General features: G+C 35.5%; 60 protein-coding genes, 1 pseudogene and 1 riboswitch (1 of these 62 cut by a window edge). Of the genes and pseudogenes, 32 read left to right on the top strand and 29 right to left on the bottom strand.

Annotated features, from left to right (window positions below; translation table 11 throughout):
- From CD152_RS07080 to brnQ, 23 genes are all read left to right on the top strand, one after another.
- Window positions 1-204: the 3' end of a hypothetical protein gene (locus CD152_RS07080; protein ID WP_041636000.1), read on the top strand. The gene continues 591 nt to the left of window position 1, outside the view; the window shows 204 of its 795 coding nt (coding positions 592-795); the start codon falls outside the window, past its left edge; it ends in the stop codon at window positions 202-204.
- A gap of 247 nt (window positions 205-451) precedes the next feature.
- Window positions 452-1,402, top strand: coding sequence for a thymidylate synthase (locus tag CD152_RS07075; RefSeq protein WP_101140893.1), 951 nt, complete (start codon window positions 452-454; stop codon window positions 1,400-1,402).
- Window positions 1,403-1,411: 9 nt separating this feature from the next.
- Window positions 1,412-1,894 carry a dihydrofolate reductase gene (locus CD152_RS07070; RefSeq protein ID WP_012656982.1) on the top strand — a complete coding sequence of 161 codons (483 nt, stop codon included), beginning with the start codon at window positions 1,412-1,414 and terminating at the stop codon, window positions 1,892-1,894.
- Window positions 1,887-2,615, top strand: coding sequence for a lysophospholipid acyltransferase family protein (locus CD152_RS07065; RefSeq protein ID WP_101140894.1), 729 nt, complete (start codon window positions 1,887-1,889; stop codon window positions 2,613-2,615). The genes CD152_RS07070 and CD152_RS07065 overlap by 8 nt, the downstream gene beginning before the upstream one ends.
- A gap of 4 nt (window positions 2,616-2,619) precedes the next feature.
- Window positions 2,620-3,465 (top strand): DegV family protein, encoded by an 846-nt coding sequence (locus tag CD152_RS07060; protein ID WP_012656980.1) that lies wholly within the window; start codon window positions 2,620-2,622, stop codon window positions 3,463-3,465.
- Window positions 3,458-4,006: a DUF2140 family protein gene (locus CD152_RS07055; protein ID WP_133453211.1), complete on the top strand. Its 549-nt coding sequence runs from the start codon at window positions 3,458-3,460 to the stop codon at window positions 4,004-4,006. The genes CD152_RS07060 and CD152_RS07055 overlap by 8 nt, the downstream gene beginning before the upstream one ends.
- Window positions 4,007-4,010: 4 nt before the next feature.
- Window positions 4,011-4,541: a peptide-methionine (S)-S-oxide reductase MsrA gene (gene msrA, locus CD152_RS07050; RefSeq protein WP_101140896.1), complete on the top strand. Its 531-nt coding sequence runs from the start codon at window positions 4,011-4,013 to the stop codon at window positions 4,539-4,541.
- Entirely contained in the window at window positions 4,531-4,962 is a 432-nt protein-coding gene (gene msrB, locus CD152_RS07045; protein ID WP_101140897.1) for a peptide-methionine (R)-S-oxide reductase MsrB, read from the top strand. The genes msrA and msrB overlap by 11 nt, the downstream gene beginning before the upstream one ends.
- 14 nt (window positions 4,963-4,976) lie before the next feature.
- Window positions 4,977-5,477, top strand: a complete 501-nt coding sequence (locus tag CD152_RS07040; RefSeq protein ID WP_101143343.1) for a PTS sugar transporter subunit IIA — start codon at window positions 4,977-4,979, stop codon at window positions 5,475-5,477.
- Window positions 5,477-5,698, top strand: a complete 222-nt coding sequence (locus tag CD152_RS07035) for a YozE family protein (RefSeq protein ID WP_041635998.1) — start codon at window positions 5,477-5,479, stop codon at window positions 5,696-5,698. The genes CD152_RS07040 and CD152_RS07035 overlap by 1 nt, the downstream gene beginning before the upstream one ends.
- Window positions 5,699-5,780: 82 nt before the next feature.
- A complete protein-coding gene (locus CD152_RS07030; protein ID WP_103214560.1) occupies window positions 5,781-7,247 on the top strand; it encodes a S41 family peptidase in 1,467 nt (488 codons plus the stop codon).
- Between the two features lie 12 nt (window positions 7,248-7,259).
- A complete protein-coding gene (locus tag CD152_RS07025; protein ID WP_012656974.1) occupies window positions 7,260-8,321 on the top strand; it encodes an undecaprenyldiphospho-muramoylpentapeptide beta-N-acetylglucosaminyltransferase in 1,062 nt (353 codons plus the stop codon).
- Between the two features lie 11 nt (window positions 8,322-8,332).
- Entirely contained in the window at window positions 8,333-8,956 is a 624-nt protein-coding gene (locus CD152_RS07020; RefSeq protein ID WP_101140900.1) for a phosphatase PAP2 family protein, read from the top strand.
- A 197-nt stretch (window positions 8,957-9,153) separates the two neighbouring features.
- Window positions 9,154-9,750: a GNAT family N-acetyltransferase gene (locus tag CD152_RS07015; protein WP_012656972.1), complete on the top strand. Its 597-nt coding sequence runs from the start codon at window positions 9,154-9,156 to the stop codon at window positions 9,748-9,750.
- Window positions 9,751-9,761: 11 nt separating this feature from the next.
- On the top strand, window positions 9,762-10,433 hold the full coding sequence (locus tag CD152_RS07010; protein WP_103214559.1) for a response regulator transcription factor: 672 nt from the start codon (window positions 9,762-9,764) through the stop codon (window positions 10,431-10,433).
- On the top strand, window positions 10,430-11,800 hold the full coding sequence (locus CD152_RS07005) for a HAMP domain-containing histidine kinase (RefSeq protein WP_012656970.1): 1,371 nt from the start codon (window positions 10,430-10,432) through the stop codon (window positions 11,798-11,800). Before CD152_RS07010 ends, CD152_RS07005 begins: the two co-directional genes overlap by 4 nt.
- Window positions 11,801-11,894: 94 nt before the next feature.
- Complete coding sequence (locus CD152_RS07000) at window positions 11,895-14,672, top strand: 2-oxoglutarate dehydrogenase E1 component (RefSeq protein WP_103214558.1); 2,778 nt, start codon at window positions 11,895-11,897, stop codon at window positions 14,670-14,672.
- 13 nt (window positions 14,673-14,685) lie between these two features.
- Entirely contained in the window at window positions 14,686-15,933 is a 1,248-nt protein-coding gene (odhB, locus tag CD152_RS06995; RefSeq protein ID WP_103214557.1) for a 2-oxoglutarate dehydrogenase complex dihydrolipoyllysine-residue succinyltransferase, read from the top strand.
- 71 nt (window positions 15,934-16,004) lie between these two features.
- The gene (locus CD152_RS06990) at window positions 16,005-16,856 is read left to right on the top strand and encodes a VOC family protein (protein ID WP_101140904.1); all 852 of its coding nucleotides are present in this window, start codon (window positions 16,005-16,007) and stop codon (window positions 16,854-16,856) included.
- A gap of 41 nt (window positions 16,857-16,897) precedes the next feature.
- Window positions 16,898-17,101, top strand: coding sequence for a DUF6501 family protein (locus CD152_RS06985; protein ID WP_041635996.1), 204 nt, complete (start codon window positions 16,898-16,900; stop codon window positions 17,099-17,101).
- Window positions 17,102-17,256: 155 nt separating this feature from the next.
- Window positions 17,257-18,042 (top strand): AAA family ATPase, encoded by a 786-nt coding sequence (locus tag CD152_RS06980; RefSeq protein ID WP_103214556.1) that lies wholly within the window; start codon window positions 17,257-17,259, stop codon window positions 18,040-18,042.
- Window positions 18,042-19,883, top strand: a complete 1,842-nt coding sequence (locus CD152_RS06975; protein WP_101140905.1) for a vWA domain-containing protein — start codon at window positions 18,042-18,044, stop codon at window positions 19,881-19,883. Before CD152_RS06980 ends, CD152_RS06975 begins: the two co-directional genes overlap by 1 nt.
- Before the next feature lie 84 nt (window positions 19,884-19,967).
- Window positions 19,968-21,296 (top strand): branched-chain amino acid transport system II carrier protein, encoded by a 1,329-nt coding sequence (gene brnQ, locus CD152_RS06970; RefSeq protein ID WP_101140906.1) that lies wholly within the window; start codon window positions 19,968-19,970, stop codon window positions 21,294-21,296.
- A 12-nt stretch (window positions 21,297-21,308) separates the two neighbouring features.
- On the opposite strand, the gene CD152_RS06965 is transcribed toward brnQ, so the two are convergent.
- Genes CD152_RS06965 through CD152_RS06955 form a run of 3 tightly spaced genes read right to left on the bottom strand, consistent with a single transcriptional unit; the run spans window position 21,309 to window position 23,461 of the window.
- Window positions 21,309-22,472: a toxic anion resistance protein gene (locus tag CD152_RS06965; protein WP_101140907.1), complete on the bottom strand. Its 1,164-nt coding sequence runs from the start codon at window positions 22,470-22,472 to the stop codon at window positions 21,309-21,311.
- Complete coding sequence (locus CD152_RS06960) at window positions 22,469-23,176, bottom strand: 5-bromo-4-chloroindolyl phosphate hydrolysis family protein (protein WP_157827325.1); 708 nt, start codon at window positions 23,174-23,176, stop codon at window positions 22,469-22,471. Before CD152_RS06960 ends, CD152_RS06965 begins: the two co-directional genes overlap by 4 nt.
- An 18-nt stretch (window positions 23,177-23,194) precedes the next feature.
- On the bottom strand, window positions 23,195-23,461 hold the full coding sequence (locus tag CD152_RS06955; protein ID WP_041635994.1) for an acylphosphatase: 267 nt from the start codon (window positions 23,459-23,461) through the stop codon (window positions 23,195-23,197).
- Window positions 23,462-23,587: 126 nt separating this feature from the next.
- Here CD152_RS06955 and CD152_RS06950 point away from each other — a divergent pair, with 126 nt between their 5' ends.
- Both CD152_RS06950 and cspA read left to right on the top strand, forming a co-directional pair.
- Entirely contained in the window at window positions 23,588-23,887 is a 300-nt protein-coding gene (locus CD152_RS06950) for a DUF1033 family protein (RefSeq protein WP_012656961.1), read from the top strand.
- Window positions 23,888-24,101: 214 nt separating this feature from the next.
- Window positions 24,102-24,302 carry a cold shock protein CspA gene (gene cspA / locus CD152_RS06945; RefSeq protein WP_016912585.1) on the top strand — a complete coding sequence of 67 codons (201 nt, stop codon included), beginning with the start codon at window positions 24,102-24,104 and terminating at the stop codon, window positions 24,300-24,302.
- Between the two features lie 149 nt (window positions 24,303-24,451).
- Here cspA and lysA read toward each other — a convergent pair whose 3' ends face one another.
- From lysA to CD152_RS06900, 9 genes are all read right to left on the bottom strand, one after another.
- Window positions 24,452-25,723 (bottom strand): diaminopimelate decarboxylase, encoded by a 1,272-nt coding sequence (gene lysA / locus CD152_RS06940; RefSeq protein ID WP_101037475.1) that lies wholly within the window; start codon window positions 25,721-25,723, stop codon window positions 24,452-24,454.
- Window positions 25,704-26,786, bottom strand: coding sequence for an alanine racemase (gene alr / locus CD152_RS06935; RefSeq protein ID WP_101037473.1), 1,083 nt, complete (start codon window positions 26,784-26,786; stop codon window positions 25,704-25,706). Before alr ends, lysA begins: the two co-directional genes overlap by 20 nt.
- Complete coding sequence (locus CD152_RS06930) at window positions 26,783-27,928, bottom strand: M20 metallopeptidase family protein (protein WP_012656958.1); 1,146 nt, start codon at window positions 27,926-27,928, stop codon at window positions 26,783-26,785. Before CD152_RS06930 ends, alr begins: the two co-directional genes overlap by 4 nt.
- A 54-nt stretch (window positions 27,929-27,982) precedes the next feature.
- Window positions 27,983-28,702 (bottom strand): 2,3,4,5-tetrahydropyridine-2,6-dicarboxylate N-acetyltransferase, encoded by a 720-nt coding sequence (gene dapD, locus CD152_RS06925; protein WP_086038699.1) that lies wholly within the window; start codon window positions 28,700-28,702, stop codon window positions 27,983-27,985.
- A gap of 12 nt (window positions 28,703-28,714) precedes the next feature.
- Complete coding sequence (gene dapB, locus CD152_RS06920) at window positions 28,715-29,437, bottom strand: 4-hydroxy-tetrahydrodipicolinate reductase (RefSeq protein ID WP_012656956.1); 723 nt, start codon at window positions 29,435-29,437, stop codon at window positions 28,715-28,717.
- Window positions 29,434-30,324: a 4-hydroxy-tetrahydrodipicolinate synthase gene (dapA, locus tag CD152_RS06915; protein WP_103214555.1), complete on the bottom strand. Its 891-nt coding sequence runs from the start codon at window positions 30,322-30,324 to the stop codon at window positions 29,434-29,436. The genes dapB and dapA overlap by 4 nt, the downstream gene beginning before the upstream one ends.
- 17 nt (window positions 30,325-30,341) lie before the next feature.
- On the bottom strand, window positions 30,342-31,331 hold the full coding sequence (locus tag CD152_RS06910; RefSeq protein WP_101140910.1) for an aspartate-semialdehyde dehydrogenase: 990 nt from the start codon (window positions 31,329-31,331) through the stop codon (window positions 30,342-30,344).
- A gap of 18 nt (window positions 31,332-31,349) precedes the next feature.
- Complete coding sequence (locus CD152_RS06905; RefSeq protein WP_012656953.1) at window positions 31,350-32,573, bottom strand: aspartate kinase; 1,224 nt, start codon at window positions 32,571-32,573, stop codon at window positions 31,350-31,352.
- 71 nt (window positions 32,574-32,644) lie between these two features.
- Window positions 32,645-32,818: riboswitch (Lysine riboswitch) on the bottom strand.
- A 62-nt stretch (window positions 32,819-32,880) separates the two neighbouring features.
- Window positions 32,881-34,482 (bottom strand): ABC-F family ATP-binding cassette domain-containing protein, encoded by a 1,602-nt coding sequence (locus CD152_RS06900; protein WP_012656952.1) that lies wholly within the window; start codon window positions 34,480-34,482, stop codon window positions 32,881-32,883.
- Window positions 34,483-34,656: 174 nt separating this feature from the next.
- Between CD152_RS06900 and CD152_RS06895 the strand changes: the two genes are divergently transcribed.
- From CD152_RS06895 to CD152_RS06885, 3 genes are read left to right on the top strand one after another with little or no spacing between them, the layout of a single operon-like run.
- Complete coding sequence (locus CD152_RS06895) at window positions 34,657-35,523, top strand: CvfB family protein (RefSeq protein WP_099483613.1); 867 nt, start codon at window positions 34,657-34,659, stop codon at window positions 35,521-35,523.
- Between the two features lie 58 nt (window positions 35,524-35,581).
- Window positions 35,582-36,109 (top strand): helix-turn-helix domain-containing protein, encoded by a 528-nt coding sequence (locus tag CD152_RS06890; protein WP_101042853.1) that lies wholly within the window; start codon window positions 35,582-35,584, stop codon window positions 36,107-36,109.
- The gene (locus CD152_RS06885) at window positions 36,040-36,984 is read left to right on the top strand and encodes an IS3 family transposase (protein WP_111626087.1); all 945 of its coding nucleotides are present in this window, start codon (window positions 36,040-36,042) and stop codon (window positions 36,982-36,984) included. The genes CD152_RS06890 and CD152_RS06885 overlap by 70 nt, the downstream gene beginning before the upstream one ends.
- A gap of 44 nt (window positions 36,985-37,028) precedes the next feature.
- Here the strand turns inward: CD152_RS06885 and CD152_RS06880 are convergent, their stop codons facing one another.
- Entirely contained in the window at window positions 37,029-37,730 is a 702-nt protein-coding gene (locus CD152_RS06880) for an SDR family oxidoreductase (protein WP_103214553.1), read from the bottom strand.
- A 17-nt stretch (window positions 37,731-37,747) separates the two neighbouring features.
- Complete coding sequence (pepF, locus tag CD152_RS06875; protein WP_101140573.1) at window positions 37,748-39,547, bottom strand: oligoendopeptidase F; 1,800 nt, start codon at window positions 39,545-39,547, stop codon at window positions 37,748-37,750.
- A gap of 153 nt (window positions 39,548-39,700) precedes the next feature.
- Between pepF and CD152_RS06870 the strand changes: the two genes are divergently transcribed.
- Window positions 39,701-40,084: a hypothetical protein gene (locus CD152_RS06870; protein ID WP_103214552.1), complete on the top strand. Its 384-nt coding sequence runs from the start codon at window positions 39,701-39,703 to the stop codon at window positions 40,082-40,084.
- Between the two features lie 98 nt (window positions 40,085-40,182).
- Here CD152_RS06870 and CD152_RS06865 read toward each other — a convergent pair whose 3' ends face one another.
- Window positions 40,183-41,457, bottom strand: a complete 1,275-nt coding sequence (locus tag CD152_RS06865; RefSeq protein ID WP_101140575.1) for an aminoacyltransferase — start codon at window positions 41,455-41,457, stop codon at window positions 40,183-40,185.
- 21 nt (window positions 41,458-41,478) lie between these two features.
- Complete coding sequence (locus tag CD152_RS06860; protein ID WP_101140576.1) at window positions 41,479-42,720, bottom strand: aminoacyltransferase; 1,242 nt, start codon at window positions 42,718-42,720, stop codon at window positions 41,479-41,481.
- Window positions 42,721-42,959: 239 nt separating this feature from the next.
- Between CD152_RS06860 and CD152_RS06855 the strand changes: the two genes are divergently transcribed.
- Complete coding sequence (locus CD152_RS06855; RefSeq protein ID WP_101140577.1) at window positions 42,960-43,631, top strand: hypothetical protein; 672 nt, start codon at window positions 42,960-42,962, stop codon at window positions 43,629-43,631.
- The gene (locus CD152_RS06850) at window positions 43,622-43,987 is read left to right on the top strand and encodes a hypothetical protein (RefSeq protein ID WP_012656944.1); all 366 of its coding nucleotides are present in this window, start codon (window positions 43,622-43,624) and stop codon (window positions 43,985-43,987) included. The genes CD152_RS06855 and CD152_RS06850 overlap by 10 nt, the downstream gene beginning before the upstream one ends.
- A gap of 28 nt (window positions 43,988-44,015) precedes the next feature.
- Here CD152_RS06850 and CD152_RS06845 read toward each other — a convergent pair whose 3' ends face one another.
- The 3 genes from CD152_RS06845 to CD152_RS06835 form a co-directional block, all read right to left on the bottom strand.
- On the bottom strand, window positions 44,016-44,672 hold the full coding sequence (locus CD152_RS06845) for a type 1 glutamine amidotransferase domain-containing protein (RefSeq protein ID WP_101140578.1): 657 nt from the start codon (window positions 44,670-44,672) through the stop codon (window positions 44,016-44,018).
- A 69-nt stretch (window positions 44,673-44,741) separates the two neighbouring features.
- Window positions 44,742-45,782, bottom strand: a complete 1,041-nt coding sequence (locus CD152_RS06840; RefSeq protein WP_101140579.1) for a M42 family metallopeptidase — start codon at window positions 45,780-45,782, stop codon at window positions 44,742-44,744.
- A 91-nt stretch (window positions 45,783-45,873) separates the two neighbouring features.
- Complete coding sequence (locus tag CD152_RS06835; RefSeq protein ID WP_157820954.1) at window positions 45,874-47,091, bottom strand: MDR family MFS transporter; 1,218 nt, start codon at window positions 47,089-47,091, stop codon at window positions 45,874-45,876.
- A gap of 93 nt (window positions 47,092-47,184) precedes the next feature.
- Here CD152_RS06835 and CD152_RS06830 point away from each other — a divergent pair, with 93 nt between their 5' ends.
- Window positions 47,185-48,789: an ABC transporter substrate-binding protein gene (locus tag CD152_RS06830; protein ID WP_101140581.1), complete on the top strand. Its 1,605-nt coding sequence runs from the start codon at window positions 47,185-47,187 to the stop codon at window positions 48,787-48,789.
- Window positions 48,790-48,835: 46 nt separating this feature from the next.
- Here CD152_RS06830 and abc-f (CD152_RS06825) read toward each other — a convergent pair whose 3' ends face one another.
- The 10 genes and pseudogenes from abc-f (CD152_RS06825) to abc-f (CD152_RS06780) form a co-directional block, all read right to left on the bottom strand.
- A complete protein-coding gene (gene abc-f / locus CD152_RS06825; RefSeq protein ID WP_103214551.1) occupies window positions 48,836-50,356 on the bottom strand; it encodes a ribosomal protection-like ABC-F family protein in 1,521 nt (506 codons plus the stop codon).
- A 210-nt stretch (window positions 50,357-50,566) separates the two neighbouring features.
- On the bottom strand, window positions 50,567-50,866 hold the full coding sequence (locus CD152_RS06820) for a DUF4298 domain-containing protein (protein ID WP_103214550.1): 300 nt from the start codon (window positions 50,864-50,866) through the stop codon (window positions 50,567-50,569).
- A 158-nt stretch (window positions 50,867-51,024) separates the two neighbouring features.
- Complete coding sequence (locus CD152_RS06815; RefSeq protein ID WP_133422286.1) at window positions 51,025-51,219, bottom strand: hypothetical protein; 195 nt, start codon at window positions 51,217-51,219, stop codon at window positions 51,025-51,027.
- A gap of 146 nt (window positions 51,220-51,365) precedes the next feature.
- Window positions 51,366-52,635: pseudogene (locus tag CD152_RS06810) on the bottom strand (Y-family DNA polymerase).
- Window positions 52,636-52,809: 174 nt separating this feature from the next.
- On the bottom strand, window positions 52,810-53,283 hold the full coding sequence (gene aac(6') / locus CD152_RS06805) for an aminoglycoside 6'-N-acetyltransferase (protein WP_103214549.1): 474 nt from the start codon (window positions 53,281-53,283) through the stop codon (window positions 52,810-52,812).
- Window positions 53,243-53,773: a GNAT family N-acetyltransferase gene (locus tag CD152_RS06800; protein WP_158552795.1), complete on the bottom strand. Its 531-nt coding sequence runs from the start codon at window positions 53,771-53,773 to the stop codon at window positions 53,243-53,245. The genes aac(6') and CD152_RS06800 overlap by 41 nt, the downstream gene beginning before the upstream one ends.
- A gap of 128 nt (window positions 53,774-53,901) precedes the next feature.
- Window positions 53,902-55,002, bottom strand: coding sequence for a DUF1648 domain-containing protein (locus CD152_RS06795; protein ID WP_101143228.1), 1,101 nt, complete (start codon window positions 55,000-55,002; stop codon window positions 53,902-53,904).
- Window positions 55,002-55,370: a GntR family transcriptional regulator gene (locus CD152_RS06790; RefSeq protein WP_101140588.1), complete on the bottom strand. Its 369-nt coding sequence runs from the start codon at window positions 55,368-55,370 to the stop codon at window positions 55,002-55,004. The genes CD152_RS06795 and CD152_RS06790 overlap by 1 nt, the downstream gene beginning before the upstream one ends.
- Window positions 55,371-55,465: 95 nt before the next feature.
- Window positions 55,466-55,915, bottom strand: coding sequence for a ParB N-terminal domain-containing protein (locus tag CD152_RS06785; RefSeq protein ID WP_103214548.1), 450 nt, complete (start codon window positions 55,913-55,915; stop codon window positions 55,466-55,468).
- Window positions 55,890-57,503, bottom strand: a complete 1,614-nt coding sequence (gene abc-f / locus CD152_RS06780; RefSeq protein WP_101140590.1) for a ribosomal protection-like ABC-F family protein — start codon at window positions 57,501-57,503, stop codon at window positions 55,890-55,892. The genes CD152_RS06785 and abc-f (CD152_RS06780) overlap by 26 nt, the downstream gene beginning before the upstream one ends.
- Window positions 57,504-57,671: the final 168 nt, after the last annotated feature.

The following is a 57,671-nucleotide window of genomic DNA, read 5'->3' as shown; positions in this document are numbered from 1 at the left end:
GTCGACGCATCAAACATCAGTCCTTTAGTCACTTTTTTAGCTGGTGACAAGCAGGATGAAAGGTCGTTACTGGATAATGTTGTTCAAAGGAACGCCAAAGTAGTTTTACGTGCAGAATATAACTCACCTCTCATCTCGCAGTATCCGTTTAAGATGAATATCAGAAGAAATACGATTACACACTATGGCATATTAAAAAAATAAGGATTCAGGAATTTTCCTGGATCCTTATTTTTATGACCTGAATAATAACTATTCAGTAATACACATACTGATCATATAGCATAATAAAAGAAATAATCCTGAAACTACCATGATTGAAGCATCCATGCAATTCACTCCTCTGTTATACAAATATGCGCGTTTAATATTACAATATGTAATTCTTTAAATGTCGCCTATATATCTGTATTATAATGTATATAAGTAAAAATAGAAAGAGGGGGGCAATATGAATTCTTTTGACCTTGAATATCATAATTTATTAAAACTTATTTTAGAGACCGGTAAGGATAAGGATGATAGAACGAATACTGGGACATTGTCAGTTTTTGGACATCAGATGCGATTCGATCTTTCTAAAGGATTTCCATTGCTGACAACAAAGAAAGTATCTTTCAAACTTGTAGCAACTGAACTTATCTGGTTTATCCGTGGGGATACGAATATCAGATACTTGCTTGAATATAATAACAATATATGGAATGAGTGGGCTTTCTTAAAGTGGATTGAAAGTGATGAATACATGGGTCCAGATATGACTGATTTTGGTCATCGCGCATTGCGTGATCCTGAATTTAATGAACAGTATCGAGAGCAGCTGAATATTTTTAAAGAAAAGATTCTGACGGATGATGATTTTATGCAACGCTTTGGCGATCTCGGGAATGTTTACGGTAAACAGTGGCGTCAATTTGAAACGAAGGACCGCGTGACTGATCAGCTGAAGGAAGTGATTGAACAGATTAAGGCCAATCCGCATAGTAGACGTCATATTGTATCAGCCTGGAACCCGGGAGAAATAGAGTCCATGGCACTGCCACCTTGTCACACGATGTTTCAGTTTTATGTGAATGATAATAAGCTTTCATGTCAACTGTATCAACGCAGTGCAGATGTATTTCTTGGCGTGCCTTTTAATATTGCAAGCTATAGCCTGCTTACACATTTAGTTGCGAGAGAATGTGGGCTAGAAGTGGGTGAATTCATCCATTCTATGGGAGATGCACATATTTATTCGAATCACATCGAAGCGGTTGAAACACAGTTGATGAGGTCATCTTATGAAGCACCTAAGCTTCAAATTAACAGCGATAAGGATATATTTAATATTGAGTATGAAGATCTAGAAATAATCGATTACACAGCACATCCGGCGATTAAAGCGCCGATTGCAGTCTAAGGAGCAGATATGTTATCTATAATTGTTTGTCATGATAGAAATAGAGTGATTGGATTTGAGAATAAGATGCCTTGGCACCTTCCGAATGATCTCAAACGAGTGAAAACATTAACAACGCATAACACGATTGTAATGGGGCGCAAAACATATGAATCATTAGGTAAAGCATTACCTAATCGCCGAAATGTTGTACTAACACGTGATAAAGATTTTAAACCGAATGATGCAGATGTAATCTATAGTTTAGATGAAATTGATCAGCTTGAGGGCCATGTGTTTATATTCGGTGGACAAAACTTATATGAACAAATGATTGATAAGGTAGATGATATGTATGTCACGGTTATTGAAGAGAAATACCCTGGAGATGCATTTTTCCCTGAATATACATTTAAAGATTTCAAAGTTAAATCCATAGAAGAAGGTGTACTTGATGAGAAGAATATGATACCTCATCACTTTATGCATCTTGTGAGGTATACAAATGATTAGAATGATGAAGACAGTCAGCGTAATTATCGGTTATGCTGCATTTATAACACCGCAATTTAAACGAATTGAAAAAAAATTACTTGAACAGGATGATGTGTATAAAAGAGATAGGCTTGCTTTTATCGAACCTAAGAAGTGGGCACATGCTGTACTGAAGACTGCGGGTGTCACAGTTCGAGTTAACCAGGAAAATCCACTTCCTGCAAAAAGCGTCCTATTTGTCAGTAACCATGAAGGTAATTTTGATATTCCTGTACTGATCCATGCGATTGATAAGCCATTTGGATTTGTATCCAAAGTTGAAGTCAAGAAAATACCGTTTCTCGATAAGTGGATGACACTGATGAACTGTATATACCTTGATCGAACAGATCGCCGTTCTTCATTACAGATGATAAAAGATGGAATCGCATCATTAAAAGCAGGGCATAGTGTACTTATATTTCCTGAAGGAACGAGAAGTAAAGGACATGGTATAGGCGAGTTTAAAGCAGGGTCATTGAAGCTTGCAAAATCAGCACAAGTACCGATTATACCAGTGGCCATAAAAGGTACTTCGAATATTATGGAGAAATATAATAGTAAGAAGATGGTTCCCGGAACTGTGGAAGTGACTATTCTGCCTGAAATTTCGCCAGATATATTTAATGATCGGACGTTACAGGAAGCAGCTGATTATATCAAGAATATAATTACAACAGAAATAAATAAAGAGGGATGACGACATGAGTAAAATTAAATTAATCGTAGATTCTACACACGATTTGCCAGCTCAATATTTAAAAGATCACGGTATCGTACAAGTACCTTTAAATATTGTAATGGAGGGTAAAACATATCTAGACCAGGAAGAAATCACATCTGATGAATATTTAGAGAAACTAATAACACTTAAAGAAATTCCTAAAACGAGTCAGCCGGCAACAGGTAAATTTGTCGAAATATACGAAAAATATATCGAGGAAGGTTATGAAATATTAAGTCTGCATATGACACATCGTTTAAGTGGTACTATTGGCAGTGCGCAGACAGCCGCCGGTATGGTAGATGGAAATGTCACAGTTATCGATTCTGGATTTATCGCTCAATCCTATGGATTCATTGTACAAAATGTAGCAGAATTAATCATCAAGCATAAATCGATGGATGAAATAGTAGCGGCGATTGAGAATATGAAAACTCAATCAAAGCTCTTTCTAGTGATTTCTCAGCTTGATTATTTAAGAAAAGGCGGAAGAATTTCGCGAGGAAAGGGCTTTATTGGTGGACTGATGAATCTCAAACCTGTAGCAGAAGTGGTAGATGGAGAGATTCACGTCCTCCAGAATGCACGTACGATCAATTCAGTCGTTAAACTTCTTACTAAAGAAGTGCAAGAAATGAGCGAACAATATAAATATTTGAGGATCGGTATATCAGAAGCACAGGCTAATGATTTACTTACAAAAGTGAAATCAGCGCTGGAACCTTTTACTGATGAAAATATAACGATCCATACTACGACGCCGATTGTGTCAACACATACTGGACCTGGTGCAATAGGATTATCGGTATTTGGCTACAATGACTAGAATAATTAGATCACCCATCTGGTTTATTCTCTCAATCTTATTAGTTACTGTTTTCATTGTTGGGTTCACTCTCTTTAATCTTAGGCTGACCGATGAGGTATCAAAACAGAGTTTTAAGAAGAATCATTTATCAAGTAATGACACATTGATTCTTTCGCAATCCACGGTAGCAAAGTATTTACCACAAGATAAAGACAACAAGATTTATTTTAAATCAAACAAGATTTTGATCCATAGTACATCGAAATTTTTAAATCAAGATGTCCACGTATCTTTTATCACAACACCAGAAGTGTATATGGACGGAATTTTAAAGCTTAAAATTGATGATGTAATCATTGGAAAGCTGCCTTTTAGCAAACAGAAACTATTGGCTATCGTTTCTGAATTTGGCAATCTGCCGGATGGTGTAAGCTTAAATAAGAATGAAGCTGCTTTTTACTATGATTTAGGAGTGATAGAACATGGTAAAACAAATTTATTGCTCAAGGAGATTAACCCCTCGAAGGAATGGGTATTTGATATAAAAATAAAGGAGTGATTCCATGCAAAAAGCAACTTTTGCAGGTGGATGTTTCTGGTGTCTTGTGAAACCTTTTGATACTTTTCCTGGTGTTCAGTCAGTAGTCAGTGGATACAGTGGCGGACATGTCGATAATCCATCTTACGAAGAAGTATGTACTAATACAACCGGTCATAGAGAGGCAGTACAAGTCACTTATGATGAATCCCAAATTTCATACCAAGATATATTAAAGGTCTATTTTATGACTTTCGATCCTACAGATGATAAAGGTCAGTTTTATGATCGAGGTGAAAGCTATACGCCGGCAGTCTTCTATCATAACAATCAACAAAAAATTGAAGCATTAGAGTATATTAGAAAGCTCGATGATGCGGGCATATTCGCTCGAAAGATAACAACACCGGTATTACCTTATAAAAATTTCTATGCTGCAGAAAAAGAGCATCAAGATTATTATAAGAAGGCGCCGGGACATTATGAACGTTATCAGGTGGGTTCTGGAAGAAAAGCATTTATTGAAAAGCATTGGGGGAATAAAGATGAAAGATAAAGACTTAAATGAACTTACAGAGATGGAATATTATGTGATTAAAGAAAACGGTACGGAGCCACCATTTCAAAATGAATACTGGAACCATTTTGATAAAGGACTCTATGTCGATAAACTGAGTGGTAAACCGCTTTTTACTTCTGAAGACAAGTTTGATTCATCTTGCGGCTGGCCGAGTTTTTCTAAGGCAATTTCTGATGATGAGATCATTGAACTCGTTGATAAATCTCATGGTATGACACGTACAGAAGTAAGGAGTGATGCAAGTGACAGCCATCTTGGCCATGTTTTCAATGATGGTCCAGCTGACAAAGGTGGGTTAAGATACTGTATCAACTCTGCAAGCATCCAGTTTATACCTTACGATAAACTTGAAGCTTTAGGATATACACAATATCTATCTTTGTTCAATAACAAATAAATAGGAGTGGTATTATGTTTAAGAAATTGTTTGGTAAAGGGAGTCAGCCTGAGAAGAACATAGAGATCGTCGCCCCTATTGCAGGGAGTTTTATAGCAATCGAAGATATACCAGACCCGGTCTTTGCTCAGAAGATGATGGGTGAAGGTTTTGGTATCAGACCGTCTAATGGTCTGGTCGTTGCCCCTGTGGATGGTGAAATTATCAATGTATTCCCAACGAAACATGCCATTGGTATAAAGGCCAACAATGGTGTAGAACTGTTAATCCATGTTGGTCTTGAGACTGTTACAATGAAGGGTGACGGTTTTAATGCATTAGTTACCCAAGGAGATCAAGTGACTAAAGGTGATGCACTGCTTGAATTTGATATCAAAAAAATTGAAGAACAAGCGTCATCTATTATATCTCCAGTAATTATCACAAATTCAGATACTTTGAAATCTATTACTACAGATGCACCCGAATTGCTGATTCAAGGCGAAACTGTTGTTCTGTCTGTCGAGACAAATTAATGGTAAGGTCTTCATTTTATCATTTTGTTTTGACTGAGCGAGGTGCGGGCAATGAGTTTGGTCAGTTTGCCGAAGCGGTGTTCCTGGATTTAATGTTTCCAAAAGATGAAAGTGATTATAATCAGCTATCAACATATATCGAAGAGTATGGAACAGCAGGCATGTCCTTATCAACATATGATCGTTTATATGAGAAATATTTAGAATGGTTAAAATTTTAGCACGTATCTTATATGATACGTGCTTTATTCATATATTTTTTATATACTAAAATAATAATCAATAGTATATGGATGTGAAAATATGAAAGACAATAACAAGAATGACAAATCTTCAAACGAAAATGTTGAGAGAAACTATGTGATATCTCCATTTAAATTTATCATGATGCTTTTATCAACTATTATAATTACAGCAGCTGTAACAGCATTTGCGATACTTAGTGGCAACGAGAAGATTATAAGCGATGATACGCAAAAAAGATCGGAGTTTGTAAAGTTATATGCCGTATATGATACGTTAAATAAAAAGTATTATAAGAAGGTGGAAAAAGATAAACTGATCGATGGTGCGATCAAAGGAATGGTCAGTGGACTTGACGATCCATATAGTGAATATATGACGAGTGCTGAACAAAATGATTTTACGGAATCAATGCAAGGAGATTTTCAGGGGATAGGAACTGAGATTGAAGAGAAAGATAACAAAATTATAATCAGCAGTCCGATCAAGGGTGCCCCGGCTCAGAAGGCTGGAGTTAAATCTGGTGATATTATCATGGCGGTTGATGATAAATCTGTAGAAGGAAAGTCGACACAAGATGTAGTTAAACTTGTCAGAGGCAAGAAAGGGACGGTTGTCACACTAACGCTAAAAAGGGGAGATGCTGAACCTTTCAATGTTAAAATTACGCGTGATAAAATACATATGAACAGTATTGAATATACTTTCAAAAAGGATGGTACAGGGGTTATTACCGTAATGAAATTCCAGGAAGGCACCGCTGATGAATTTACCGATGCACTTAAATCCCTACGTGATAAAGGAATGAAGCAAGTTGTAATTGATTTGAGAGATAATCCAGGAGGCTATTTAGATGAAGCAGCAAAGATGGCCGAAACTTATTTAGAAAAAGGTAAGGTTATTGTTCAGATGGAAGATGTATCGGGTAATAAAGAATTATTGAAAGCTTCCAAAGATGAAGACGCACTTACAAAGAATCTTCCTACAGTTATTCTCTTAAATGAAGGATCGGCGAGTGCATCAGAAGTCTTCGCAGCGGCGTTGAAAGATAATGGTAAAGCGAAGATTGTTGGTCATCAATCATTTGGAAAAGGAATCGTACAGACGACATCGACATTTAAAGATAATTCAATGATTAAATATACTGAACAGAAGTGGTTGACACCAAATAGTACATGGATCCATAAAAAAGGAATTACTCCAGATATTAAAGTTGATCTTCCATCTTATGTGCATGGTCAGGTGCTCGATGCGGATGAAGTGCTCACACTAAATGTGAAAAGCACGAAAGTAAAATCCATGGAGATGGGCCTTAAAGCATTAGGGTTTGATCCTGGTAAAGTTGATAATACATTTGATGAATCTACTTTGTATGCCGTCCAGAGCTTTCAAATGGAAAATAATCTTACTGTAGATGGCATAATGACGGGTAAGACTACCGATAAATTTATGACGCAGCTTGCAAAAAAGATTGAAAATGATGATGTACAGCTTAAAAGAGCGATACAAGAAGCAAAGAAAAAATAGGAGGTTGTCTAATTGAAGATTGCATTTACTGGTGGAGGAACAATTGGGCATGTTGCCGTTAATATGGCACTCATTCCTGAAGCGGAAAAAGAAGGAGTGAGCTGTCTTTATATCGGATCAAAAAATGGAATAGAAGCGGAGGTCATAAAAGAGCAGTTTCCTCAAATTAAATATTATGCGATTTCGAGCGGAAAATTACGCAGATATTTTTCGGTTGAAAATGTCAAGGATGTATTTAAAGTTCAAAAAGGTGTATTAGATGCTTTAAGGATACTTAAGAAGGAAAAACCGGATATCATCTTTTCTAAAGGTGGATTTGTAGCTGTCCCTGTTACAATTGCAGCAAAGATTTTGAATATAAGAACAATAATCCATGAATCTGATGTTACACCTGGTCTTGCCAATAAGATTGCACTCAAATTTGCTGACAGAATGTACACGACATTTAAAAAGACGCTGGACTATATCCCCGCTGAACGCGGAGATCATGTCGGTAGTATCATCAGAACCGATCTCTTTGAGGGGGATATTAAAGAAGGATATGCCATCACGCAATTGAATGAACATAAGCCTGTTGTAATGATAATGGGAGGTTCATTAGGTTCTAAGAAAATCAACGATGTGATATTTGAAAACCTAGATATGCTGCTTGAGAATTATCAGCTCATACATCTTGTAGGTAAAGGAAACTCCAATGATATTTCAAGGCAAGGATATTATCAGACAGAATATGCAGGTGAAGAACTGAATCATCTGTTCAAGATTACAAACTATGTTATTTCAAGAGCGGGTTCAAATGCTATCTTTGAATTTCTTGCATTAAAGAAGCCTATGATCTTAGTGCCACTTGGTAAAGATCAAAGTAGAGGAGACCAAATTGAAAATGCTGCTCAGTTTGAAAATCAGGGTTATGCTACGGTCATACAGGAAGAAGAATTCACGCTGAATAATTTAATGGATAAGCTGGAATATTTAAATGAACATCAACATGAATTACAGCAAAATATGAGTTCACAAAAATCATTATATACAGCTCATGATCTATTGATGAAAATAATAGCAGATGCTAGTTAAGGAGTAGGATTATGTCTCAGGCGAAAAGGATTTTGTTGATATTAATATTTAGTTTTATCTTTGGAATGATAGCATTTTTCCATGAATCACGCATTGGAAAATGGATTGATAATGAGGCCTATGAATTCATATATTCTTCAGAAAGTTTCATTACGACTACAATTATGCTCGGATTCACAAAGATCGGTGAAGTTTGGTCTATGATTCTGCTGTCTTTACTCCTAGTATGTTATCTTTTGCTTAAAAGGTTAAAAATAGATGCACTTTTCTTCGCATTATCTATGATCTTGTCTGGCGTGCTCAATCCTCTGCTGAAAAATATCTTCGATAGAGAAAGGCCGACATTATTGCGTCTTATAGATATTACAGGATTTAGTTTTCCTAGTGGTCATGCTATGGGATCTTGTGCGTTTTTCGGTAGTCTGGCAATCTTGATCAAATACCATTCGAATAGCTCTTTTAAGCCTTACTTTATCGGTATGTGTGTATTTACTATCCTCATGATTTCAAGTAGCAGGGTGTATCTTGGCGTACATTATCCGACTGATATTATTGCAGGGGTAATTGGCGGAGCTGTCTGTATACTATTATCACAATTAATTTTAAATAAAGTAATTGACAATCGTTCTCAATAAGGTATAATAATAAATGAAAATGATTCTCATTTAAATAGAGTTCCCCCTCTGATGAGCATTTTCACCCCCTTTTATGCCCAAAAAGCACCTGACTTGCCCGGTCAGGTGCTTTTTTATTGTTCATTTCTAAACAATAGCTAACTTTAAACCTTTTGTGGTATTATTTTTTTATAAATTAATGATATGAGGTAATTGAATTGAGCATACATACATTTGAATCACTTGTACTGGAAAATGACAGAATAAAATTAATTCCGATGCAGATTGAGCATGCAAAAGACCTTCATGAAATCAATCACGAATCTATCTGGAGCTACATGCTGTTTCAGGCTACGAATATGGATCTCATGGAGCAATGGGTGATCGATGCAGTCCATCTTAGAGAAACGTTGAAGTCTATTCCTTTTATCGTAGTACTGAAAGCGACGAATGAAGTAGTGGGGTCCACACGCATTAAGGATATTGACTATGAGAATGATGCCTGTGAGATCGGAACGACCTGGTTTGGTGTAAAAGCTCAGAAAACCTTTGTTAATACTGATAGTAAATATTTATTGCTCGAATTCTGTTTCGAGACACTTAATATGGTACGCGTACAGATTAAAGCAGATGAACGTAATGAAAGATCGAATAGAGCGATTGAAAGGCTAGGCTTCCAAAAAGAAGGAGTAATCCGTAAGGAACGCAATTTACATGGTGTCAGAAGAAATTTAATCATTTATTCTGTCATTGATGATGAGTGGCCGGATGTAAAGAAAAAGATCCAGGAGATCCAGAAGAAATATTTAACATAGGAAGTGTCAGGATGAAACGTATTCTAGTAGTTGAAGATGAAGCGAACTTAGCAAGGTTTATTGAGCTAGAGCTTACACATGAGTCTTACGCTGTAACTGTAATGTATGACGGGGAAAGTGGCTTGCAAGAGGCGCTTAGTACTGAATATGACTGTATATTACTCGATATAATGCTGCCTAAACTCAATGGACTTGAAGTTTGCAGAAAACTTAGGAGAGAAAAGGAAACACCTGTAATTATGATTACGGCAAAAGGTGAGACTTATGACAAAGTGATAGGCCTTGATTATGGTGCAGACGATTATATCGTTAAACCATTTGATATTGAAGAATTGCTAGCAAGATTAAGAGCGTTACTGCGCCGCAATAAGAATGAAGATGACAGTGAACATCTGCTCGTTGTAGGAAATCTCCAGATTGATAAGGAGGCGTTTACTGTCTTTTGTGAGCATCAGCTTATCGAGCTGACTAAAACTGAATTTGAACTGCTGAAATTACTTGCGATGAATAAAAGACATGTTATGACAAGAGAAAAAGTGCTTACAGCTATATGGGGCTATGATAATGAGGTAGAAACAAATGTCGTAGATGTCTACATTCGTTATCTGAGGAACAAACTGAAACCATTTGGTCAGGATCAGCTGATAGAAACTGTTCGCGGTGTAGGATATGTCATTCGATGAAAGTATCCCAATCCTTAAGAATTAAATGGATGCTGCTTACAACGACGATTTCATTTATCGTTTTCATGCTCTTCAGCTTCTTGATTATTTATCTGATCGGTGTTTATCAGAAGGAGCAGGAAGCTGAAATAGCAAAAAGAAGCTTGTCTGATATATCAGTGATTATGGCTACTAAAAATATTGCGGAATTGAAGATTGATGATCTTAGTAGATCTTTATCTTCGAGAGATACGTTTGTTTATTTTAATAGGCAAGGAGAACAGCTTTTCAGTATATCAGGTCAATCTGCGGAGAAGGTGGATATCGCATTCAATCCGACAACTAAGATAATATCTAAAGACGAAGTACATCAAGGCAAGAATTATATCGTTATGTATTCACCACTTAACAATGCCAACTTTCATGGTTATGTTGTATTAGTACACTCATTAAAAAACCATGACGATGTCATTGAATTCTTAATCATTATCAGCAGCTTCTCGAGTTTAACCGCCCTATTTTTAACGGCTATGCTCAGCTATGTGTTCTCTGGTCAGATTACGAAACCTATTCGTATGATTGCTGAACAGATGAAAAGGATAAAAAGAGATGGCTTTCAAAACAAACTCGCTTTTTCCACTCAATATCATGAAACAAATGATCTTATTGAAACTTTCAATGAGATGATGACGCAGCTAGAACAGTCATTCAACCAGCAAAAACAGTTTGTAGAAGACGCATCACATGAACTTAGAACCCCCTTACAGATTATCAATGGTCATCTTAATCTGATAAAGAGATGGGGTAAGAATAAGCCGGAAGTTCTTGAAGAATCCTTATCGATATCTATTGAAGAAATGGCTAGAATCAATAAGCTTGTTGAAGAACTGTTGATTTTATCGAAAGATTTGTCTCTAATTGAGTCTTCGCCGCAAGAAGTAATTGATATTAACGACGAAATAAAGTCAAGAATTAATGCCTTCTCACAATTAAAATCTGAATATATCTTTGATTTCCATAGTTCAGAAAAATCAATCCGACTGACAATTAATCGATTTCATTTTGAACAGATATTAACGATATTTTTAGATAATGCGATTAAATATGATCAGAAAAACAAACATATCATTGTTAGAACAACAAAAAAAAATAAGTTTGCACAAATCGAAATCATAGATTATGGCATCGGTATTCCTGAAGAAGACCTACAGAATATTTTTGACAGGTTTTATCGTGTAGATAAATCGCGCGCACGCTCTAAAGGTGGAAATGGTCTTGGTCTGTCAATTGCAAAGAAATTGATTGAGACTTATTCAGGTACAGTTTCTATTGAAAGTGAATTACATGTCTATACAAAAGTTAAGATACAGCTACCCATACGCTCATAATATTTCACAAAGTTATGTTTTACCTCTTTAATTTCATACTTTGCTTTGTTAAAATGAAAATGTAAACGTTTTATAAAAAATGGAGGGTGGAACCATGACAAAAGGTAAGAACCTAGAAGAAGCACCTCCTAGATTTGGTACAAATTTAGGAATACTTCTCGAAATGTTCGATCAATATCAAAATGATCCTTCATCAGTCTCTGATGAACTACAAGAACTGTTTTCTAATATTCAGAGGGGTAGTACAGGGCATTCTGGAATGGGTAGTACAGACGCAGACATCGTTAAGAGATTGATGCGCCTTATCGATAATATCAGACAGTATGGGCATCTGAAAGCTGATATTTATCCATTATATAAACCGAAGCGTGATCAGCATATCAAGCTTTCTATAGAAGATTTCGGACTTTCTGAAGAAGTATTAAAGCAATTACCTGCGTCTCTTGTTTCTGAGCATTATGGAGAAAGATTGAACAATGCTTTTGAAGCAATTACTGAAATGCAGCAGACTTATCAAGGTCCGATTGCTTATGAAGTTTCTCATATCAACAATAGTGAAGAACGCGAGTGGCTGAAAACCACGATTGAAAGTAAGGTAAAAAGAGACTTCAGTAAAGAAGAGAAAGTTGAATTGCTTAAAAGCGTCGCGCGTGTAGAAGGCTTTGAAAAGTATATCCATAAGAATTTCGTCGGTGCAAAACGTTTCTCTATTGAAGGGGTAGATGCGCTTGTGCCAATGCTTGAGAATGTTATAAAGTTTGCCAGTGAAAATAACATTCAGGACATTGAAATAGGGATGGCACATCGTGGCCGATTAAACGTTCTGACACATATCCTTGAAAAGCCATACGAAATGATGCTGTCAGAATTTATGCATACTGATCCGATGAAGTTCCTTCCTAAAGATGGTTCACTAGTTGTCACAAAAGGATGGACTGGGGATGTTAAATACCATCTAGGTGGTATAAAAACAACAACACGCTTTGGTAAAACGCAGACGATTTCTTTAGCGAACAATCCATCTCATCTTGAAATAGTAGCGCCCGTTGTACTAGGGAAGACAAGAGCGGTACAGGAAGTTACGGATGGAGTCAATGAACCAAAACAAGATTTTAATAAAGCACTTGCGGTGTTAATACATGGTGATGCAGCATTTCCAGGTCAAGGTATCAATTTTGAAAGTATGAACTTAAGTAATCTTAAGGGGTATTCAGTTGGAGGATCACTACATATCATTACAAATAACCGTGTAGGTTTTACAACAGAATCCTATGATTCACGTTCTACTACATATGCCACAGATGTCGCTAAAGGTTATGATTTGCCGATCATTCATGTAAATGCCGATGATCTTGAGGCATGTATTGAAGCGATTGAAGTTGCGATGGCTTATCGACAGAAGTTCAATAAGGATTTCGTTATCGATCTTGTAGGTTACAGACGATATGGACACAATGAAATGGATGAACCTACAGTGACAAATCCGATGCTGTATAAAGAAGTTAAAGGTCATCCGAGTATAGAGATTTTATATGGTAAGTCACTGGTCGAAGCTTCTGTAATTACTGAGGATGAAATGAATGCAATCTTTGAAGATGTGGCTTCTAGACTTCGTTCAGCACATGATGCAATAGATAAATCTTCAGTCAATAACGACAGCGAAATGAAAATGCCGGACGCTGTTGAAGCTGGATACGAAAAATTAGATACAGGTGTCGCATTAGAAAAATTAAAACAATTAAATGATGACATGCTATCTACTCCAGAACAGTTTAGTGTATTCAATAAACTGCAAAAGATTTTAGAAAGACGTAATGATCCATTTACGAAAGATGGTCTTGTTGATTGGGGGCATGCTGAACTTTTAGCTTACGGAACAATTATTCAAGATGGTAATCCAGTTCGACATACTGGTCAGGATGCTGAACGTGGAACATTTGCACACCGTCATGCAGTACTCCATGATGTTAAGAACGGTGATAAGTATATTCCTTTACAACATATTGAAGGTGCCCAAAGTTCATTCGATATTCACAACTCACCGTTATCAGAAGCGGCCGTTGTTGGATTTGAATATGGATATAACCTGCAAAACAATAAAGCTTTAACGGTTTGGGAAGCGCAGTATGGCGACTTTGCTAATATGGCGCAAATGATCTTTGATAATTTCATTAGTAGTGCCGAAGCAAAATGGGGAGAGAAAAGTGGACTTACGTTATTGCTGCCACATGCATATGAAGGACAAGGTCCAGAGCACTCTTCTGCTAGATTGGAGCGATTCTTACAATTAGCTGCTGAACACAACTGGACAGTTGCGAATCTATCGAGCACGGCAAACTATTTCCATTTATTAAGACGTCAAGCTCAATATTTAGGAACAGACAGAATGCGTCCTCTTGTAATTATGAGTCCAAAAAGCTTGTTACGTAATAATTTTGTTTCTGATACGATTGAGAAGTTCACTGAAGGCGGCTTTAAAGCGATTATTTCTAGTGAATACAAGAAGACAAAAGTTAAGAAATTATTGATTGCAAGTGGTAAGGTTGCTGTGGACCTTATGACAGAGCTTACTAAAAATCCAAATGACGAAGTTCATGTCATTCGCCTTGAGCAGATTTATCCGTTCCCAGAACAAGATATTAAGGCGATTATAGATGATCTAAAAGGATTAACAGAAATCGGTTTCGTACAGGAAGAACCGAAGAATCAAGGTTCATGGCATTATATTTATCCATTATTAAATAACATTAAGCCTGCTAAGGTAAAATTATCATATTATGGGCGACCACATCGTGCAGCACCAGCTGAAGGTGATAATGAAATTCATAAAATCGTACAATCAAAACTTATTAGCGAAGCGTTAAACATTTAAGGGGGAAATTAAATTGGCTGAAATCAGAGTTCCAGAATTAGCAGAATCAATTACAGAAGGTACGATCTCGACTTGGTTCAAACAAGTTGGAGATAGTGTTGAAAAAGGCGAAAATATCGTAGAACTTGAAACAGATAAAGTGAATGTTGAAGTTATCTCAGAAGAAGCGGGGGTTGTTACAGAGCTTAAAGCTGCTGAAGGTGATACAGTTGAAGTAGGTTCAGTTATTGCAATTGTTGAAGCTGGGGGAACACAAAAAGCTACCAATGATGCATCTCAGCAAGAAACATCAGCACCTGAAGAGCCGTCAGACCATAAAGAAGTAAAGTCTGAGGAGGAAGCTGGAGCTGTTGATAGTTCATCCGAACGCATCGTAGCTACACCGTCTGCACGACGCTATGCACGTGAAAATGGTATCGATTTAAGTGATGTAAATAGTAAGGATCCACGAGGACTTATTCGTTCGCATGATGTTAAAAATTCACAATCAGCACCTTCTCAATCAGCAGCGGAACAAAAACCAGAGGCACCAAAACAAACGGCATCTAATCCGGAGAAACCCGTAATAAGAGAAAAGATGTCTCGTCGTCGTCAGACTATCGCAAAGAAATTGTTGGAAGTATCTAACAATACTGCGATGTTAACGACCTTCAACGAAGTAGATATGACGAATGTTATGGAACTTCGTAAGCGCAAAAAAGATAAGTTTCAGGAAGGTCATAATGGAACGCGTCTAGGATTTATGTCATTCTTTACGAAAGCTGTTGTAGCAGCACTTAAGAAATATCCTGCTGTAAATGCTGAAATTGATGGAGATGACTTAATCTTAAAGCAATTCTATGATATTGGTGTCGCTGTTTCTACTGAAGAAGGATTAGTAGTACCCGTCGTTCGTGATTGTGATAAGAAGAACTTCGCTGAAATAGAAGGAAGTATCTATGATCTTGCCGTCAAAGCGAGAGATAAGAAACTATCCTTAGATGATATGATGGGTGGTTCATTTACAATCACAAATGGTGGTGTATTCGGTTCATTGATGTCTACGCCAATCATTAACGGAACACAAGCAGCTATTTTAGGAATGCATTCGATTGTTACTCGACCTGTTGCAATTGATAAAGAACGTATGGAAAATCGTCCGATGATGTATATCGCATTAAGCTACGATCATAGAATCATCGACGGTAAAGAAGCTGTTGGATTCTTAAAGACAATAAAAGAGCTGATCGAAAGCCCTGAAGATTTATTGCTTGAAAGCTAATATTGATTTACGTTCGTCCACTATACATTGTATAATATGTATAGTGGACTTATTTTTTTTTGGAGGTTTATATGCAGACGAATGGATTACATCATGTTACGGTCATTACGCATGATATACAGCGATTTTATACATTCTACAATAAGGTGCTTGGACTTAAACTACTTAAGGAAACTGAGAATATAGAAAATACGGCGATGAAAAACTTATATTTCGGTGACAATAAGGGAAATGCAGGAACATTACTGTCTGTAATAGAAGTTGCGAACCCTTTATCTATTAAATATACAACTGATGAAATTTATGCCTATTCACTCAGAGTACCAACGGACTATAGCCTCTATGTATTTAAACTCCGTTTTGATGAAATGAATATCAAGTATGATACCGTTATTAAGTTAAATGGCAGGCATGCATTACCATTTTACGACTGTGATGGCAGATGCGTATACCTCATTTCTGATGAACATAATAAAGGAATTCCGTTAGGTGAGCCTGATGATGACAGTAATGTAGATGCAATTCATCAAATTCTTGGTTTAGGACCAGTTCTGATTAATGTTTCAGAACAATTGTTAACATCCAGTATACTGACACAAGTATTAGACTTAAAGCACACATCTAGTTATCAGCTAGCAGCACATGGTAATGGTGTTCAAGTGTTTACTTCAGGTGATGGAGGTAGTGGTGGAGAAATCCATGTCGTCCAAGGTGCTGTATCAAAAAAGAAACACTCAGCGAATATTGAGCAGGTTGGATTGTCAGTAACCGAAGAAGTATTGTCTGAATATAAGAAACGACTGGAATCCATTAATATCGCACATTCAGAGATTAGTGATCGTAAATTTTATAAGACACTCTTCTTTAAAGATCCATGCGGAATTGTATTTGAATTAAGTACAAAGCCTGACTTTAATTTGTAAGCTGTAAATAGAATGAATTTTATCATAAAAGGAGAATGAATATGTTACATGAAGAATGGCATAATAAAGAAGCGATTAAGCACGTTGAAGTAATAAATGTAGATGCAAAAAAATATAAAGTGAGTGATATGCTGACTATCGGAAAAGTTTATGATGTTGTCAATGAAACAGAAGAGTATTATCATATTAGAGATAATAGTGGTAAGATAGGCGGCTACTATAAAGATTACTTTAAGGAAGTATAGTAATACAGACAGATAATAGAGGTGATACAGCTGATTAATTTATTTGTACTGCAATATTCAGGTATAGTACAGTCCCGTTTAATAAAAGGATACAATATAGTATAATAGAGGATGCAAATCCTCTATTTTTTATTGGATAATTTGAAAGGATGAATATGATGATTAAATATCAAAATAGTGATACGAGTATAAAAGAAGATACATTAACGATGTTGAAGCTGAAGAAAAATGTACTGTTAAAAGGTCCGACAGGATCAGGTAAAACAAAGTTAGCTGAAACTTTAGGGAATGAATTAAATTTAAAGATGAATAGCATTAACTGTTCTGTCGATCTGGATGCAGAAAGCTTATTAGGATATAAGACCATTGAAAATATAGATGGAGAAAGCCAAATCATCTTTGTTGATGGGCCAGTGCTTGAAGCGATGCGAGAAGGTAATATTCTTTATATCGACGAAATCAACATGGCAAAACCTGAAACATTACCGATTTTAAATGGTGTTCTTGATTACCGTAAGACGATTACGAATCCTTTTACAGGGGAAGTGATTACAGCTCATGAAAACTTTAAGGTTATCGCTGCGATTAATGTCGGTTATGTAGGGACATTACCGATGAACGAAGCATTGAAAAATCGATTTGTTGTGATAGATATGGATTATATTTCTGGTGACATATTAAAAGCTGTGATCAAAGAGCAGACATTACTTCAAAATGAGCAGTTAATCGATCAGATTATAAAGTTTAACCATGATTTAATTACAATGGCGAGCCAAGGTCAAATTAGTGAAGAAGCGAGCTCAATACGTGCGTTACTAGATTTTTGTGATCTAACGACGGTGATGCCAGTCGAGCGTGCAGCAAAACGAGCTATCATTGACAAATTAGATGATGAGCGAGAACAGAATGCGATTCAAAATGCACTGGAACTGAATTTCTAATGAGTGAAAAGTTTATACTTTTTAATGATGAAGTTGTTGATCCTTCATTAATTATGACATTAACAGACCTTGCGCAATTGTTGCTCGAAGATAATGAAGTGAAAGTTGGTTTTCAGAAATTTGCCTATTATGATCTGGTTGAAAATACGATTAATGTATCATTTAAATGGAAACATCGTAAAGAAGATGAAGTTATAAAATTATTAAAGAGTGACTGTATACTATATGCCTATGGATTTCAATATATAGCACTTGATGCTGTAAAAGAGATTATCGAAGAAGATGTACAGTATCCATCATTATTTCAGCAGTTATTCATGATGATTGAAGAATACCGATTGATGCACCTTATCAGACAAAGTCGCCCATTTACAAATAAATTCTTTGATGTACGTGTAAAAGAAAAAGTGAAAGATAATGAGGGGCAGATTGATTTTTATAGAACAAAGGCAATGCCTACGGATGAATTATTTTTACAAGTTGAGCATGCATTACTTATGGAAAATGCATTGTCATTTACATCATACTATAAGCCTGAAACTGAACTTGCTATGCAGCTCGCATTGCAAGATGCATTTACACTTAAGGATACATATGACAGTATGAATCTTGCAAATAGAGTTTATTATATATTAGAGCAGGTCATCCATCAGGATATGCTCAATGAATATTATCATATCCCTAAAAATGCCTTTATGAATGCACGTGCCTATAAGAAGGCCAATATGGATAAAGCGCATCAGGATGTTGATGATATGGAAGCTTCTGAGCATGTTCAGACGAAACAAAAAGATATAAAGACAGAGAACGGTGCTTATCTGGAAACAGAAGTGACAGAAGGATCAAACAGTAACAATATTAAAGAGAATGACAGGCAAGGGGATGCAAGTGATGACATCACAGAGATGTTGATGGCTAAAGGAAAAGCATCGCCTCCTCAAGTAGATGCTCACGGTAATGATATTAGTGAGTATGTCGGAGAAGAGAATAAATATACTGAAATTATATGGAAAAACAGCGAACAGAATGAGTCTAGCAGATTGACATACAATTTGTACAAAGATGAAGTAAACAAAGAAATAAAATCTTTAGTAAATGTGATTAATAAAAGTATTGAGCATGAACAGACATCTGCCCGTATGAATTTAAGCAAAGGGAAGCTAAGTCGCAAACTTACTAACTGGTTCCTGGATGATAAAAGACGTGTATTCTATAAAGAAGATCAGGCGTCCTACAAACTCGATGCTACATTTATGCTGCTTGTTGATGCTTCTTACAGCATGGAAGATAAAATGGTAGAAACGATGAAAGGGATTGTGTTATTTCATGAGACACTCATGCAGCTTATGATAAATCATGAAATTATTGCATTCAGTGAAGATGGATTTGAAGCGGATCAATATAGTCAACCGAATTATTTTGAACATATCATTCCTTATGAACATGCATTAAATGATAGTTACTCAGCAAATATTGTCAGTTTTAAAAATGGAGAAGATAATCGAGATGGACTTGCAATTAGGGTTGCTGGCCAGATGCTGAAGCAAAGAAATGAAAAACAGAAGTTTTTAATTGTATTTTCAGATGGTGAGCCATCTGCATTTGATTATGAATCGAATGGAATTATTGATACACACGATGCCGTTGTTGCTCTCAGAAAAGAAAATATATATGTCATCAATATATTTTTGAGTCAGTCAGTTATAGATGATAATACACGTGCAACTGTACGTAATATCTATAATGATTACTGTATTTTTGTTGAAGGAGTGGAAAAATTACCGAGCATCATTCAGCCATTACTAAAAACGTTATTACTGCAAAGCATGAAACAATTTTGAAATATTCAGAAAATATAAAAATTTGCTTGTTTTCAACGGTTTAAAGTGTTATTATAATTTTTATTAATCGATAGGAGGTATTATATGAATAAGAACACTTGGATTGTGGGTTTTATGCTATTTGCAATATTTTTTGGCGCAGGAAACTTAATCTTCCCTCCAAATTTAGGTTTTTCTAGCGGACAGTTCTTCTGGCCAGCTATATTAGGTTTCGTGATAACTGGAGTAGGATTACCTTTATTGGGTATTATTGTAGGATCTTTAGATGAGGGTGGGTATAAAGGTGCATTAAATAAGATTAATCCCACATTCGGTGTCATCTTTTTAGTTGCAATTTATTTAACGATTGGTCCGCTATTTGCAATTCCTCGTACGGGTGCTACTTCTTACGAGATGGCAATTGTACCATTTTTAGATAAACCATCAGCTTTGTCTTTATTTATTTTCACTTTAATCTATTTTGGAATCACTTTATGGTTATCGATTAACCCTTCTAAGATGGTGGATAGAATCGGTTCTATATTAACACCATTATTGCTGGTTTCAATTATTGCATTAGTTATTAAAGGGTTTATGTTACTGTCTGGTGAATCTCCAGTAACCGCTGATAGCAGTATTTATACTGATAATTCGCATAGTTTCTTCAGCGGGTTTACAAATGGGTATAATACAATGGATGCCATTGCGGCAATTGCGTTCAGTGTAATCGTTATTTCAGCGATCAAAGGGAAGGGTATCACAAAGGAAACAGGATTATTTAAACAGACTGTTTTTTCAGGAATTATAGCTGCGATTGCATTAGGATTTATCTATGTTTCATTAGGATGGATAGGCAGTCATTATCATTTAACACAGGATGAGCTATCAACTATTTCTAATAACAAGCTTGATTTAGGAACTTATCTATTAACACATGTAGCAAATGCAACATATGGTACTTTCGGGAAACTATTGATCGGTGTTATCGTCTCACTTGCATGTTTAACGACATCTACAGGTTTAGTTGTAGCTGTATCAGAATATTTCCATGAAATATTCCCAAGAATATCCTATAAAATGTATGCAGTTGTATTTACCCTGTTTAGCTTAGTTTTAGCAAATCAAGGTTTAAGTTCAGTAATCGCGATGAGTATTCCTGTCTTATTGGTACTATATCCAATTGCGATGACACTTTTACTGACAATGCTCTTAGCTAAGTTTATTCCGACTCCACAGCTTGCAATGCAGATTCCAATCTTTATCGTGACGATTATTGCAATCCTATCTGTACTACAAAGTCAGTTCCAGATTGCACCATTTATGGATCATTTACCGCTTAAAGGGGAATCGATGGAATGGTTATTATTTGCAATTGTAGGTTATGTGATCGGCCTTTTAATTGGTAAGGATAAAGAAAAAATTGTATATTCATAACAAAACCAGAGATTAATATCTCTGGTTTTGTTCTTGTTGTAGTTGTAGAAGCTGTGTTTTTAAATCCTGTTCCATCTTGCTGAGCTCTATTTCGGCATTACGTCGTTTTTCTTTTCCTTCTGCCTGTATATGCATTGTTTCACGAATAGTATCGACTATATTTTGCTGTGTTATCTTTAATGTTTCTAATTCAACGATACCACGCTCATTTTCTTCAGCAGTACGAATGGTATTCATCTTTAACATCTCTGAATTTTTAAGCAGGAGTTCATTTGTTGTATTTGTAACTTGCTGCTGTGCTTTAGAAGCCTTTTGCTGATGAAGCAGACTCATTGCAATAGCCATCTGATTCTTCCATAACGGAATACTTGTGAGAATTGAACTTTGAATCTTCTCGGCCAAAGTTTGGTTAACATCTTGTATCATACGGATTTGAGGCGCAGATTGCAGTGTAATTTGTCTGGATAGTTTAAGGTCATAGATTCTTTTATCGAGTCTGTTGACATAATGTCGCATATCACTAACTTCCTGGACAATCATCTGATCATTTGCGTGCATCGCTTTTTGTTCAAGTTCAGGTAGCAGTTTATTATTGATTTCATCTCTCTTTTCTTCTGCTGCGATAATGAACATGTCAATCGCTTCAAAATATGCCTTATTCTGATCGTATAGCTGATCCAGCATATGTATATCGCGCATCAATACATTCTTTGAGTTATCGAGTTCTACAGAAATTCTGTCAATCTGGCTCGCTACAGATTGATATCTTGAAATAAGTTCATTTACAGATTTTGATACACGTTTAAATAATCGTTTCACCTTACTCTTATCGATATTCTGTATTTCATCTGGATCAACTTCTTTAAGCTTCTTCATAAGCTGTTCCAGGTTACTGCCGATAGAACCAATATCTTTTCTTTGAACCTCATCTAATATTTGATGTGAGAACTGTGATAATTTCTGTTGCGCGTTTGCACCATAAAGAAGGAGCTTTTCATTATCTAATGGTACAAGCTGATTTTTAATTTGATTGATTTGTTCGCGTTTTTCAATAGACATCTCACTATTATCAAAAGTCGATGTAATACTGTCTTGTTGTTCAGGAATTATTTCTTTCTGCATTTCGAATGGGTTGCTTACAAGTTCATCTGTTAATTTTTTATCGCTCATGGTTATTTCCTCTCTTCTTCATGGTGAACTCTATTTTTGAATTGAATTGGAGCCTTCTCTTTATGCTCAATCTGTGGTTGCTTTTGGCTAAATAATTGTTTAGTTGTATAGTTATCTGCTAGATTAATTTCAACTCTCATCGTTTCATAATTTTCTTTATTAAGTGCACGTAGATCAGCCTGTAATGTACGCTTTAGTTCATCTAACGTCAGTTTTGCATGATCTAACAGTTGCTGATCTTCTTTTGTTTTATGAGGCATTCTTGATAAATAAAGATATTCATTCAATAGATTAACCGTATTATCGAGATGTGAGAAAAAAAAGCTATCAACATTAAAAAACTTTGATGGAGCCTTCTGAACATTCTTAAAAATAACGCGTGCCAGCTTATTTATCTCATTAACATTTTTTAGTTCACTTAATGAACGGACTTTCTTGTATTGAGCTAACAGGTGTTTAATTTTTGGTGCTGCAATTTTTAACTGTTTTTTAACGTACTTATAGTCATTTTTTGATAGGCCGATGTCTTTAAGGTAAGTATGCGCTGCTTTTTGCTGTACAGGTAAAAATGTCATGATATAAGATCCTAACATTATTAAAGTATCAATCCACATTTCAAATTGAAATATGTTCATTGAGATTATACCGGTAATAATCGCAACGGGTATAGCTAAAATAGCACCTAATATATAGGAGGTATTATATTTCATCTGATCAATCCTTGTCATTTATTTAAGCGTTGTAAACCTATTGAATGGCTGAGGCGATATTTCTTCTGATGTATATGACTCCACCTTAGACATAGGAGACGCACCGCGTATTACGGCCTGTTCAAATTGTGATAATGTTTCATTGCCAGTAGCATAGATTTCTACATGCTCATCCACGTTTTGTACAGTGCCAGTAATGTGATATTGTAGCGCTAGTCTTTCGGTAAAATATCGAAATCCAACACCCTGAACTTTGCCGAAAACTTTAATATGCAATGTTTTCATTAATGTCACCCCTTATTCATTATTATAATTAAGAATACACAAAAATCCTAATAAATCGCATTAGTAATAGCATTTGCTTGAACTTTTCTATGATGACATTCATAATATATTGAAGAGGTGAATGCCATGTATGAAGTCATTACTATTCGAACAGAATATGAAGGATGGTGGCTGTTTGATGATTTATGGGACTATGTGACAGAACTTAATAGATTTAGTACGTTAGAAGAGACAGAGATATATTATAATGAGCAACTCAATAAGCTAAGAAAAAAATTTAAAAATGAGCTTGTTGGAAAGTATAATATTCATGCATTTTATAATAACTGTGAATTGATTTACTGTGAAGATTGTGATGATGATATTCAAATCTTTCATAGTCTGATCGTCTTTAAAGATAAGCAGGTCATCACGATGGAGCTTTAATATTACAATAGAGTAAAAATTGTAAAAAGTTAAAATATACAGTTTATTGTATTGCATATATAGATTGTGTATCTTATAATATTATATAAGCAATAGGGTTATTCCATATTACAAAGTAAATGTAAGAAGATGTACAAGAAATACAATGCACATGTTTATTTTGTAATATGTGAATAATCACATATTGAATTATATAGTGTGGAGGTTTCTTATTATGAAACAAGGTACAGTTAAATGGTTTAACGCAGAAAAAGGATTTGGATTCATCGAGATCGAAGGGGAAAATGATGTATTCGTACATTTCTCAGCAATCAATCAAGAAGGATACAAATCATTAGAAGAAGGACAAGCAGTGGAATTCGAAGTTGTTGAAGGCGACCGCGGACCACAAGCTGCAAACGTTGTTAAATTATAATTTTAATGCAATAAATTATATATGAACGTTAATATCAACCCCCGACTAATTGTTGGGGGTTGATATTTTTTATTATAAAAAATAATTATAATAATGTTATGTAAACCTTAAATGTATTTAAAAAAACCCCCAAGAATTACAAAGGGGGGTTAATAAATTTCGTTTGCAATCAGATGTTCTAAAGATTGCCTTTTTATTACTTCTCGTACGTTATCTTTAGTGACAAAGACTACTGCTGGCTTTAACATCTGATTATAATTAGAGCTCATACTATAATGGTACGCACCTGTAGCTTTAACCACTAGCAAATCACCACGTTTAATTGACGAGGGGAGCATTATATTGCGCATAATAATGTCTCCAGATTCGCATAATTTACCGGCGACGGTTACTTCTTTATTGTGTATTTCATATCGATCTGCAAGTAGTAATTCATATTTCGCGTTATACAATGCTGTGCGAATATGATCACTCATACCACCGTCTATGGATACATAACAGTTTGTATCAGGAATCTCTTTGACAGTACCAACCTCATAGACTGTAATACCAGCTTCACCAACGATTGAACGCCCAGGTTCTAATGATATTTCTGGTACAGGATAGGAATGTTTCTTACATTCATTTTTTAGTGTTTCGGCTATCCTTTTAATGCCTTCTTCGATAGGGTAGCTGATATCTTCTGAAGTATATTTGATGCTGAAACCACCACCAATATTTAAAATATCAATGTCAATTTTGTGTTGTGTCAGCCAGTTTATGACCAGTTCAATTGTCTTGATTGTGCCTGTAGACTCAAATATTTGTGATCCGATGTGGAAATGAACACCTTTGAATTCGATGTGAGGCGCAGCTTCAATTTGTCTTACACCTTCTATTGCGAGTCCATGTCTGATACTTAAGCCAAATTTGCTATCTTCCTGGCCGGTCTGAATAAATTCGTGCGTGTGAGCTTCAACACCAGGATTGATGCGCAGTACTGCTTTTACAGTTTGACCTAATGAATGCGCAATATCATTGATGCGTTCAATTTCATCAAGACTATCGATAACAAAATACTCAACACCTGACTCGATCGCGTATTTAATTTCTCGATCCGTTTTATTGTTTCCATGAAAATGCATTTTTGAAGCAGAAACTTTAGACTTAAGTGCTGTATACAATTCTCCTTCGCTAACCACATCAAGTCCCATATCCTCTTCGTGCATCAAATTAAATAATTGCACAGATGTAAAAGCTTTAGAGGCATATGAAATCGTATAATTTAATCCAGAAGCTTTTAATGCATGATGAAATCTTCTGCACTGATTGCGTATCTCATCCTCATCGTAAATAAATAATGGTGTACCATATTGTTCAGCGATTTGTCGAATATTATGGTCGTTAATAGTAAGTTGATTATTAATATATGTCAATGTCATTGATATACTCCTTTATTAGTGATTGATGGTTCAAGGCGCTGAGTTGTTCTGAATTTGCTCCGATGCCCTTAAAGGTAAATTCATCGATACGAATCTCATTACTATACAATATTACTTCATCTTCAGCTTCTACTGTATTATCTACTTCTACAAACATATGACTCATCATCAAAGCGCGAATAGGGTAACGTCTCCCCTTGATAATGCAGTCATGCTTACTTCTCGTCCTCAATATGCCATCTCCATAACCGATGTCTACTACAGCGAGCTTTGTTTCTTTTTCTGCTGTAAAAGCGAAGCTGTATCCTGCAGATTCTCCCTTTGATATATTTCTTACTTGAATTACATTTGCACTAACAGTTAATGATTGGTGCGTAACGGATTCATCTAATGATGCATAGGGTCTGCTCCCATACAGGATGATGCCAATTCTGACATGTGTGTGTTCATCAAATATCTTATCTCGTATAAAACTTGCGCTATTTTGACTATGGATCATTTCAAAAGTATGATACCTAGAAATCCATTTCAGCCCTTTTAACCAGGCTTCTTTTTCAATTTCGTATTCTATAACATCAAATTCATCGGCATAGCCGAAATGGGTCCATATCCCGTTAATATTCATCTGTAAATGAACAGGTAACTGATTATTGTCATCAATTACAGCTTTCATTTCCTCAAATGTTTTAAACCCTGAGCGATGGAGAAGATTTTCATATTCGAGATGTACTGATATCCCGTCTAATTCAGACTGATACCTATGATAGAAAGCTAAAGAAGGTAGCGTCATTTGAATATTATATTGTCTTAAGTCATTGAATCGAGTAACTGGATTCATCAAAAATATAGTAGCTTCTGGTGCTATTTTTCTTATGAGAATTGCTTCATTTAAATTGGTTGTACTAAAAGTTGTAATACCAGCTTGTAGAAATGCATCTATTGCAAATTCCAGTCCATAATGATAGGCATTGTTCTTTACGACGGCCATTACAGGAGTATTATCTATCACGGATTTCACATTTTCTATAAACTTAGTACGATCTACAGTCCATCGCGCAGTCATTGTAACCCCTCAAATCTGTTAAAAATTGCTTCCAGAACGTCAATCCCATATATCAATGCGGATTCATCAAAGTTGAACGTCGACGTATGAAGACCTGTAACAAAATGTTTATCTTCGTTTCTGCACCCTAAAAATGCGAAGGTGCTTGGTATGACTTTTCCGTAGAAAGAGAAATCTTCTCCAAATAAATAAGGTTCTTCTTTTTCTATTCTATTGATTTTACTATCAATCAAAGCTTCGCTCATGAATGCATATGCTGACTCGTTATTTATCGTTGGAGGATACCCTTCCGCAAATTTAACTTCTATTGTACAACCGGTAATTACCTGAGCAGAGTTTGCAATATGCTCCATCTGTTGTTTGATAACTGCTAGGTTGTCCATATCGTATGTTCTGATTGTACCTTCTAAATAACCATTACTAGGCACTGTATTGATTGCTTCACCCGCATGTAATTTCCCAATATGAATGATATTCGACTTTAAACCTGGAAGATGATAATGCTGTATTTGAGAGAGTTGATTGAGTATCATCGTCAAGGCTTCAGCAGTCGAATGTCCTTGTTCCTTGTTCGCAACATGACTCGATGTGCCATTAATAAAGAAACGATATTCAGTAGCGCTGGCAGTTAATGCACCAGGTCTGCTTAGTAATGTACCTTCATCGTTATCAGGCTGCATATGTAATCCGAATATATATGAAGGTTGAATTTCAAATTGATATGCATCCAGTAGATGATGAGCGCCAGCACCTGACTCTTCAGATGGCTGAAATATAAAGTAAACAGTTGAACTTAAAGGTATAATGTCATGGCTTTGTTTAATGCGTCGTATTAATGCGAGTAGCATTGTCGTATGACCATCGTGTCCACAAGCATGCATTACTCCATCACGTTGAGAACGGTAGGGCACATCATTTTCTTCCTGAATTGGCAGGGCATCAATATCAGCTCTAAAAGCAATTGAAGATGTTCCTGTACCTTTAATATAAGCAACACAACCAGTACCTAGGGGAGAATCATAAGCGATTCCCATTTTATCAAGTTCTGATTTGATTAATTCTGTTGTTTTGTATTCTTCAAATCCTAATTCTGGATACATATGCAATGTGCGTCTAATATGTGTAATATAATCTAATTCCATTGTTTCACCTCATAAAATTTAAAGCTAATTGTGACAAGCACAATTAGCTTCCTGCTATTTCTTTAACTGTCTTAATGCCTGTACAATCTCAATCTTACTGCCTTCTACTTCATGAGCTTGCTTAATTACTCTAGCAGGTGTCCCAGCTACAACACTACCAGCAGGGACATCTTCAGTGACGATCGCTCCAGCTGCTACAACTGCACCTTTGCCGACACATACACCTTCTAGTACAACAGCATTTGCCCCGATAAGTACATCGTCTTCTATGATCACTGGTTGTGCACTTGGAGGTTCAATTACGCCAGCAAGTACTGCACCTGCACCTACATGAACATTCTTACCAGTTGTTGCACGACCACCAAGTGTGGCATTCATATCGATCATTGTTCCTTCGCCTACGACAGCACCGATATTAATTGTTGCACCCATCATAATAACTGCATTATCATGAATAACTGCATGTTCACGGATGAAAGCTCCAGGTTCAATTCTAGCATTAACTTTTGTCTGATCAATCAATGGAATTGCTGAGTTTCTTCTGTCATATTCAATTTCAAAATCAGTCACAAGTGTTTCATTGTTTTCATAGAACTTTTCCCACTCTGACAGTTCTGTGAAGAGTGTTTTTGATGTCTCACATCCGAATACTTTCATATTCTCCGGAAAAGTTACATCTGAAAAGTTTCCATTTAGATAAACTTTAATTGGTGTCTTTTTTTCTGAGTCACTAATGTATTGTATAATTTCCTGTGCTGTAAATTCCTGCATTATTATGCTCCTTTATTATAAATTTTCAAATGTGTAATAGCCTTTTTCTTTCTGAATTAATTTCTCTGCAACATCGATACTTCCATTGGCGAATATATCTTTACTTAATGCCTGATGGGTAATCTGAATTGTTTCGTCATGTCCTGCAAATAATATTTCATGTTCGCCGACAATCGTACCCCCACGTACAACACTGATGCCAATATCATCTTTATTACGTGGGGTATGAATGTCTGTGCGATCATAGATGGGGTTTAATGAACGTTCTGAAGTAATTGCATCTAACAGTTTAACGAGTGTCCCGCTTGGCGCATCAACCTTTTTATTATGATGACGTTCAATCAGTTCGATATCCATATTTGTTAACAACGGTACTGCATATTTAACGAGTTCCGTGAGTACATGGACACCGTAACTCATATTTGCACTGAAAAATACAGGAGAGTGCACACTTTTTAATTCTAGCAGCTCGATAATTGATTCTTTTTCTCCCGTTGTAGCCATAACAATAGGGATATCGACATCACTTTTTAATAATGGAATAGATAAGGCTGGATTAGAAAAGTCTATGATAACATCAGCTTCTGGAAGCATTTCTAATTTGTCTAATGTATAGACAGGGTAGGGTGCTGACTTTTTTTTACTTAATATTATACCTGCTATTTCATGTCCTCTCTTCTCAGCTAGATGTGCCACACGTTCATTCATAGCTCCGTAACCATTTAAAATAATCTTCATGAAAGATCACTTCCTTTAGCAATACGATTATATACTTCAATCAGCTGTTTTGTATCTTGTTCTAGCATTGGAACTAAAGGTAATCGTAATTCACCATTCGCATAACCGATATAAGCGACCAATGCTTTGATTGGTATAGGATTTACGTCTACAGATAATGGATTTATGAGAGGGAGTAGGTTGTTGAACTGACGCTCAGCTTCATGGCGATTAACCTGATATGTTCGGTAAATATCACTGAACTCTGCTGGTATCGCATTTGCAATAACTGAAATCACGCCATCACCACCCGCTTCATAAAATGGCAGGACAGCATCATCATTGCCACTATATAATGCAAAGTCATCGGGGACTACAGATTTTAGTGCTTTCATATAGTTTATATCACCTGTCGCATCTTTTATACCGTATATATAAGGATGCTCTGCCAGGGCTGCAACAGTTTCCTGCTCTATCGTCATATTGGTTCTGGCAGGTACATTATAGAGTAATACCGGTAGTTCTACAGCATCTGCAATTGTAGTGAAATGTGCGAGAAGACCACGCTGATTTGTTTTATTATAGTAAGGGGTAATTAGCATGATGCTATCAACGCCTAAAGCTTTGGCCTTTAATGAATGTTCAATTGTTGCCTGAGTATTGTTTGTTCCTGTGCCAGCAATTACAGGAACTCTGCCATGTGCAACGCGCACCGCTATTTCAATCGTTTTGAGTTTTTCATCTTCTGTTAATGTAGAACCTTCACCAGTTGTTCCATTAATTATCAATGCTTCAACATTGTTGTTGATAAGAAAATTTAAATGATCTTCAAATAAGTTGTAATCTATCGTCTGTCCGTTGAATGGTGTGGTTACTGCAACACCTGTTCCTTTAAAGTGTATGTTCATTATATCGCTCCTTAGAATCATCGATTTAATTGGTGCGTATGGATCTGTTCTAAAATTTGAACCGCATTTAGTGCTGCACCTTTTAGAAGGTTATCGGCAGTGCACCAGATATGGAAGGAATTTTCTAATGAGTTATCTCTTCTGATTCGTCCTACATAAACATGATCAGTTCCTGTCGCTGTAATCGCCATTGGGTATTCATTGTCCGGTGGATTATCTATAAGCACGACTGAATCGTCATTTTCGAAGAGCTGTTTTATTTCTTCAACTGTAGCTTCTTTATCAAGTGTGACATTGATTGCGACAGAATGACTATCCTGAACTGGGATTCTGACACAAGTTGCTGTTACCTTTACATCTTGTAATCCAAGAATCTTCTTCGTCTCATCAATCATCTTCTGTTCTTCCTTTGTGTATCCATTGTCTAAAAATACATCGATATGAGGTAAAGCATTGTTATAGATAGGGTGGGGATAGTTTGTCGGTGCAATGCCTTGTGCGCCATTTTTAAGGTCGTTGATACCTGCAGCACCGCTTCCTGACACAGCTTGATAAGTTGTGTAGGTAACGCGTCTAATACCATATTTATCTTGCAGTGGTTTAAGTGGTACGACAGACTGAATCGTAGAACAGTTCGGATTAGCGATAATTTTACGCTTGAGTTTGGGTGAATTGACTTCAGGAACAATGAGGTCGATATCCTCATGCATTCTAAAAGCACTTGAATTATCGATTACGATGCTGCCGGCAGATTCAAAGATTGGTGAAAAGCGTTCACTTGTAGCACCTCCTGCACTCATAAGGACAAAATCAAATTTCTGAACTGCTTCTTCTTCGTTTAAAGCTCTTACTGTATACGTTTTACCTTGATATTCTATAGATTTACCGGCTGAACGCGGAGATGAATATAATACGAGTTCATTAAACGGAATCTGTTTTCTTTCTAAAACTTCAAGCATTTTTTGTCCGACTAAACCTGTAGCACCTACAACTGCAATTTTATACATAATTGACTCTCCTTAATTTTATATATTAAATACTTTACATAATGACTGTACTGCATGTTCACCGTTTTCTTTATCTATAACATATGAAATCGATATTTCACTTGTTGTTACCTGATAGAAGGGGATTTCATTATGAATCAATGATTTAAATACCTTTGATGCCACTCCGCTCATATCTCTCATACCTGAACCGATGACAGAAAGCTTCGCATACGTTGAACGCGACTGATGGCTGATAGCCGGGTAGTTTGTACTTAATCTATTAAAAATACGTTCAATCTGTAACTTATCTGTGTCTTTCATTGTGAATGAAATTTGAAGGCCATCTAAGTTTACGATTTGAGATATCATATCGATATTGACTTCTTCTTGTTCTAACTCATCAAATAATTGATTTAATAATTTTGTGTCATTCATAGGGTAACTTAGCGTCACATACTCCATATCATTATCTAGAGCGACACCAGTCACTGCTTTTTTCTCGAGTATTTGGTCTTTTGGCATAATCCAGGTTCCTCTCTCATCTGATAAAGTTTTTCCGAGATAGATCGGAATATTATGATTTTTAGCAATTTCAACACTTCTTGTCTCAAGCACCCCAGCTCCGAGAGAGGAGAGTTCCATCATCTCTTCAAAGCTTAACTCATCTATATGTCTTGTCTCAGGATAGATACGTGGGTCTGTTCCAAAGACACCTGTAACGTCTGTATAAATTTCACAAGGAGCGCTTAACGCTGCTGCCAGTGCTACCGCTGTAGTATCACTACCGCCACGGCCGAGCGTGGTGATTTCATCCTGTTCATTTATACCTTGAAACCCTGCGATAATGATGACGTCATATGATTTGAAATTTTCAATGAGTTTCTGATCATTAATTTCAGTAATCTTACTTTTAAGATAATGTCCTTTCGTGCGAATACCCGCCTGACTACCGGTCATTGCAATAGATGCAACGTGGAGATCATGCAATATGATCGATAAGTATGAGATGGTCTGCTGTTCTCCAGTAGTAAGCAGCATCGCTAATGCACTTTCTTTCGGTGTACGAGAGATTGAACTAACATTTCTCATGAGGTCATCTGTAGTTTTTCCCATTGCAGAAACGACGACAACTAGTTTTTCATTATTTTCTGTGCGTTCCTTTAAGTAATTAGCGACTGTGCTAATCTTATCGAAATCACTAACTGACGTCCCTCCAAACTTTAGTATCCGAATATTTGATTGAGTTAATTGATTATGCAATTAAAATCCTCCTATGGCATCTGCAACAAAAAAACAAGCCCGGATATGCTCCGGACTTGTTAACGTTTATATACAAGCGATGCACTCCATTATAGTAATATAATGACAGATTCTTAGCTCTTAACCTGTGAATCCAACACTATGTATGCTGCAACATAATATAGTGTTTCGGCATCGCACCCTTTCCATAACTTATTGCAGTAGGGTAGTTATGTACTCATGATTGATGCGCCTCATCTGTTTCTTTATTAAGTTATGAATATAATCATACAAAAAGTATTCTGAATTGTAAAGTATTTTTAGAAAATTATTTTAATACGCCTTGTTCCTTTAAGTATTCTTCATAAGTAACCTCTTTTGAGAGACCACCAGTGACATTTAAGTCGATGACACGGTTGGCGATTGTATTGATGAATTCAAAGTCATGTGAAGTAAAGATGATTGAGCCTTTAAATGCTTTAAGGCCATCGTTTACTGCAGTAATACTTTCTAAGTCCAGATGGTTTGTCGGTTCATCTAATAATAATACGTTCGCACTCGATAACATCATCTTGCTTAACATACAACGTACTTTCTCTCCACCTGATAATACCGTTGCTTTCTTACGGACTTCTTCACCTGAGAAAAGCATACGTCCCAGGAAACCACGTAAGAATGTTTCAGTTTGTTCTTCTGGTGGAGCATACTGACGTAACCATTCTACAAGGTCAATATTTTTACCGTCAAAGTATTCAGAGTTATCTTTCGGTAAATACGTCTGACTTGTAGTTACACCCCATTTATAAGTGCCTTCATCAGGCTCCATTTCTCCAGCTAAGATTTTAAGTAATGTTGTCTTAGCGATCTCTGAATCACCAACAAGCACAGCTTTATCATTCGGATTCATTGTGAATGAGATATTATCTAAGACCTTAACGCCATCAATGGATTTTGATAATCCTTGCACTTGAAGCAGCTCATTACCAATTTCACGTTCGGGTTTAAAGTTAACAAACGGGTACTTACGACTTGATGGCTGAATGTCGTCAAGTTCAATTTTTTCAAGCATCTTTTTACGGCTCGTTGCTTGCTTAGATTTTGATGCATTTGCTGAGAAACGTGCAACGAAGTCCTGAAGTTCTTTAATTTTTTCTTCTTTCTTCTTGTTTGAATCCTGTAACATTTGTTGTGCAAGCTGACTCGACTGATACCAGAAGTCATAGTTACCAACATAGATTTTAATCTTACCGTAGTCAAGATCAGCAATATGCGTACATACGTTGTTCAAGAAGTGACGGTCATGGGATACTACGATTACAGTGTTTTCAAAGTTGATTAAAAATTCTTCTAACCAGCTGATGGCAGGGATATCAAGACCGTTCGTCGGCTCATCCAGTAATAATACATCAGGTTCGCCAAATAGGGCCTGAGCTAATAGCACTTTGATCTTCTGATTGTTTTCAAGCTCTGACATTTTCTTTTCGTGTAACTCATCTTTAATACCGAGTCCAGAGAGTAATACTTGTGCATCACTTTCTGCAGTCCAGCCACCCATTTCACCAAATTCACCTTCAAGTTCAGCTGCGCGCATACCATCTTCATCGGAAAAGTCAGGTTTCATGTAGATTTCATCTTTTTCCTTCATTACATTCCATAATCTTTCATTTCCACGAAGTACGACGTCTAATACGCGTTCATCTTCATAGGCAAAGTGATCCTGTTTTAAAACAGATAAACGCTCATCTTTTCCTAATGAAACGTGGCCCGTCTGCGAATCGATCTCACCAGATAGGATTTTTAAAAAAGTTGATTTTCCGGCACCATTCGCACCGATTAATCCATAGCAGTTGCCTGGAGTGAATTTAATGTTTACATCTTCGAATAACTTTCTATCTCCGAAACGTAAACTAACATTAGATACTTGTAACATGTATGATCTCCTTTATAATTATTTCGCGTAAATTATACCATATATGGATAACAAATTTGCATTCCACATTCAATAATAGCATGCTTTACAGTACATTTATACATTAACAGACTATATTTTAATTATGTGTTATAATAAGTAATTGATAAAGGCAGAGCCTTAAAGGAGAGACATATGGAACAAAAACAATTATCAGGAAGTATCGACTTCCTTCGTGTAGACCGTCTAGAAGGATCTACTTATTATTTATTAGGACCAAACAGCGAAGAAGTAAAGCTCAATGCATCTGAAGTATTAGAGGATGATGAGCTGGAAATCGGCGAAGATTATTCATTTTTCGTTTATCCAGGTCGTACTGGCGATTTATTTGCAACACAAAACATACCTGATATCTCAACCGATCGTTATGACTGGGTAAAGGTTATCAAAAAAGACCGTGATGGTGTAACCGTAGATATCGGTATACCGCGTGAAATTGTTATTCCGTGGGAAGATCTTCCAAAATTAAAAGAAGTGTGGCCAGAGGCAGGGGATGAAGTTTTTGCATGTCTCAGAGTGGATAGAAATGATCAATTATACGGTCGTCTTGCAAGTGAAACAATTGTAGATACGATGTACACCGCGGCACCTGAAACACTACTTCATACAACGATTACAGCACATCCTTATCGCCTCTTACGTGTCGGCACATTTTTACTGTCAAAAGAAGGGTACAAAATCTTCGTGCATGAATCAGAGCGACGTAGCGAACCACGTCTTGGTGAAGCTGTTGAAGTACGTATCATTGGTCATAAAGAAGACGGGACATTAAATGGCTCATTTTTACCACTTGCGCATGAACGTATGGATGATGATTCCGAAATGATTTTAACGATGCTGAACGAGTATGGTGGGGAGCTTCCATTTTCTGATAAATCAGATCCCGAAGCAATCAAAGACGTATTTAATATGAGTAAAGGGAGCTTTAAACGCGCAATCGGCAGATTATACAAGAGTAAGCGCATCACTATTGAACCCGATAAAATTAAATTAAATCAATAAAAAAACGGCTGAATTGAAGTGCACCCCTAAAGTTGAACCTTAAAATTCAACTTTAGGGGTGTTTATTTTGAATAAAAAGCATGATCTTGATTTTAAATTAAAACTAATCAAAGAATATAAAGAAGGAAATATTGGTTATGATTCATTAAGTAACAAATATGATATCGATCCTTCACAGCTAAAAACATGGACTTACCAATTTGATACCTTCGGTATTGACGGCCTTATATCCAGTATGACCAGAAAGAAATATTCAACAGATGAAAAATTAAGAATCATTCAGTATAGAATTACTAATCAACTTTCATATAAAGAAACTGCTAGAATCTTTGAGATTACTAATCCTACTTTAATAGCTCAGTGGCAGATGAAATACAATCAATATGGTATCCTAGGTTTAGAATCAAAACCGAAGGGTCGTGCGTCTAAAACTATGAAAAATAAAAAGGTTGATAACACTAGTTTAAACGAAAGTGAACGACAAGAATTAATACGCTTACGTGAGGAAAACAGGAGATTAGAAATCGCAATTGCTCTCGAAAAAAAGTTACAATCCTTAGCTCGAAAAAATCAAACGAAGAAATAGTAGCTGCTATTATTGAGTTAAGGAATGAATCTAACTATAAGTTAAAAGAAATATTATCAGTAGCTATGATAGCGAAAAGTGTATACCATTATTGGAAATTACGACTTAGTGTCACTAAACATAAAGACAATTATTTAATTACTTTGATTAAAGAAATCATTAACAAACATAAAAATAGGATAGGTTATCGTACAGTAACCGACGAACTAAGAGAGTTAGGTTTTGTAGTTAACCATAAAAAAGTTCTTAGAATAATGAGAGAAAATAATTTACTTTGTACAAAGTTTAAATATAGAAATAGAACATATAAGTCGTACAAAGGGAGAGTTGGCAAAACAGCTAAGAATAAATTGAATCGTAGATTCATAACTAATCGCCCATATCAAAAATTACTTACTGATGTAACACAATTCAACATTAAAAATGGAACTAAGCTATATCTGTCAACAATTTTTGATGTATGTTCGAAGGAGATTATTTCTTATTCAATTAGTAAGCGTCCAACATTGGAATTCGTTATGGAATTATTGTTAAAAGCAATTAATGTAATTCCAGACCTTCCCTATAGAACTACAATCCATTCCGATCAAGGGTGGCAATATCAGCATAAATCTTGGGTACAAACTTTGAAAAAGAATAGAATTATTCAAAGCATGTCTAGAAAAGGTAATTGTCTTGATAATTCTCCGATGGAGAATTTCTTTGGTATTTTAAAACAAGAAATGTTTTATGGAGAAACATTTGATTCTTATGATGAACTAGAAGAGGAGATTATTGACTATATGGAGTATTATAATTTAGTCAGAAAGAAGAGAAAATTAAAAAGCAAGACTCCTGTAGAATACAGAAATCTTGCTTTAATGAAAGTAGCTTAATAAAAAGTTCAACTTTTTGGGTTCACTACAAATCAGCCGTTTTTTTATTGCAACGACCATCCTTGGTCATTGTGATAAATCATTAATTTGCTCATACCACCGTCAATCGTAATGTTTTCACCTGTTATAAATGCCGCTTCTTCTGAACATAGAAATTTGACCATTTCCGCAATATCTTCAGGTTTGCCAACACGACCTGCAGGGTGCTGGTACGCATTTGCACCTTTATAGATTGTATTTGTAGTGTCAATCCACCCCGGACTGATAGCATTTACACTCGCAATGCCGCTTAAACTCACTGCTAATGCATGGGTAAGCGCATGAATACCGCCTTTTGCTGCGCTGTAACTTTCAGTCTGAGCTTGACTCATCATTGCACGAGTAGAGCTGATATTTACAATTGATGCACCTTCACTTAAATGAGGTTTCAGTAACTTCACAAGGTAGAATGGGGCAGTTACACCGACTGAAAGCGCATGTTGAAATTCTTCATATGTACAATCATCAATACCTTTCATGACTGGTAATGCGTTATTAATAATAATATCTACTTTTTGGTAGTGTGTTATTACTTTCGATACAAATGCTTCCAGCACCTTCTCATCAGCGATATCACCGTGATAAAAACTTCCTTCCTGTATATCGATGCCACATACAATTGCGCCATTTTTTTCAAAACTTTCTTTAACACATTTACCGATACCACTCTGATCACCAGTAATCACAACTACTTTTTGTTTAGACATTACATATCAGTCCTTTATTAATTTTCAATTTCTTCTGTTAGTTTTTCAAGTTCATCAACGAGACTTCCGATATAAGCAATCGTTTCTTTAAGTGGGGCATCGGTAGTTAAATCGATGTTGACCATTTTGGCAAGCTCTACAGGAGTTTTAGAGCCACCAGCCTTTAATACCTCAGTCCAAGCTTCTACAGCAGGTTGTCCTTCTTCTAATATTCGTTTAGACATAAGTGTCGCAATCGTTAGTCCTGCAGAATACGTATAGGGATATAATCCCATATAATAGTGGGGTTGACGCATCCATGTCAGTTCCGCACCTTCAGTAATTTCTACAGCATCTCCCCAGAAATCTGAAATGACGTTACGCTTTATTTCATTAAGAAGTGGGGCAGTAAGCGATTCACCTGCATCTACGCGATTATAGACTTCACGTTGATATGCCGCTTCTAACAAGTGTGTCACAAAATTGTGATAGTACGTTCTAGAAATAATCGATGCAATTACCCAGCGTTTAAATCTAGGATCATCCGATTCTTTTAATAAGTGATTTGCCATAAGCATCTCATTCATCGTACTCGGGGCTTCAACAAAATACAGTGAGCAGTTAGCATCAAATATATTCTGGTTATTATTCGCATAGTTAAAATGACCAGCATGTCCTAATTCATGTGCTAACACAAATACTTCAGTCATTTTAGACGTCCAAGAAATTAAGATAAATGGATTGGTAGCATATGGACTTGCACAAAAAGCGCCAGTAGATTTCCCTTTATTCTGTACAAAATCAATATAGCGTTTGTCATAAGAATCGTTCACGAGCTGCATATATTCTTCGCCCATTACAGAGAGTGCTTTCTTAATGTAATCACGTGATTCTTCTACTGTAATATCTGGTTCAGATGACTCATCCAATGAAATCTTCAAATCTTCAAATTTCATTGTTTCAAGTTTATTTGCTTTTTGTATCAGTTTTGCATAACGACGCATATGTGGAGCAAGTTCTTTCGTTATTAAATCAATTTGGCGATTGTATAGATCACGTGACACTTCCTGATCGTGTAACAGGAAGTCAATGACTGAATCATATCCTCTTAATTCAGATTCAATCTTTTCCTGCTTCACTTGTGTATCATAAGTCTTTGCTGTAGTGTGCTCGTACCTTCTCAAAGTATCTGAGAAAGCTTTAAAGGCGTTGCGTCTAACTTCTGTATCATTATCAACTTCTAGTTCACCTTCGAACGAAACATAACTCATCGGTATCGTCTTACCGTGTGCTTCAAATGTACCGAAATCGATATCCTGCATCTTAGTCGTATCATATAAATTATAAGGAGCATTAAACACTGGAGAGAACGATGCTAGAGCCTTTTCAACCTCTGGATGTAATTCATATGGTTTCGCTTTAATTAATTTTTCAAAGAAACGACTATATGGCAGGGTATCTTTCAAAGTTATAAGCTCTGATTCTTCTTTTGCTATAAGTTCCGAATTTAAAAATGTAAGCTCGCTTGCAATCTTACCGTAACTTGAAGAAAATTTGCTGTATAGTTTTCCAGCATCAGGGTTAGTCTGATCTGTACTGAACTGTAAGTTTGCATAATTTCCTAAAGTGTCTAATGCGATATTAAGCTCTGCATATGTATCTAACGCTTCATGGATTATGTCTGTGTTGTTTAAATTACCTTTATATTTCTTGTTGAATTCACGTGCATTTTCTACTGCTTGTTCTAACGCTTGATAAAACGAAGCATCATCTTTAAACAGGGGAGATAAGTCCCATGTTTCTGACGCATTAACTTCACTTCTTGATGGTAATCCCATAAATCATCTTCCTTTCATTTTTAAATCAACACCTCCATTGTACTACTATTCTAATAATTTAGAAAGTTCGTTTATTTATAATTTTATGTTATATCTAGCATCAAATTGGATATAATACTAAAAGTATTAAATAAATGATAAAGGAGTGACTGGATGTTCACAGTAGGAGATATTAGTTTTTATGAAATCCCAAACTTTTTATTGATTTCGATTGTAGGAATGGTTGTTATTTCAATATTATTTGGATTGTTGATGGGAAGATTTATTTTCGCACCGGTTCTAACGTTTTTAGCTTTAGCGATTTCTGCGTTTATTTTACCTAATTTTTATGCCATCAAATATCAGCCATTGTTAGGATATGCTGCATTTCTGTCTGTGATCGCATTAATTTTAAGTATTATTTTCTGGTATGTGACACGCGATCATAGAAAAGCAAAACGCATGAAACAACAAGCATTAGATGAACAGCAACGTTATGATGATATACAGAATCAATCAGAGATGGAATCTATAAAACGTCATGAAAAAGAGCGTTAAACCAGAACGAGTAGGTTCTGGTTTGTCTCTAATCTATAACTTCTGATAATATATATTATGTAAACTAAAATATATAAAAAAGTAATCACTTTAAGTGATTACTTTTTTATACGTTGTTTTATTTGTGCAGCTTTAGTACGCGCACTTGTTAATAGCTGATATGCATTGTATCTAGTTTTATTGATTGGTTTTATAAAGTCACCGACGAGTTCTTCAATCTGTGCGTTAAATCCACGTTTAAAACGATATACACCATAATCTTCGCTGTCTTCATTGAAATCTCCGGACACACCATAGAAATTATAACGGTCATAGCCATGGTCCAGACAATAATTGATCATATACCAATGCATTGCATATGGACCCATGAACTTGTTATATTTTGTGCTGGAACCACCTGAGTAATAATTCACCTCATAATGATTCTGGAAGAACATGCCCGCTGCTAGATTTAGTATTTGTCCATCTGTTTTTCGCAATTCGCTTATTTCAAGCAGCTCTTGTTTTATGTGATCAATATCACGATCTTTCTGCGCAATTTTCGTCAGTTGTTTTTCGCTTTTATTTTCATTTGCCATCATCTGGTCTCGTGACATTTCTGCTTGTGTAAGTTCTTCGGAAAGTTGCTGCATATATTCATCTAAGTCTATATACGCTAATGGTAGTAGTATATTTTCTCCATATGTATCATTGAATCCTTGCATATAGTCATCCGGTCTTGATATAAATCCGGTTCTCTCTTCAGTTTCTCGATAGAGATCAAGAAATAGATTCAGTTCATCCTTATGCAGCATTCGTACTTTTACACCATATTTTTGTGCTTTCTTGATATTGCGCTTTCTTTGGGAATCAAACTGTTTCATCAGAGATTGCGGTGTTTCTCCATGTAAATACATGACACTCATCCAGCGTACTTGCTCATCTGGTGAGTATCCTCTTTTGAATCCTTTGTGCTGATAGCCAAGCTGTTTGAGCTGATGAATAATCTCATCGTTTGCAGCATCGTCCTTTGCATTAACATCCTTGTCATAGCATTTGTAGATCCAATAAGGATCAATCTTTACAAATACTGCCTGATGACGTCTCAAATAATGGTCAAGACCTTTGAAGAAGAAGTCAACCAGTTTCGAATCATGGAAGTCCATCACAGGCCCTCGATTCGAATAGTACTGATAACCTCCAAAGATCGGAATTTTCGAGAAGAGGCTTGCAGCGATGACGCGTTCTCCTTCTTTTACACCAAGCAATACAACGGGATAGCCTTTTCGTTCACGATTCTCTATATTCTCCTTCATTTGAAAATAATGACTCATCGCCTCAGTTTTCCACATATACTGGTCATATTCCTCAACGGTTAATTCTGTAAACTTCATAGATACTGCCTCCAGTAATACTTATTTCTTGATTCGTTTGTATATATTATAGACACTTTTATTGACAGGGAGTTCAAAATCACCGATATACTCAATGACATCGGCATTATAACCTTTTTTAAATTTAATAACACCCGCATCAGGTGCATCCTCATTGAAGATACCGCTAATGCCATAGAAATTATATTTGTCGATACCATGATCTATAGCATAGTTGATCATGTGCCACTGTATTGCATAACTTCCAGAGAAATGTCTGAATTCATTCGAAGACCCTCCGGCATAATAGACTACTTCATGCGGATTTATAAAGTAAAACGCAGCAGCAATCGGTAGTGTGTCACCATGTTTTTCTTTCAGTTGCTGTGCTTCTTTCAGTTTCTCTAAAAGTGCTTGTTTTTGTCTTTCACTATCCGCTAACTTATTTTGTGCCTTTTTATTTTCTGGTTTGCTTTCGATATCAGCTTTGGCTTTGTCTATCGCACGTTCTATTTCTGTAAGCTCTGCTTCCAGCTCGGGAATATAAGTATTAAAGTCAATATAGGCAAGCGGCATCTTCACACGATCTCCAAATTTTTCTAATCTTGAGATATAATATTCATCTCCACGATCTTCGAAATCTTTCTTATCGCTTGTATCCTGCATAAATGAACGGAAAATATGGAGCTCGTCTTTTTCCAGATATCTTACTTTAATACCATTTTTTATGACCTTCTTAGTATTACGCTTCCTAAGACTATCCATATCCTTTATGAGCTGTTCCTTCGTTTTACCTTTTAGGTCCAGGACTGAATGCCATCTGATTTGGTGTATCGGGTGAAACCCAGTTGTAAAGCCGTCATGCTTGAAACCAAGGGATTTCAATGTTTCAAAAATATCATCTGTCTTATATGTTTCGATGATGTCCCCATCGTGATTACGTAACTGGTATGGTATGTAAGGATCTATTCTTAAATTTAACGCTTTATGCTGTTTCATATACTTCTTAAGTTCATTAAAGAAGAACGTTACAAGCTCCCTATTGTGATAATCCATGACAGGACCGCGGTTTGAATAGAAATATTTGAAGATTTTCATTATAGGAACCGATGTAAATAGACCTGCAGCTATGATTTCATTATTCTCATCTTTCACACCGAGCAGATGTGTCTCTATACCTTCTGAAATCTTCAGATCATAGTTTACAGCCATCTGTGTAAAATGACTTGGATGCTGGTCTGTGAAAGCACTGAATGCTTCACGTGTAAGTGTTGTAAATTTCATTTGTTTTCTCCTTCTTTTATCATCTCAAGCATCATATTAACATATTCATACCGTAAAAATCATTTATAATTATAGTTCGGCTCCTTTTAAGACTATTAATTCAATCTTTAATGCACTATCTTTGTGATTTTACGCTGCTCATGATAAAATTCGGTTATATAGCCGGAATTTTAAAAATTCGGTTATATAGCCGGAATTTTAAAAATTCGGTTATATAGCCGGAATTTTGGAGGGGTATTATGCTTTCTATATTTATTATGGACGTTTCAAATAGTACACAGCTGAATAATACGGATGACATCAGTAAAGCTCTTGAAGGGATAACAGAAAGTATCGAACAATGGACGCAATCTCTTAACTTCAGCTATATTAATTACAGAATGGGCGATGAACTTTTTTTTGTTAGTGATTGTACGCATGCGACACTACTGATAGCGTACTATATTAAACTGTTATGGCCCTATAAATCTCAGCCAGTAAAATTTGGTATTGCAGCAGGCAATGAGGAGGTTCCTAAGCGGCATATTGAACATTGGAACAGTAAGCTGACAAAAGCGGCACGTAATAATCTGGATCGCATTAAGAAATCAGATATCAGTGATTTTTATGTTACGATTGAAGCGGCAGATATGTCACTTTATAATGATGTCTTATTCCCTTATCTTACTGAAATTGTCCAAAATCAATCGCTTTTACAGCAAGCGATCTTCCAGCAGTCGCTCTATATCGATACTCAAAAAGAAATTGCTCAGCTGAATAACAAGAGCGTTTCCACCATTTCAGAACATCTGAATAAAGCGCATTATAAGCAGCTCGGACTAATCAAGAAACATTTGACATTTTCTGATGCACAATGCACTATTGAACCTTCGATCATCCAGTCGTTAAAAGGAGGTTTAACATGGCTCTGAAAATAATCATCATGCTGATAGGTACACTCTTCTACCTGCTATCAGGCCCAGTCGTTAAACGTATTTTAACTTTTATGAGTGCGAGTGAAATGAAGACATCCGATAACATCGGATTACTTATAGGCTATATAGAAAGAATGCTGGTTATTTTATTTTTTATACTCGGCGAATATACAGCAATAGGGCTTGTAATAGCAAGCAAATCAATATTACGATTTAATGATCTTAAAGATGACGGTACGCATCATAATCCTGATAAAATCGATAAAAAAAGTGAATATATTTTACTTGGGACGATGCTAAGTCTCCTTATAGGTATCATTAACGGCATCATTTTCAAGCTTGTCTTTATATAATAAAAACCGCACAAGAGTGCGGTTTTTATTATAGTACCTTTACAAATGCTTCTGCAACATCTGTACTGGACTGAGGGTTCTGTCCAGTTACAAACTTACCATCCGTTACGACATTTGATTCAAATGCCTTACCTTTCACAAATCTTGCACCGTTTGTTTCGAGTTCAGTTTGTAAAGCGAACGGAACGTTGTTGTCCAAGTTCATCTGTTGTTCCTCTTCGTTTGTGAATCCAGTTAGTTTGACGCCATCGATCAAGGAACTGCCATCTTTTAGTTTAGCCCCTATAAATGCGCTTGGACCATGACAAACTGAACCGATAACGCGATTATCATCTTTATAGAATGCCAATATATTCTGTAAATCAGGATCTCCTGGCAGATCATACATTGTACCATGGCCTCCTGGTATGAATATGCCGTCATAGTTTTCAAATACGATATCTCTTAATTTCAATGTTTTCCCTAGTTTTTGTACGACGTCCTGGAATTTCTTCGTTTCATCGTTCTTAGTAGAATTGGGATCAAGTGGTACAGCACCACCTTGAATCGAAGCGAAATCCACTTCAATATTATTGCGTTGGAATACTTTGTAAGGCTCTGCAGCCTCACCGAGCCAAAGACCTGTTGGTGTGCCGTCGTTCAAAGTATCATGATTCGTTAAAACCATTAGAACTTTCTTCGCCATAATAAACACTCCCTTTCTTTGATATAAATACATTATAACGAAGAAAGAGAGTGAATAAAAACATTTAACTTAAAGTACAGGACTCATGACATAATGATAGATAAGTTTTTCTGTGTTCAGTAGCGAATCTTTGTGTGTGCGTTCCATCGCATGGCTAGATTCAATACCAGCTCCAAATAGACCATGTTTAACATCGTGACCAGCACTCATTGCAGCACTTGCATCACTACCGTAATATGGATAAATATCTACTTTATAATCAATATTATTGTCTTTGCAAAGATTTACTAAATGTTGTTTCAATTGATAGTGATATGGGCCTGAGCTATCTTTTGCACAGATGGATACCGTATATTCATCAGATGCCTGCCCATCACCTAACGCCCCCATATCAACAGCGATATATTCTACAACTTGTTCCGGAACATTAGAGTTACCACCATAACCGATCTCTTCATTATTTGAGAAATAGAAATGTGTCGTATGCGGCAGTTCAATATTTTCAGCTTTTAAATGACGTAATAACTGAATCAGCATCGCAGCGCTTGCCTTATCGTCTAGATGACGAGATTTTATAAATCCGGATTCAGTAATCTCGCATCTTGGATTAAACGTAATAAAATCTCCGACACTGATACCTAACTGTTCAGTATCTTCCTGAGACTTCACGATTTCATCAATACGCACTTCCATATGATCCTCATCACGTTTGATATCACCTGCGTTACGATAAACATGGACACTTGTCTCATGGAGACAGATCGTTCCTGTATACACTTTATCATTCGCATGGATTTCACAGTACTCCCCTTCAACAGCATTCCACCTGAAACCACCCACCATTGATAAACGTAAGCGGCCGCTCGGTAGAATCTCTTTAACCATCGCACCTAACGTATCAACATGCGCTGTTAAATATTTATGACGTGTATCATCTTTTCCAGGTACAGTAACTAATACCCCACCTTTATTAGTCTGCTGTACATTGTAACCAACCGCTTCTAACGTTTCAGTCACATAGGCAATTGCTTTAAACGCAAAACCTGACGGACCTGGAATATTTACTAAACGCTCAATCTCTTGCATCGTGCTATTAACATCTGGATACATTTTCATTCTCCTTTTCAAATTTACTGATAATTTAATCTTATCTGATAATGAGAGGGAGTACAATATACTAACATTATTTATTTTTATTTTATCAGCGAGGTTCCTTCATGCTGAATAAACTGCCCATCATAAGCATAGCTCCAGAAATAACGATAACAAATACTACTATACTCATCGCATACGGATTCAGATACGTTCCAAGGACGAGCGAGCCATTTGATAACAACTGTGCGCCACTGAACGTGAATGAGCTGAATGTATTATATGTACCACGTTTTTCTTTGGGTATTAGTGTCAGCATTTCAGCACTTTTAATCGGAGCATAAATCATTTCACCGAATGTTGCAGCAAGCACAGCTATGATGATCAGCCACCACATATTTGCTGAAGTGAGCACAGCATATCCTATTGCGTACATCAATAGCCCAAACCCCAGAATCTTACTCAGTTTAAATTTATCTAACCACTTACCGATTAATAAAGAAAATGTAATAACGGTAATTGTATTGACGAGGTTAATCACTGTAAACATTCTGACACCGGTAATTTCAAAGTTGAATAAGTAAACCGTTTCAAAGCTTTTATGAAGCCTTACAGCAACGTAAGTACTTGTCATAAGCTCCACAGTTGCAATGAGCATGGTACCGATTACCATCAATACGAATCGTTTATCTTTAACGACAGTCTGATAGGCAATGAACAGGTCTACAAAGACATTATTATGTTCTTTTTTACGGATAAAGCTGTTTGTTTCTTCAATATATTTCATATATAAGAAACTTAATATCAGTGCCACCATCGCTGAAGCAAAGAATAGCCAGCTTTTATGTTCGCTATAGAATAGCCCGCCCAGGAGTGCTCCGATTGCCAGTGATAAATTTATTAGCCAGTAATCCATACGATATAATAATTTCTTATTTTCATCTGTTGCTGAATCCTGTACAAGTGCACTCATAGAAGGTCTGCGAAATGCACTGAATATGGTAAAGAGTATAAACGTCGTCATAAATAGATAAATCCATGAGTTGACAACGGTTAGCCACATAAATATTAGCGATAATGCTTCAGTAAATGAACCCAATATCAGCATCTTCTTTCTCGGGAATTGGTCGACTAAGTAACCTCCCCATATATTACTGATAAACTGGACAAAGACGATTGATGCTAAAAACAATCCAGCGATTCTTGCATTCAGCTGATCAGTTAAATATAGTGCAATAAATGGTAGTATCGCACTATAAGTACAGCGATTGACAAATGAACCCCACAATCTGAGCTGGATATTAATCGGTAAATCACGAACTTTCATTTTCATTCCCCCTAACTTTATACATATGATAAAGTAGACTTAATGATTTAAAAATGGACAATATTTTATTTTAGTCCACTTTTAGGAGGAGCTATGGAGCAATTATTACTGTCATTCTATAATTTAAAGATTACAGCATTTCATCAATCGTCTGTCAGTGAACAGTTAAAGGTGAGCCAGAAGCATTTATCCAGAAGTTTAAAAAGGTGGCAGGATAGTGGTTATCTAACTTTTAAGAGTGCACGTGGTCGAGGGAATAAAACAACGGTTCAATGGTTCGTGGATATCGATACATTATATTTCAATAAGGTGAATGTAATGCTAACGCGACATCAATTGTCAGATGCTATTCAATATTTAACATGGGACTGGTCTATTCATCATAAACAGATACTGATTACGAAAGCGAATCAATTACTTGGGGTATCTACAGCTGATGCAGATAAATTAGTCGTTAAGAAGCGCTACGCCCCACTCTATTCTCATCCTTTAGAAGTGGTTGATATCAATAGCTCAAATATATTAAGTAATATTTATGACACGCTAATCGCTTATGATAGACATTCGAATCAATATCATTATAAGATAGCACAGCATATCGATTTCTATGATGATCATGCAATGATTTATTTACGGAAGAATGTTTACTTTCATGATGGTACTCAAGTGACTGCTGAAGATATTAAACGATGTCTGAGTCATGCGATAGCGTATCAGGAGACGAAGGTGCTACTAAATCCAATTGTGTCAATTGAAGTGATTAATAAACTTACGCTTAAAGTATACTATCACGATTTCCCGTATTTTAAAGACGTGTTATGTAAGTTAAATCTTGCAATCTATAAGCAGGATAAGCAGCATATTATCGGTACTGGACCATTTTATATCGCAATGAATAATGAATTTCAGACGACTTTAAAATCATTTGATCAGTATTATGGCTATCAATCATATATTGATGAAGTGGAATTAATCTATATACCGAAGCTTAAAGAAAGTAACTTTACGTTAAGTGATAGTGATACGTTCCAGCATATCGAAGTAACGGATGGTTTTTATTATGTCCTGTCACTCGCTCAAAATAAGTTATCTGATCTTCAGAAAGCAACTGTGCATTACTTATTTCAGCAGTCAGTTCATCATCTTAAAGATATACACACAAGTAAAGGAACCCCTTATATTCTGAAAGATCAGCCACTTTCGCTTAAATCATTAAATAAATTAGAAGATCATTTCTCTATAACAATTGTCTATCCGAGCTACATCGAAAAAAAGATGCTCCAGTATAAAAGATATTTAAAGCGATACAATATAGAAACGGTATTAAAACCTATCGATATTATGACTTCCTTTAAAAGTGAAATAACAATTGAGGGGGATATCTATATCCATGGTATGTTCTTTAGTGAAGCGGAATCCTTTGAATACTTTACGATGCTCTATCAAAATAAAACGATGCATCACCATTTATCACAACAATATCCTCTGTTGAGTGATTATTATGCTACATATATCGCAACAGATACTCGTGAGTGGAATGAACTGAATCATGCGATTAATCAGTCGTTATTTGAATCACATACACTCTACCCTATCTTCAACATTACTCAAGAAGTTAAAGTACCAAATAGCATTCATAATGCAAAAGTAACTACTGCTGGATTCTATAACTTTTCAGAGCTTGTGATTAAACGATAAAAAAACTTTCAGGAGACCTGAAAGTTTTTGGTTTTATGAATGGTGATTACTTTTTAAGATTTTCTATTTTCTTCTTAAGTTTGATAACATCCTGTATATCAATGTCAGGATCAAGTAACATCTGTTCTAATTTATATTCTAATAGCTGTAAGTGACTACTATCAGTCGTTTGATATTCTTTCTGTTTTGTGTCATCTGATAATTGTTGTTGTTTTATGACAAATTTATTCTTTGTCGTATTATTTATAAATTGCTCATCATGAGATACAATCAGAAAACTACCAGGATAATTTATTAAAAATCGCTCTAATGCTTGCAATGTAGAAACATCCAGAAAATTTGTCGGTTCATCCAGGATTAACAGATCATAATCACCGAGTATTAACTTTATGATTTGTAGTCTGACACGTTCTCCACCGGATATAAACTTAACAATTTGATTCAATCTAGAATAATCAAATCCTAATGCAGCGAGTACGTTTCTAATAAGTATATCGTCCTGTACTGATGTACTTCGTACATTTTCAAATATACTTTTTTGTTCATCTAACGTCGTTAAATTTTGCGCAAAATAGCCTATTTTTAAATTTGGTTTATAGTAGCCATCTATTTGCTTTTCAATTAATTGTCTAATAAAAGTTGTCTTACCACTCCCGTTCGATCCAGTTATTGCAATTTTATCCCCTTGAACTAGTTTGAAGATGCCAGATTGAAATAACAGGTGATTTCCAACGCTAACGGTAAAATTATCTAAATGAATTAACGTAGCACCAGTATCTTTTAATTTACCTATTGCTTTAATCTTAAATTGTTTGTCACTCAGAGGTTTTTCTACTTTTTCTATTTGTTCAATTCGTTTTTGCAGCACTTTACTTGATTTAGCGATTGCTTTTTCCTGACTGTCATAAGCACCCATTCTTGAGTTGACTTTATAGTCGGAAATACTAATATTCTTCTTTCTTTTTTTAAAGTTTGAGGCATGTTTAATTCTTTCAATTGATTCTTGCTGGAGTTGATTAATTTTCTTTTGATACTGTTCATATTCTTTTAATTGCTGCTCATATTGTTTCTTTTTTTGTTCATCGTAATCATCATAGTTACCGGTATATATATTAAGTTTTTTCTCTTCTATTTCTAATATTTTTTGTACTGTTTGATTGAGTAATGATCTGTCATGACTCACGATTATCATTGTTCCTTGAAATTGGTTGATTTGATTTATGAGCCACTTGATATTGTTCATATCTAAATTAGTGGATGGCTCATCAAGTAACAATAAAGCATTATTGCTATTAAATGCATCAAGTAAGTAACTTTTCGTCTGTTCCCCGCCGGAATGGCTCGTTATTTCTTTTAATTTCGGAACATATTTTGTTTGAAACGGATTAGTTATTACACCTGAATATGATGTATCTATTTGGGCAATCATTTTAAGTAAAGTTGATTTTCCACAACCATTTTTACCGATTAAGCCAATCTTATCTCCTTGGTTAATCTTTAATTGGTCTATTTTGAATAAAGTAGTATCTTTTACTTGCTTATGAATATTTTGAAATTTTAGCATCATGTCATTCTTCCTTTCATCTTTTAATATATGAAAGTCCAAATGATGATATTAAAAAAGGACATAGTAATCCTGTCATCACAAATTATCATATTGTATTCAATATCATCATTTGGATTTATAGAATTACCATGACCTTTTACCTCGTTATCTTAGGTTGCTGTAATTATACCATATTTTTGGTTGCTACAAAACAAATAAAATAGATTTATATTAATGCGTCTTCAATTGCTGTGTCGCAATTTCCAGCATTCTTATATTTAAAGCATATTGTTCAGCAATTAAGTTATATACACCGTCTTCTGATAATACACCAGTCGGGATATCCTGATACGTATCAGATTCATTTGATAAATCTACATCACGCATATACTCTTCGCTACCATAATAGTCTTTTAAGGCATTATAATCTGTGCTATTTGCTTCCAATTGATCTAATAACGCATTCATCTTTTCAACAATTTCACTTGTTTCATTTAATACTTTCTCATAACGGATTACATCTTCTTTCATTGTATGCACCTCATATTGATATATATTAACAATTTATGTCTATTATACGTTTGATGGATGAATAATTCCAGAAAGACGTATTTTTGATTATTCAATTTAATTCTTCCTAGGTTAAAGGTTGACAGCTTTCAATTCTTTCTAAATCTAATTTAGCTTGTCTAATAGTGTAATGCATACTCTTTTTCTTTCATACGTTTCAATTGTTCTTTTTTACCATCGATACGTTTAGCATCATAGTTTCTTTGTCCAATATCAAAGTTTTTATCTACTTCTTTCATAGCTAATATAACTTTTTCTCTTTTATCTAGTGCATTTTTTGTAAGTTCACTATATTTAACTAATTTCATATACATCATCCTCTCTGTATACTATGTATAAATATTGTACATTCAATATAGTAAAATGTAAACTTAACAAATTTTATTAAATATCTATACTATATATTTTATTGATTTGATATAACCTTTTATCATGCTATTTTAGATAGTTATAATTACTACTATGCCTTATGACCAGCGATAAGACCATTGCGCTTCATCGCCGTGCCTTGCTCTGTATAAGATACTGCACGCAAGATGCTATTCTTCCCGAAACGTATCTTTAGCTGGTCTACCGTCTTTTCCAGTCTCTCTTGTTTCTCACGTTCAAACTCATCAACAAAGAGCGATAACTGACGATCTTCCTCACGAATAAAGTTCGTAAGTGAAATATTTACTGTACGATACATACGCTTCTGATCACATAACTGCATCATAAATCCCCATACAACCTGAAAGATATCAGCAGTTAAATTCGTCCCTTCAGATAATGTGTAACTTTTATTTGCTTTCCCTTCATCACTATAGCCAACAGTAAAAGAAATCGTACGTGCAATCATATTGTCAGCACGTAGTCTGAATGTTACTTCTTCAACATGTTCTAACACGACAGCTCGCAGTTCATCGAAACGGTAATCACGCATTAAAATCTGACTTTTATTAATAGAGGGTTTATAAATATGATGTTTCTCTCGAATTAAACTTGAATCGATGCCATTCGCATGTAAATGCAGATCTACTCCGATAATACCGAAATCGCGCTTTAAATAATGATGCGGATAATTAGCAAGCTGCCCAATCGTAAATATCCCCTTTTGATTGAGTTTCTTCTCGGTGCGACGATTAATTCCCCAGAACTTACTTAACGGCTCAATCGACCACATCTTTGCCGGTACATCTTCGTAATGCCACTCAGCAATCAGCAATACCGTCCGGTTGTTTCTTTGACTCCATATCCAATGCAATCTTGCTGAGTAAGACATTATCCCCTATTCCCACGGCACACTGAATTTGCGTCTTATCATAAATTTCATTCTTAATCTTTAAAGCCAATTCATAAGGAGTTTCTGCATATAATTTGTAACTCTTTGTAACATCCATAAAGAATTCATCGATACTATATTGATGGTAATCCTCCGGTGCAACATATTGCAGTGAAATCTCAGCAATTTGACTTGCAACTTTCAGGTAAGTGTTCATCGATGGATTGATAATATAAATATTAGAACGATGAGGTATTTCAAATAAACGTGAACCGGTCTTAATCCCCATCGCTTTCAGCGGTGGTGTAGCAGCAAGTACAACCGACCCCTGACGTTTCGTATCAGCGACAACAGTGAGCTTTGTTGTTATAGGATCAAGTCCTTTCATGATGCAAGAAACACTCGCAAAGAAACTCTTCTGGTCAATACAGAGTACATTTCTTTTCTCGCATAGACTGTAATCATACATATTAAGCACCCTCTTATAATCTTTGATGATATATTTATCATACCAGAACATACGTTCTATTTCAATAAAAATAGAACGTATGTTCTTGTTTTTAGAGATATTAAAACAAAAATAAATAAACGGCAAATATGGAATACAACCCCACATCCGGAACACATGTAATAAACATATAAATCACTCTATTTTCTTTTTAAAACACACGATTCTATTTGTTTCTTCAGATCCTAATTTTTCATGCATTAAAATACTATCTATATTTGTTAACTCACAATCGCTAGCAAATTCAGTACATCCATTCTCTTTAGCAAACTGTTCACAAGCTGTAATAAGTGCTCGTGCTATTCCACGATTTCTATATTCAGGTAAGATAAAAATACCTTCAAGAAAACTTACAGGACTTGTTTCTGTCCCCTCAACATAATCAACACGCAAACTGACATGTGCAAAGCCTACATCCAGATGATTGTCATGATACAGAAATACACGTTGATTATCATGATGGATTAAAGACTTAAATTCATCTATTGAATCTTCATATACATTATCCAGCCATAGTCTTAAAGCAAGGTTGGTTACAGTCTCTACTTTTCTAACCTTAAAGATTGAATCATAAAAACGTCTCCTTGATATCCACAACCCAAACAGCATAATGATCTCCTACGTCCCAGTAATCTTTAAAGAAATATGTAGGTTGACCAAATTTACGCGTCCACGTGGCCATCGCTTTCTTATAACCACAGTCAAAGCAGTACGAATCGACACCCTGCCCTTTCATAAACTGTGTCAAAAGCGCGATAAGTTGACTACCTATTCCTCTACTCTGATAATCAGGATGTATGTATAATGTCCCCATCTCTTTTAATCCATCAACTTTATCTCCGACAAGCTCCTGGATCATTTGATTAGGTGTATAGAACCCAATGATTCCAACAACAACGTCGCCATCCTTAGCGACCATAAACATATCATCTGAACCATTAAAATAACGATTGATATAAGTCATCTTTTTATTAATTTCATTATTAAGGTCTTCATCATCATCAACGCCATTGTTTAAAAATGTATGTGAAATAACATGTTTAAAGTAGTCTTTTAATTGATTAACGTCTTTGTATTGTAATTGTTCATATGAAATCATAAGCATCTCTCCTAATGATTTAATTGTTATATTTTTATAATAATAGAAAACAGAATAAATAAAAAATGAAGTTAACTTCAAATCTAACGAAACATCCGTAAAAATGAAGTTAACTTCATATTAAAGCATTATGAGAAAATTGTAATTACAATTAGTATAGCAATCGGTAATCCAAGTAAAATAAACGATATAAACCAAGACATCGGTCTTGCCATATTTAATGTCATCCCCATTTCTGAAAGCTTAGGTACCCAGACATTCAGATCATCAGGATTATAGTAGAATAGTCCAAAGATATAATGTTCCTCATTGTAATATGGCGCTTTGTCTGAAGTGGCTATGGCTTGACGATACTTCTTATCTTCAGAAATTTGTAAATAGATACAAGCCACTGTAATTAAAAGCAGCATTCCAATCAGCATCATCATGATACCATTCGGCAAATAATTATCATTATACACTGCAGGTCGAATAAAGATTAATATAAATAATAAGGTCATCGTAAATGAAATAAGGTGAATCATCATACTGTTAATCAGCTTAGAATTTTTTATAAAATTGATAGAAGCATCTTTGACAGCAGGATTTACAGTCGTATTGAAAAAGCTTGTCCCCTTTGAACTTGCCCAAAGTGATAATAATATGGCTAATCCAAGTAAGCCTGGAGAAAACACGCTGAAGAAATTCTTTTGACTGAAATCATCAGCTACACCCTCAAAATTCCAATGGGTAGCAATTGTTTCGGGTATATTATCATAATTTAATGCAACAAATATAAATGCAGCAATAAATGCAATCAGCTGCATTACATATAGAACATTCGGAAGTGGTGTACTTTCTGTCATTAAACGTGTATCTGTGGCTTTAACTACTTTAATATCTTTCATCCACTCTTCGCTTAACTTTACGGCTTTCAAATGATCATGAGCACTTTTATAGATAATAATTGCACCGATAATTAAAACGTGCAGCAATATAACAAAGCTTAATAAAGCTACAGAATGACTGGCAAATAAATAAATTACTATAAATAATAGTGCTACAGCAATGGCTAACATTAAAATTTGTTTTCTGTATTGCGCCTTTACCGATACAATTGCCCCATTATCTGTTTCACTCTCAGGCACAAAGACACTAAATATTATATTACGACGAACGAAACGACCATTCAATAAGAATAATAAGCCGGTTAAAAATAATAAGCCGCTAAGTAATAAACCTTCCATCATTAACCCTCTCCCTTTTCAATTAATTTCAGTAAATCAGCTACATCCAATTGTTTGCACTTTGCTTCATCAATAATCGGTTTCAAACGACTTATTAAATCTTCCCGTTCAACTTTTGTCGCAGCCTTTAAAGCATCAGGATGAATTATCGCTCCGGACTTCGGCTGCACAAGAATCAATTGTTTCTCCTCCAGATAATGATAGGCTTTGTTCACCGTATGCATATTAATCTGAAGACTCTTCGCAAATGCACGACCAGAAGGTAATGGATCATAAGGTACGACATTTCCTTCTGCAATATGATGAATCATTTGATTGGCAAGCTGTAAATATACCGGTACATTACTCGTTTCATCAATCTCTATATACATTAAACCACCTCTCTGTTATACAAAGTATAGAACAGATTTAAAGACAAAAATAAAACCGATCTGTTATACATTTATTATAACAGATTGGTGTAGGATTACAATTTGAAATATTTCATGACTTCTTCGTGAGTATAGGTTACTTTGTGGTTCAAATGCTCACGATAAGCAAAATCAGCATCAAGCGTATCCTGTATATCTTCCATATGACTTTGACATCTCTCAATCCATAGTTTTTCAAACTCTGCTTCTCCTAGAATGCGATGGGATAGATCATTAATATGATAAATATTTTCTTGTTCACACCGCTTTATACAATCCAGATATAATTGCATATCTACTGATGTATTATCAATATCATAAATTTCAACCGGTATATCTATAACCCCTTTTTGGAAAGCAACGAAACAACGTGTATGACCATCAACGATATAAAATTGATCGTCGTACAGAATTACTGAGATTATTGTATTTTTGACAGAAACATCATCCAGCCATTCACTTACCTCATCCACTTTACGTTTATTCAGCTTTTTTCTGCTTCGCATAACTATAATTTCCTAAATACATGTTTACATGTTTATCTTCAATCCAATAAGTAACATCAAAAAACTTATCAAGAAAATATCTATCATGCGAAACAGCGATAATCGTTCCTTCGAATTTATCTAAAGCATCTTCTAATATTTCTTTAGATTCAATGTCTAAGTGGTTCGTAGGTTCATCGAGAATGAGTACATTAAAATCATTCGACATAATTTGTGCCCATCGTAAACGCATCTTCTCTCCCCCACTTAAATCTTTCACTTTTTTAAATACGTCATAACCATAGAATAAATAGCCAGCGAGATGATTACGAGCCTCACCTTCAGTGACTGATGCGTAAGCACGATACGCGTCTAAAACAGTATCATTGTCTTCAGTAAAATGATGTTGTGACAGATAACCAATCTTAATATTAGGTGCAATAATAATTTCGCCTTCATCAGGATTAACATCCTCTAACATCATTTTTATTAACGTACTTTTTCCTGTACCATTGGCTCCAACAATAGAAATCCTATCATTTCTTCTGATTTTCATATTTACATCTTCAAACAATATATCATCATACATTTTGGCAACATCAATTAAAGTGAACACATCTTTAGAAGATTTGTCTGCACTTTGAATATCAAGCTGCATTGTTTTAGCATCAATAATCGGTTTCTTTTTTATTTCTATTCTAGCCAAAGCTTTTTCCATACTTTTTGCGCGACGATGCATTGCGGCATTTGGTGGTACAGCTTGATTCGCCCATATTTTTAATTGTTTGATCTGTGCTTTCATCTTTTGAATTTTCTTCTGTTGATTTTTGTATTCTTCATACTCTCTTAAGATTCTATCTTCTTTTTCTTTTATGAAGTAAGAATAATTTCCGTGATAAATATGCAGTGCTTGTTGATCTATCTCTAATATTTTACTCACCGTCTCATCAAGAAAATAACGGTCATGAGAAATAATAATAACAGCACCTTTATAATTTTTAATAAATTGCGTTAACCATTCAATACTATCGATATCCAGATGATTTGTCGGTTCATCCAGTAGTAATAATTCCGGTGATTGAAGTAATAACATGGCTAAACCAACTTTAGTACGTTCTCCACCTGAAAGCTGAGACCAAAGTCTACCGGCCAATGGATTAATTTTAAGACCGTGCATAACAAAGTTGATTTTACTATCCATTTCATAACCACCTAGTGCTTCAAACTTCTCTTGTATATTGGCATATTGAACTAAAATCTTTTCAAGATTATCGGGGGTACTTGCCATTTTTAATTCTAATGCTTTCATTTTCTTCTCTATTACTTCAAGATCAATAAAAGTTTGTGCTAAACATGAATAAACATCCATATCATCCGGGAATTTCGGGATTTGGCTCAAAATACCAACTCGTATATCTTTTGATAAACTAATAAAACCACTATCAGGACGCTCTTCTCCTGAAATGAGTTTGAATAAGGTTGTTTTACCTTCACCGTTTCTTCCGATAAGACCGATACGATCATGATCGTTTACTTCAAATTTAATATCATCAAATATTACATCACCTGTAAAAGATTTTGATACTTGTGCTACGTTTAAAATATTCATTTTTACTCTCCTCTAGTTTGCTAGAGGAACCATGTTTAGTATTCCTCTAGAAGTTGTACTTGCTTAAAAAAGGGCAGACTCCACCAATTTTTAATTTCAAACGCAAATTTCCCACGTACCGTTAAAACAAAACGCATACGCTTCGCAACTTCTAAAAACAATACCAAC

It is taken from the genome of Macrococcoides caseolyticum (genome assembly GCF_002902665.1).
Lineage (GTDB): Bacteria > Bacillota > Bacilli > Staphylococcales > Staphylococcaceae > Macrococcoides > Macrococcoides caseolyticum.
The sequence above is the reverse complement of the archived record's forward strand: the minus strand, read 5'-3'. Positions and strand labels throughout refer to the sequence as shown.

What these genes read in the sequence shown, in the direction of transcription:
- CD152_RS06850 (WP_012656944.1), top strand. Translation starts at nt 43,622, where the DNA reads ATGGCTCTGAAAATAATCATCATGCTGATAGGTACACTCTTCTACCTG.
- pepF (WP_101140573.1), bottom strand. Translation starts at nt 39,547, where the DNA reads ATGGGATTACCATCAAGAAGTGAAGTTAATGCGTCAGAAACATGGGAC.
- CD152_RS07065 (WP_101140894.1), top strand. Translation starts at nt 1,887, where the DNA reads ATGATTAGAATGATGAAGACAGTCAGCGTAATTATCGGTTATGCTGCA.
- CD152_RS06895 (WP_099483613.1), top strand. Translation starts at nt 34,657, where the DNA reads ATGGAACAAAAACAATTATCAGGAAGTATCGACTTCCTTCGTGTAGAC.
- dapB (WP_012656956.1), bottom strand. Translation starts at nt 29,437, where the DNA reads ATGAAGATTATTTTAAATGGTTACGGAGCTATGAATGAACGTGTGGCA.
- abc-f (WP_101140590.1), bottom strand. Translation starts at nt 57,503, where the DNA reads ATGAATATTTTAAACGTAGCACAAGTATCAAAATCTTTTACAGGTGAT.
- CD152_RS06845 (WP_101140578.1), bottom strand. Translation starts at nt 44,672, where the DNA reads ATGGCGAAGAAAGTTCTAATGGTTTTAACGAATCATGATACTTTGAAC.
- CD152_RS06815 (WP_133422286.1), bottom strand. Translation starts at nt 51,219, where the DNA reads ATGTATATGAAATTAGTTAAATATAGTGAACTTACAAAAAATGCACTA.
- CD152_RS07055 (WP_133453211.1), top strand. Translation starts at nt 3,458, where the DNA reads ATGACTAGAATAATTAGATCACCCATCTGGTTTATTCTCTCAATCTTA.
- CD152_RS06835 (WP_157820954.1), bottom strand. Translation starts at nt 47,091, where the DNA reads ATGAAAGTTCGTGATTTACCGATTAATATCCAGCTCAGATTGTGGGGT.
- CD152_RS06840 (WP_101140579.1), bottom strand. Translation starts at nt 45,782, where the DNA reads ATGTATCCAGATGTTAATAGCACGATGCAAGAGATTGAGCGTTTAGTA.
- CD152_RS06980 (WP_103214556.1), top strand. Translation starts at nt 17,257, where the DNA reads ATGATGATTAAATATCAAAATAGTGATACGAGTATAAAAGAAGATACA.
- CD152_RS07035 (WP_041635998.1), top strand. Translation starts at nt 5,477, where the DNA reads ATGGTAAGGTCTTCATTTTATCATTTTGTTTTGACTGAGCGAGGTGCG.
- CD152_RS06820 (WP_103214550.1), bottom strand. Translation starts at nt 50,866, where the DNA reads ATGAAAGAAGATGTAATCCGTTATGAGAAAGTATTAAATGAAACAAGT.
- CD152_RS06900 (WP_012656952.1), bottom strand. Translation starts at nt 34,482, where the DNA reads ATGTTACAAGTATCTAATGTTAGTTTACGTTTCGGAGATAGAAAGTTA.
- abc-f (WP_103214551.1), bottom strand. Translation starts at nt 50,356, where the DNA reads ATGATGCTAAAATTTCAAAATATTCATAAGCAAGTAAAAGATACTACT.
- CD152_RS06960 (WP_157827325.1), bottom strand. Translation starts at nt 23,176, where the DNA reads ATGAAATATAATACCTCCTATATATTAGGTGCTATTTTAGCTATACCC.
- brnQ (WP_101140906.1), top strand. Translation starts at nt 19,968, where the DNA reads ATGAATAAGAACACTTGGATTGTGGGTTTTATGCTATTTGCAATATTT.
- CD152_RS06870 (WP_103214552.1), top strand. Translation starts at nt 39,701, where the DNA reads ATGTTCACAGTAGGAGATATTAGTTTTTATGAAATCCCAAACTTTTTA.
- dapA (WP_103214555.1), bottom strand. Translation starts at nt 30,324, where the DNA reads ATGAACATACACTTTAAAGGAACAGGTGTTGCAGTAACCACACCATTC.
- CD152_RS06955 (WP_041635994.1), bottom strand. Translation starts at nt 23,461, where the DNA reads ATGAAAACATTGCATATTAAAGTTTTCGGCAAAGTTCAGGGTGTTGGA.
- CD152_RS07000 (WP_103214558.1), top strand. Translation starts at nt 11,895, where the DNA reads ATGACAAAAGGTAAGAACCTAGAAGAAGCACCTCCTAGATTTGGTACA.
- msrB (WP_101140897.1), top strand. Translation starts at nt 4,531, where the DNA reads ATGAAAGATAAAGACTTAAATGAACTTACAGAGATGGAATATTATGTG.
- CD152_RS06830 (WP_101140581.1), top strand. Translation starts at nt 47,185, where the DNA reads ATGGAGCAATTATTACTGTCATTCTATAATTTAAAGATTACAGCATTT.
- CD152_RS07040 (WP_101143343.1), top strand. Translation starts at nt 4,977, where the DNA reads ATGTTTAAGAAATTGTTTGGTAAAGGGAGTCAGCCTGAGAAGAACATA.
- CD152_RS06795 (WP_101143228.1), bottom strand. Translation starts at nt 55,002, where the DNA reads ATGATGGAAGGTTTATTACTTAGCGGCTTATTATTTTTAACCGGCTTA.
- CD152_RS07060 (WP_012656980.1), top strand. Translation starts at nt 2,620, where the DNA reads ATGAGTAAAATTAAATTAATCGTAGATTCTACACACGATTTGCCAGCT.
- CD152_RS06985 (WP_041635996.1), top strand. Translation starts at nt 16,898, where the DNA reads ATGTTACATGAAGAATGGCATAATAAAGAAGCGATTAAGCACGTTGAA.
- CD152_RS06910 (WP_101140910.1), bottom strand. Translation starts at nt 31,331, where the DNA reads ATGTATAAAATTGCAGTTGTAGGTGCTACAGGTTTAGTCGGACAAAAA.
- CD152_RS07005 (WP_012656970.1), top strand. Translation starts at nt 10,430, where the DNA reads ATGAAAGTATCCCAATCCTTAAGAATTAAATGGATGCTGCTTACAACG.
- CD152_RS06950 (WP_012656961.1), top strand. Translation starts at nt 23,588, where the DNA reads ATGTATGAAGTCATTACTATTCGAACAGAATATGAAGGATGGTGGCTG.
- CD152_RS07030 (WP_103214560.1), top strand. Translation starts at nt 5,781, where the DNA reads ATGAAAGACAATAACAAGAATGACAAATCTTCAAACGAAAATGTTGAG.
- CD152_RS06930 (WP_012656958.1), bottom strand. Translation starts at nt 27,928, where the DNA reads ATGGAATTAGATTATATTACACATATTAGACGCACATTGCATATGTAT.
- CD152_RS06880 (WP_103214553.1), bottom strand. Translation starts at nt 37,730, where the DNA reads ATGTCTAAACAAAAAGTAGTTGTGATTACTGGTGATCAGAGTGGTATC.
- lysA (WP_101037475.1), bottom strand. Translation starts at nt 25,723, where the DNA reads ATGACATTGACATATATTAATAATCAACTTACTATTAACGACCATAAT.
- alr (WP_101037473.1), bottom strand. Translation starts at nt 26,786, where the DNA reads ATGACTGCGCGATGGACTGTAGATCGTACTAAGTTTATAGAAAATGTG.
- CD152_RS07020 (WP_101140900.1), top strand. Translation starts at nt 8,333, where the DNA reads ATGTCTCAGGCGAAAAGGATTTTGTTGATATTAATATTTAGTTTTATC.
- cspA (WP_016912585.1), top strand. Translation starts at nt 24,102, where the DNA reads ATGAAACAAGGTACAGTTAAATGGTTTAACGCAGAAAAAGGATTTGGA.
- CD152_RS06800 (WP_158552795.1), bottom strand. Translation starts at nt 53,773, where the DNA reads ATGATTTCATATGAACAATTACAATACAAAGACGTTAATCAATTAAAA.
- CD152_RS06975 (WP_101140905.1), top strand. Translation starts at nt 18,042, where the DNA reads ATGAGTGAAAAGTTTATACTTTTTAATGATGAAGTTGTTGATCCTTCA.
- CD152_RS07010 (WP_103214559.1), top strand. Translation starts at nt 9,762, where the DNA reads ATGAAACGTATTCTAGTAGTTGAAGATGAAGCGAACTTAGCAAGGTTT.
- CD152_RS06860 (WP_101140576.1), bottom strand. Translation starts at nt 42,720, where the DNA reads ATGAAATTTACAACACTTACACGTGAAGCATTCAGTGCTTTCACAGAC.
- CD152_RS06855 (WP_101140577.1), top strand. Translation starts at nt 42,960, where the DNA reads ATGCTTTCTATATTTATTATGGACGTTTCAAATAGTACACAGCTGAAT.
- CD152_RS06785 (WP_103214548.1), bottom strand. Translation starts at nt 55,915, where the DNA reads ATGCGAAGCAGAAAAAAGCTGAATAAACGTAAAGTGGATGAGGTAAGT.
- CD152_RS07070 (WP_012656982.1), top strand. Translation starts at nt 1,412, where the DNA reads ATGTTATCTATAATTGTTTGTCATGATAGAAATAGAGTGATTGGATTT.
- CD152_RS07075 (WP_101140893.1), top strand. Translation starts at nt 452, where the DNA reads ATGAATTCTTTTGACCTTGAATATCATAATTTATTAAAACTTATTTTA.
- CD152_RS06865 (WP_101140575.1), bottom strand. Translation starts at nt 41,457, where the DNA reads ATGAAGTTTACAGAATTAACCGTTGAGGAATATGACCAGTATATGTGG.
- msrA (WP_101140896.1), top strand. Translation starts at nt 4,011, where the DNA reads ATGCAAAAAGCAACTTTTGCAGGTGGATGTTTCTGGTGTCTTGTGAAA.
- CD152_RS06790 (WP_101140588.1), bottom strand. Translation starts at nt 55,370, where the DNA reads ATGTATATAGAGATTGATGAAACGAGTAATGTACCGGTATATTTACAG.
- CD152_RS06990 (WP_101140904.1), top strand. Translation starts at nt 16,005, where the DNA reads ATGCAGACGAATGGATTACATCATGTTACGGTCATTACGCATGATATA.